The organism is Anaerozeibacter quisquiliarum (genome assembly GCF_051162045.1).
GTDB classification, from domain to species: Bacteria; Bacillota; Clostridia; order Christensenellales; family Aristaeellaceae; genus Anaerozeibacter; species Anaerozeibacter quisquiliarum.
Map to the genome: position 1 here is coordinate 1 of NZ_JBISDI010000004.1, position 57,671 is coordinate 57,671.

46 protein-coding genes are annotated in these 57,671 nt (G+C 64.3%); 28 read left to right on the forward strand and 18 right to left on the reverse strand.

Annotated elements, in window-relative coordinates; translation table 11 throughout:
* Window positions 1–101: 101 nt before the first annotated feature.
* The gene (locus ACH6CV_RS02425) at window positions 102–446 is read right to left on the reverse strand and encodes a YmaF family protein (RefSeq protein ID WP_456356568.1); all 345 of its coding nucleotides are present in this window, start codon (window positions 444–446) and stop codon (window positions 102–104) included.
* Between the two features lie 351 nt (window positions 447–797).
* On the opposite strand from ACH6CV_RS02425, the gene ACH6CV_RS02430 reads away from it, so the two are divergent.
* The 13 genes from ACH6CV_RS02430 (at window position 798) to ACH6CV_RS02490 (ending at window position 15,364) form a co-directional block, all read left to right on the forward strand.
* Window positions 798–1,364: a hypothetical protein gene (locus tag ACH6CV_RS02430; protein ID WP_456356569.1), complete on the forward strand. Its 567-nt coding sequence runs from the start codon at window positions 798–800 to the stop codon at window positions 1,362–1,364.
* Between the two features lie 87 nt (window positions 1,365–1,451).
* The gene (locus tag ACH6CV_RS02435; RefSeq protein WP_456356570.1) at window positions 1,452–2,198 is read left to right on the forward strand and encodes a glutamine amidotransferase; all 747 of its coding nucleotides are present in this window, start codon (window positions 1,452–1,454) and stop codon (window positions 2,196–2,198) included.
* 16 nt (window positions 2,199–2,214) lie between these two features.
* Complete coding sequence (locus ACH6CV_RS02440; RefSeq protein WP_456356571.1) at window positions 2,215–3,090, forward strand: DMT family transporter; 876 nt, start codon at window positions 2,215–2,217, stop codon at window positions 3,088–3,090.
* 79 nt (window positions 3,091–3,169) lie between these two features.
* Window positions 3,170–3,364 (forward strand): hypothetical protein, encoded by a 195-nt coding sequence (locus tag ACH6CV_RS02445; protein ID WP_456356572.1) that lies wholly within the window; start codon window positions 3,170–3,172, stop codon window positions 3,362–3,364.
* Between the two features lie 74 nt (window positions 3,365–3,438).
* On the forward strand, window positions 3,439–4,209 hold the full coding sequence (locus ACH6CV_RS02450; RefSeq protein WP_456356573.1) for an endonuclease/exonuclease/phosphatase family protein: 771 nt from the start codon (window positions 3,439–3,441) through the stop codon (window positions 4,207–4,209).
* Window positions 4,210–4,300: 91 nt separating this feature from the next.
* Window positions 4,301–6,073 carry a histidine kinase gene (locus ACH6CV_RS02455; RefSeq protein WP_456356574.1) on the forward strand — a complete coding sequence of 591 codons (1,773 nt, stop codon included), beginning with the start codon at window positions 4,301–4,303 and terminating at the stop codon, window positions 6,071–6,073.
* Window positions 6,060–7,685, forward strand: a complete 1,626-nt coding sequence (locus ACH6CV_RS02460; RefSeq protein WP_456356575.1) for a response regulator transcription factor — start codon at window positions 6,060–6,062, stop codon at window positions 7,683–7,685. Before ACH6CV_RS02455 ends, ACH6CV_RS02460 begins: the two co-directional genes overlap by 14 nt.
* A gap of 228 nt (window positions 7,686–7,913) precedes the next feature.
* On the forward strand, window positions 7,914–8,846 hold the full coding sequence (locus tag ACH6CV_RS02465; RefSeq protein WP_456356576.1) for a metallophosphoesterase family protein: 933 nt from the start codon (window positions 7,914–7,916) through the stop codon (window positions 8,844–8,846).
* 18 nt (window positions 8,847–8,864) lie between these two features.
* Window positions 8,865–9,815 (forward strand): ABC transporter permease, encoded by a 951-nt coding sequence (locus ACH6CV_RS02470; RefSeq protein WP_456356577.1) that lies wholly within the window; start codon window positions 8,865–8,867, stop codon window positions 9,813–9,815.
* Between the two features lie 49 nt (window positions 9,816–9,864).
* Window positions 9,865–11,568 carry an extracellular solute-binding protein gene (locus ACH6CV_RS02475; RefSeq protein WP_456356578.1) on the forward strand — a complete coding sequence of 568 codons (1,704 nt, stop codon included), beginning with the start codon at window positions 9,865–9,867 and terminating at the stop codon, window positions 11,566–11,568.
* A 151-nt stretch (window positions 11,569–11,719) separates the two neighbouring features.
* Window positions 11,720–12,634, forward strand: a complete 915-nt coding sequence (locus tag ACH6CV_RS02480; protein ID WP_456356579.1) for a carbohydrate ABC transporter permease — start codon at window positions 11,720–11,722, stop codon at window positions 12,632–12,634.
* Between the two features lie 117 nt (window positions 12,635–12,751).
* On the forward strand, window positions 12,752–13,723 hold the full coding sequence (locus ACH6CV_RS02485; RefSeq protein WP_456356580.1) for a carbohydrate kinase family protein: 972 nt from the start codon (window positions 12,752–12,754) through the stop codon (window positions 13,721–13,723).
* Between the two features lie 54 nt (window positions 13,724–13,777).
* Window positions 13,778–15,364 carry a hypothetical protein gene (locus tag ACH6CV_RS02490; RefSeq protein ID WP_456356581.1) on the forward strand — a complete coding sequence of 529 codons (1,587 nt, stop codon included), beginning with the start codon at window positions 13,778–13,780 and terminating at the stop codon, window positions 15,362–15,364.
* Between the two features lie 164 nt (window positions 15,365–15,528).
* Here the strand turns inward: ACH6CV_RS02490 and ACH6CV_RS02495 are convergent, their stop codons facing one another.
* Complete coding sequence (locus ACH6CV_RS02495) at window positions 15,529–15,846, reverse strand: ArsR/SmtB family transcription factor (RefSeq protein ID WP_456356582.1); 318 nt, start codon at window positions 15,844–15,846, stop codon at window positions 15,529–15,531.
* A gap of 459 nt (window positions 15,847–16,305) precedes the next feature.
* Between ACH6CV_RS02495 and ACH6CV_RS02500 the strand changes: the two genes are divergently transcribed.
* The 6 genes from ACH6CV_RS02500 to ACH6CV_RS02525 all read left to right on the forward strand — a co-directional run bounded on the left by ACH6CV_RS02500 (window position 16,306) and on the right by ACH6CV_RS02525 (window position 24,447).
* Complete coding sequence (locus ACH6CV_RS02500) at window positions 16,306–16,443, forward strand: hypothetical protein (RefSeq protein WP_456356583.1); 138 nt, start codon at window positions 16,306–16,308, stop codon at window positions 16,441–16,443.
* A 6-nt stretch (window positions 16,444–16,449) separates the two neighbouring features.
* Complete coding sequence (locus ACH6CV_RS02505) at window positions 16,450–17,595, forward strand: exonuclease SbcCD subunit D (RefSeq protein WP_456356584.1); 1,146 nt, start codon at window positions 16,450–16,452, stop codon at window positions 17,593–17,595.
* Complete coding sequence (locus ACH6CV_RS02510; protein ID WP_456356585.1) at window positions 17,592–20,189, forward strand: AAA family ATPase; 2,598 nt, start codon at window positions 17,592–17,594, stop codon at window positions 20,187–20,189. Before ACH6CV_RS02505 ends, ACH6CV_RS02510 begins: the two co-directional genes overlap by 4 nt.
* A gap of 210 nt (window positions 20,190–20,399) precedes the next feature.
* Window positions 20,400–22,364, forward strand: coding sequence for a methionine--tRNA ligase (gene metG, locus ACH6CV_RS02515; RefSeq protein ID WP_456356678.1), 1,965 nt, complete (start codon window positions 20,400–20,402; stop codon window positions 22,362–22,364).
* Window positions 22,364–23,146 carry a TatD family hydrolase gene (locus ACH6CV_RS02520; protein WP_456356586.1) on the forward strand — a complete coding sequence of 261 codons (783 nt, stop codon included), beginning with the start codon at window positions 22,364–22,366 and terminating at the stop codon, window positions 23,144–23,146. Before metG ends, ACH6CV_RS02520 begins: the two co-directional genes overlap by 1 nt.
* Before the next feature lie 14 nt (window positions 23,147–23,160).
* The gene (locus ACH6CV_RS02525; protein WP_456356587.1) at window positions 23,161–24,447 is read left to right on the forward strand and encodes a PHP domain-containing protein; all 1,287 of its coding nucleotides are present in this window, start codon (window positions 23,161–23,163) and stop codon (window positions 24,445–24,447) included.
* A gap of 279 nt (window positions 24,448–24,726) precedes the next feature.
* Here ACH6CV_RS02525 and eno read toward each other — a convergent pair whose 3' ends face one another.
* The 4 genes from eno to ACH6CV_RS02545 all read right to left on the reverse strand — a co-directional run bounded on the left by eno (window position 24,727) and on the right by ACH6CV_RS02545 (window position 30,603).
* On the reverse strand, window positions 24,727–25,974 hold the full coding sequence (eno, locus tag ACH6CV_RS02530; protein ID WP_456356588.1) for a phosphopyruvate hydratase: 1,248 nt from the start codon (window positions 25,972–25,974) through the stop codon (window positions 24,727–24,729).
* Between the two features lie 104 nt (window positions 25,975–26,078).
* Window positions 26,079–28,070 carry a transketolase gene (gene tkt, locus ACH6CV_RS02535; RefSeq protein ID WP_456356589.1) on the reverse strand — a complete coding sequence of 664 codons (1,992 nt, stop codon included), beginning with the start codon at window positions 28,068–28,070 and terminating at the stop codon, window positions 26,079–26,081.
* Between the two features lie 63 nt (window positions 28,071–28,133).
* Window positions 28,134–28,811, reverse strand: coding sequence for a DUF2461 family protein (locus tag ACH6CV_RS02540; RefSeq protein ID WP_456356590.1), 678 nt, complete (start codon window positions 28,809–28,811; stop codon window positions 28,134–28,136).
* 4 nt (window positions 28,812–28,815) lie between these two features.
* Window positions 28,816–30,603: a COG1470 family protein gene (locus tag ACH6CV_RS02545; RefSeq protein WP_456356591.1), complete on the reverse strand. Its 1,788-nt coding sequence runs from the start codon at window positions 30,601–30,603 to the stop codon at window positions 28,816–28,818.
* A 333-nt stretch (window positions 30,604–30,936) separates the two neighbouring features.
* On the opposite strand from ACH6CV_RS02545, the gene ACH6CV_RS02550 reads away from it, so the two are divergent.
* A complete protein-coding gene (locus ACH6CV_RS02550; RefSeq protein WP_456356592.1) occupies window positions 30,937–31,578 on the forward strand; it encodes a CAP domain-containing protein in 642 nt (213 codons plus the stop codon).
* A 245-nt stretch (window positions 31,579–31,823) separates the two neighbouring features.
* Here ACH6CV_RS02550 and ACH6CV_RS02555 read toward each other — a convergent pair whose 3' ends face one another.
* From ACH6CV_RS02555 to ACH6CV_RS02565, 3 genes are read right to left on the reverse strand one after another with little or no spacing between them, the layout of a single operon-like run.
* Window positions 31,824–33,176, reverse strand: coding sequence for a sedoheptulokinase (locus ACH6CV_RS02555; RefSeq protein WP_456356593.1), 1,353 nt, complete (start codon window positions 33,174–33,176; stop codon window positions 31,824–31,826).
* Entirely contained in the window at window positions 33,173–35,551 is a 2,379-nt protein-coding gene (locus ACH6CV_RS02560; protein WP_456356594.1) for a pyruvate formate lyase family protein, read from the reverse strand. Before ACH6CV_RS02560 ends, ACH6CV_RS02555 begins: the two co-directional genes overlap by 4 nt.
* 16 nt (window positions 35,552–35,567) lie before the next feature.
* Window positions 35,568–36,293, reverse strand: coding sequence for a radical SAM protein (locus ACH6CV_RS02565; protein ID WP_456356595.1), 726 nt, complete (start codon window positions 36,291–36,293; stop codon window positions 35,568–35,570).
* Window positions 36,294–36,450: 157 nt separating this feature from the next.
* Here ACH6CV_RS02565 and ACH6CV_RS02570 point away from each other — a divergent pair, with 157 nt between their 5' ends.
* Together ACH6CV_RS02570 and ACH6CV_RS02575 are read left to right on the forward strand one after the other, a co-directional pair.
* The gene (locus ACH6CV_RS02570; RefSeq protein WP_456356596.1) at window positions 36,451–38,178 is read left to right on the forward strand and encodes an ABC transporter ATP-binding protein; all 1,728 of its coding nucleotides are present in this window, start codon (window positions 36,451–36,453) and stop codon (window positions 38,176–38,178) included.
* Window position 38,179: 1 nt separating this feature from the next.
* Window positions 38,180–40,045 (forward strand): ABC transporter ATP-binding protein, encoded by a 1,866-nt coding sequence (locus ACH6CV_RS02575; RefSeq protein ID WP_456356597.1) that lies wholly within the window; start codon window positions 38,180–38,182, stop codon window positions 40,043–40,045.
* Here ACH6CV_RS02575 and ACH6CV_RS02580 read toward each other — a convergent pair.
* The gene (locus tag ACH6CV_RS02580) at window positions 40,042–40,602 is read right to left on the reverse strand and encodes a hypothetical protein (RefSeq protein ID WP_456356598.1); all 561 of its coding nucleotides are present in this window, start codon (window positions 40,600–40,602) and stop codon (window positions 40,042–40,044) included. The two genes, ACH6CV_RS02575 and ACH6CV_RS02580, sit on opposite strands and share 4 nt — an antisense overlap.
* A gap of 305 nt (window positions 40,603–40,907) precedes the next feature.
* Window positions 40,908–43,223: a SpoIIE family protein phosphatase gene (locus ACH6CV_RS02585; protein ID WP_456356599.1), complete on the reverse strand. Its 2,316-nt coding sequence runs from the start codon at window positions 43,221–43,223 to the stop codon at window positions 40,908–40,910.
* A 274-nt stretch (window positions 43,224–43,497) separates the two neighbouring features.
* Between ACH6CV_RS02585 and ACH6CV_RS02590 the strand changes: the two genes are divergently transcribed.
* On the forward strand, window positions 43,498–44,388 hold the full coding sequence (locus ACH6CV_RS02590) for a LysM peptidoglycan-binding domain-containing protein (RefSeq protein ID WP_456356600.1): 891 nt from the start codon (window positions 43,498–43,500) through the stop codon (window positions 44,386–44,388).
* A gap of 242 nt (window positions 44,389–44,630) precedes the next feature.
* Here the strand turns inward: ACH6CV_RS02590 and ACH6CV_RS02595 are convergent, their stop codons facing one another.
* The 7 genes from ACH6CV_RS02595 to ACH6CV_RS02625 all read right to left on the reverse strand — a co-directional run bounded on the left by ACH6CV_RS02595 (window position 44,631) and on the right by ACH6CV_RS02625 (window position 51,318).
* Complete coding sequence (locus ACH6CV_RS02595) at window positions 44,631–45,926, reverse strand: peptidylprolyl isomerase (RefSeq protein ID WP_456356601.1); 1,296 nt, start codon at window positions 45,924–45,926, stop codon at window positions 44,631–44,633.
* Window positions 45,927–46,024: 98 nt separating this feature from the next.
* Window positions 46,025–47,059 (reverse strand): diguanylate cyclase domain-containing protein, encoded by a 1,035-nt coding sequence (locus ACH6CV_RS02600; protein ID WP_456356602.1) that lies wholly within the window; start codon window positions 47,057–47,059, stop codon window positions 46,025–46,027.
* A gap of 180 nt (window positions 47,060–47,239) precedes the next feature.
* On the reverse strand, window positions 47,240–47,776 hold the full coding sequence (locus ACH6CV_RS02605; protein ID WP_456356603.1) for a V4R domain-containing protein: 537 nt from the start codon (window positions 47,774–47,776) through the stop codon (window positions 47,240–47,242).
* A 129-nt stretch (window positions 47,777–47,905) separates the two neighbouring features.
* Complete coding sequence (locus ACH6CV_RS02610) at window positions 47,906–48,709, reverse strand: hypothetical protein (RefSeq protein WP_456356604.1); 804 nt, start codon at window positions 48,707–48,709, stop codon at window positions 47,906–47,908.
* 139 nt (window positions 48,710–48,848) lie between these two features.
* The gene (locus ACH6CV_RS02615; protein ID WP_456356605.1) at window positions 48,849–49,079 is read right to left on the reverse strand and encodes an HPr family phosphocarrier protein; all 231 of its coding nucleotides are present in this window, start codon (window positions 49,077–49,079) and stop codon (window positions 48,849–48,851) included.
* A 108-nt stretch (window positions 49,080–49,187) separates the two neighbouring features.
* Window positions 49,188–49,493: a hypothetical protein gene (locus ACH6CV_RS02620; protein WP_456356606.1), complete on the reverse strand. Its 306-nt coding sequence runs from the start codon at window positions 49,491–49,493 to the stop codon at window positions 49,188–49,190.
* A 13-nt stretch (window positions 49,494–49,506) separates the two neighbouring features.
* Window positions 49,507–51,318 carry a GH25 family lysozyme gene (locus ACH6CV_RS02625; protein ID WP_456356607.1) on the reverse strand — a complete coding sequence of 604 codons (1,812 nt, stop codon included), beginning with the start codon at window positions 51,316–51,318 and terminating at the stop codon, window positions 49,507–49,509.
* Between the two features lie 160 nt (window positions 51,319–51,478).
* Between ACH6CV_RS02625 and ACH6CV_RS02630 the strand changes: the two genes are divergently transcribed.
* From ACH6CV_RS02630 to ACH6CV_RS02650, 5 genes are all read left to right on the forward strand, one after another.
* On the forward strand, window positions 51,479–51,982 hold the full coding sequence (locus ACH6CV_RS02630; RefSeq protein ID WP_456356608.1) for a superoxide dismutase family protein: 504 nt from the start codon (window positions 51,479–51,481) through the stop codon (window positions 51,980–51,982).
* A gap of 509 nt (window positions 51,983–52,491) precedes the next feature.
* Window positions 52,492–53,421, forward strand: a complete 930-nt coding sequence (locus ACH6CV_RS02635; protein WP_456356609.1) for a substrate-binding domain-containing protein — start codon at window positions 52,492–52,494, stop codon at window positions 53,419–53,421.
* A 133-nt stretch (window positions 53,422–53,554) separates the two neighbouring features.
* Complete coding sequence (locus ACH6CV_RS02640; RefSeq protein ID WP_456356679.1) at window positions 53,555–55,024, forward strand: sugar ABC transporter ATP-binding protein; 1,470 nt, start codon at window positions 53,555–53,557, stop codon at window positions 55,022–55,024.
* Window positions 55,025–56,047 carry an ABC transporter permease gene (locus ACH6CV_RS02645; protein ID WP_456356610.1) on the forward strand — a complete coding sequence of 341 codons (1,023 nt, stop codon included), beginning with the start codon at window positions 55,025–55,027 and terminating at the stop codon, window positions 56,045–56,047.
* A 23-nt stretch (window positions 56,048–56,070) separates the two neighbouring features.
* Window positions 56,071–57,669: a peptidoglycan-binding domain-containing protein gene (locus ACH6CV_RS02650; RefSeq protein ID WP_456356611.1), complete on the forward strand. Its 1,599-nt coding sequence runs from the start codon at window positions 56,071–56,073 to the stop codon at window positions 57,667–57,669.
* Window positions 57,670–57,671: the final 2 nt, after the last annotated feature.

A 57,671-nucleotide genomic window follows, 5' to 3' on the forward strand; every position in this document is an offset into this window, starting at 1 on the left:
GACGTTTATTGTACTTTCAGTCCAGAAATCATCGTTGCGGCGACACAGGCGCGCGAAAAAGGGCGACGCGGCCTTCCGGCCGGTCGCCCCGCAAATCCGTTCTATTCTGCGATAGGATCGTTTATAAGGGTAGCGAGCTTGAAGCAATGGCGGTGCGTATCCGCGCGCGAAACCATGCCCTCCAGGTAGTGGACGTGCGCCCCGCAGGCCGAGACCGCGACCGCGTCGCAGGTCATGCCGACGAATTCATGCGCGTGGCCCTCAAATGAATCAGTTCTTACAAAAACCTCGTGCGCGTGGCCGCCGCATTCAAATGCGATGGGCGGGCCGGAAATGCCGGCCAACCGGTGGCCGTGCGCCGTGCATACGCAATCGGCCAGTTTCACGCTGCCCACCAACTCGTGCACATGAGCATCCGCGCACGCGGGATGAGTAAATCCTTGCATACCTACACCTCGAATCCGTATCCGCAATGGACGCTTCGCTGGGCATCCCACTGCATTCTATGGCGAGGCGGCCGAGGCCGTTCGCGCAAGCGCCGCGCGGACGGCGCACAAAGATCCCCTATAAACCACGGCTGAGCAGCACCGCCTTGCCCGACGCCCGATCGCCCTCGGACAGCGCGACCGGCGAATACCCAAACGCGCCGCATCGCCATAGGAAACCGGGATGAGGCGAACATTTGCATACAATCTCCCGGCCCCGCCCCATCTTTGCGGGAGAGGGAAAATTGGGGAACTTTGGAAGATTCTGCGCGTCCAAATGGGTGTCGACAAACAACAGAGGAGGATACATTCATGAAGAAAACGTTGATGCTGTTGGTCCTGTGCCTCGCGCTGGTTCTGTCCGCTCCTGTCGCATCGGCAACCGAGGACGCCGTCGCCCTCGCGCAGCCCATGCTGGGCGCGATGGACTCGTTGATGCGCGCCGCCCAAGAGATCGCGTCCGGCCCGGCCGGCTCCGACTACGGCTGGACGGCGCTGTACCTGATGGGCGTGAACTTCGGGGACGATTACCCCGGCGTCGAGCGGACGGACGACGGCGGCGTACGCGTGCCGGCCCCGACAATGCGCGCGTTCGCGGGCGCGCTGCTCGGGTGGAGCGAGCTCGCCGACATTCCCCAGTCGATGGCGGACAGCATTCAACACGACGCGGCAGACGACAGCTATCGGCTGGCCGGATCGGACATCGGCGACTCGTCCACCCGCATCGACCGCGCCGAGCAGGCCGCGGACGGCACCCTGACCGTGTATGCGGTCATGGAGAGCATGGACGGCGAGCGCCTGGCCGAAGCCTCGTTCAAGCTGACCCCAAACCCGCAACCGGACGCCCTGCTCCCCTACCGCGTCGAGGTCATGCCCTGATATCCCCACACTCGAAGCGGCGCGCAACTTGCGCGCCGCTTGATTTATGGTATAATGACCCCAGCAATCATGAGGGAGGCGCATAGGATGGCCAAGCGCATCTTGCTGGCCGGCGAGAGCTGGTTAAGCTACACGACCCATGTCAAGGGCTTTGACGCGTTCTATACTTCGGTGTATGAGGAGGGCGCGGGCACGCTGATCGCGGCGCTTACGCAGTCGGGGTATCAGGTCGATTACCTGCCCAACCACCGCGCGGTCGGGGAGTTCCCGTTCACGGTCGAGGATCTTTCACAGTACGACTGCGTGATCCTGTCCGACATCGGCTCGAACACGCTGCTGTTGCACCCCGACACCTTCGCCAAGAGCGTTCGCATGCCCAACCGCTGCGAGACCATCCGCGACTACGTATTCGCGGGCGGCGCGCTGCTGATGGTGGGCGGGTACATGGCGTTCTCGGGCGTGGACGCTAAGGCCAAGTACGGCCGCACCGCGATAAAAGAGGTGCTGCCGGTCATCTGCCTCGAGGTAGACGACCTGTCCGAGCACCCGGAAGGGGTAACGCCGGTGGTTGCGCAGGCGCATCCGGCGCTGGGGCGCGTGCCGGGCGATTGGCCGTACTTCCTCGGCTACAACCTGGTACGCGAGCGGCCCGGCTGCGATGTGGCGATGACGATCGCCGGCGACCCGTTCCTGGCGTTCGGCGACTTTGGCAAGGGCCGCTCGGGCGCGTTCATGTCGGACTGCGCGCCACATTGGGGCCCGCCGGAGTTCGTGAACTGGGCGGGGTATCAAAAGCTGTGGCAGGGCATTGTGGACTACCTGACCGAACGATAAACAAAAGAGGCAACGCATGAGGGCAAACAACGTGGCGATCCTTAGGATGGCGCTGTGCGCCATCCTGTGGAGTATATCGGGCATCTTCTTCAAGCTGTTGAACTGCCACCCGTTTGTGACGGCGGGGCTGCGCAGCGCGTTCGCGGCGCTGACGATCTTCGTGTATATGCGCTTTAGGCGCCTGCCGCTGGTGCTCAACCGCAACACCTTTCTGACGGCGCTGTTCCTTGCGTCGGTGTTCTTCATGTTCGTGACGGCCAACAGCCTGACCACGGCGGCCAACGCGATCGCGCTGCAATACACCTCGCCGGTGTTCATCCTGATCTTCTCGGCGCTGTTCCTGAAGCAGCGGTTTGTGAAGGCGGACGTGATCGTCGTGGTGGCGACGCTTGCGGGCATCGCGCTGTTCTTCTTGGACAAGCTGGACGGCGGGCGGCTGCTGGGGAACCTGCTGGGCGTGGGCTCGGGCGTGGCGCTGTCGGGGCTGTTTTTAACGGTGGGCGGAGCTTCGGACGAGGCCGAGCGCATGAGCGGGCTGGTGATGGGGCAGTTGCTGACCGCCGCAGTGGGGCTGCCGTTTCTGGCGTTTACGCAAAACCAATTGGATGCGCGGGCGTTTGCGTACTTGGCGATCCTGGGCGTGTTGCAGCTGGGCGTGCCCTACATTTTGTTCGCGCTGGCGAGCAAGCACTGCCCGCCGCTGGCCTGCTCGCTGATCGGGATGATCGAGCCGCTGCTCAACCCGGTCTGGGTGGCGTTGTTCTACGGGGAGAGGCCCGGCCCCTGGGCGCTGGTCGGCGGCACGGTGGTGATCGCCTCCATCGCGCTGTGGTGCGTATGGAAGGATAGGTTGCAGCGCAGCGCCCGCGCAAGCACGGCGAGGCGGAGATAGGTGCAATCCGGAGGTGTCTAAAGCGGCAGCCATTGGAGCGAGTCGCCGCTTTCGTATTAGGGGTTAAGGTGGCAGGGGTATGGCGGGCGTTATTCGAACCGGCGGCCTGCGCAACGCGCAAAGGCTCATCCGCGCCGCCCGCCTGACGATGTTGGAGACCGCGCAAGCCAATCGGGATCCGGCAGCCCCTGGGTTTCCCGCCTCGGCAAAAGGCGGGAAACCAGCGCAAAAGATCATATCGCGCCATGGTATTCTTTCCGAGGCTATGCTATAATCAACATGCCGAACGGCCCTGTTTTCGGCAAATGCGCGCAAATCCATACGGAAAAACCCGGGGGAAAACCAAAAATGACATTTGTTACTTTCAACATCCGCTGCGATTATCAACAGGATGGCGCAAACAGTTTCTGCTACAGAAAGCCGCTGATTCTTCAAAAAATCCGCGAGGAAACGCCGGATATCATCTGTTTTCAGGAAGTGCTCCCGCACGTGGCCGCATGGCTCAAGGAGAGCCTCGCGGACTACTACGTCGTCGGATGCGGGCGCAGCGAAACGCTGGAAGATGAACAGGTATCCATCGCCTACCGGAAGGATCGCTTCAACCTGGTTCAGGCGGATACCTTCTGGCTGTCGGAAACGCCCGAAATTCCGGCATCCCGGTACCCGGATCAGAGCATCTGCCCGAGGGTGTGCACACTGGCCTTGTTTCAGGATCTGGAGGAGAAAAGGGTGTTCCGGGTGGCCAACACGCATCTCGACCACATCGGAAGTACGGCCAGGCGGAAGGGGCTTTTGCAGATCCTGCGGCGGCTGGAGGAGGAACGGCTCTTCGCGCAGGCGCCCGTCATCCTGGCCGGGGATTTCAACGCGGAACCGGACGGGGAGGAACTGCTGGTTTTCAGGGAGTATCCCCAATACGTCAACGCCACGGAGGGCATCGGCGTCACCTATCACGGTTATATGCGCGCAGAGCGTCCGGAGCGCATCGATTACATCTTCCTGAAAGGCGGGGTATCCTGCGCCCAGGTGGAGAAATGGACGCGGGAAACGGATGGGGTCTACCTGTCCGATCATTATCCGATTTGCGCGGCGCTGAAATGGGAGGGCGCGGAGGCGTGACGGCCGCGCTTGACTTCTCCGCCGCCCATTGACGGTCAATCCATTGAACAGGACGAAATGCCCGCGGCATATTCTGCATGGAGGGTGTATGATGCAGGAGAGGGTTCATCCGTTCCGTTCCCTGTCCATGCGGCTGGCGGTTTTCGCGCTGCTCATCAGCATTCTGCCGGTCCTGTTTGTCAGTACGCTGCTCCTGAAGCGGATGGATAGCATGATGGAGCGGGAGCTGACGCAAACTTACCGCTGGCTGCTCACGGAGCACATCGCCAACGTGAAGGAAAAACTCGCGCAATACAAAGCGGGGATGCAGTATGCGGCGAGGGATACGATGATATTGGATACGCTGGCCGAGAAGACCGGGGATGCCTACCGTCAGGGAAAGGTCATCAGTGAGGAGATATTCAAAACCGTGCTCCCGGACAACCGCCCGGAAATTCGAAACTGCATGGTCTACTCCCGTATGGATTCGCACCGTATCTACGGCTCCCACGTCACTATGCTGAAAGAGACGGATTACGATCAATGGCGGCAGGCCGGCCTCATAAACGGCCGGGGCTGGTTTATCAACAAGGCATGGGACGGCCGGTGGATGCTTTCCCTCGTGGAGTCGCTGGATCAGGTCAACGTGCGGGATTTCCACACGCTGAACCTGGGTCTTATCAAGCTGGACATCTATTTGAGCCATTTGTTTGCGGCGGATGTGCAGAAGGCTTCCGCGGAACAAAGAAAATATCAAATCATTTTGTACGACCAGGGCGGAAACTGCCTGTATGCGTCCGAGCCGGGACTGACGGGCGTATTGAGCCAATGGCTCGAGCGCCGCAAAGGCGCGCCGGACGGGGAGATCACCACGCTGTGTTCCTATGCCGTGATGGGGGAAGACGTGCCGGAATACGGGCTTTCGATGCTCTTTCTGTTTGACAACCGGGAGCTGTTGCAGCAAAGGGATCAGCTCAAGCGAGCGATCTATCCGATCGCGCTGCTGCTCGCGGCTGCGATCACCTTGGCGGCTCTTGTGCATTCCCGACGGTTTTCCTCGCGCGTGGGGCGGTTGCTGGAAAAATTTCGAATCGCCGGGACCGGCGATCTGTCCCGGAAAGATCCGATAGGCGGCCGCGACGAGATCGCGATTCTGGACCGGCAGTTTGACCAGATGCTGGGCCAGATGGACCGAATGAACCAGCAGAACTACGTGCAAAAGATCGAGATCCGGGAGGCCCAGTATCTCAACCTGCTCCTGCAGATCAACCCGCATTTTCTGTACAACACGCTGGAGATCATCAGCGCCATCGCCGCGATGCATCAGGTCTTTCAGATCTGCAATCTCTGCGAGAAGCTGGGCGATATCTTCCGCTACAGCCTCGGCAAGAACGAGGGCAAGTACACGACGGTCGCCAATGAAATCCGCCAGACGCGCAGCTACAACTTCATTCAGCAGATGCGATACCGCTTCGAGGTGTTTTATTCCATTGAGGTGGACGCGGAAGAGATATACATGCTGCGCTTTTTGCTTCAACCCATCGTCGAAAACGCCGTGCTGCACGGCTTGGCCAAAAAGGAAGAGCCGGGGACGCTCGAGGTGTACGCGGGCGAGGAGAAAGGCGACCTGATCCTCCGGGTCGGCGACGACGGCGCGGGCATGACGCAGGCGGAACTGGCCCGGCTTAGGGGACAGCTGGACAAGGCGCCGAATACCGGAGGGAGCGTAGCCCACGTGGGCGTCTGGAACATCCACCAGAGGATCCGCCTGGCGCACGGTGAGCCGTACGGCGTGGAGGTATACAGCCGCCCAGGGCAGGGCAGCACCTTTACGCTGAGGCTTCCGCGCATCGCGAAGGGAATGATCGCCGATGAAAAGATATAAACTTCTGATCGTGGACGACGAGGAGTTGATCCGCAAGGGCCTGTGCGCCAGAATCCAGTATTTTCAGTACCCGGATATGGACGTGATCGAAGCGGCCTCCGGTCGGGAGGCGATTGCGCTGTTTCACTCGGTGGAGATCGATCTGGTGATCGCGGACATCTGCATGCCGGACATGAACGGCCTGGAACTGATCCGTAAGGCGCGCGAGATCCAGAAGCGGCCGAGGTTCATACTGCTCTCGGGGTTCTCAGAATTCGCGTACGCGCAGGAGGCCATCGAACTGGGGGTGCGCGCCTATCTGAACAAGCCGGTTTCCAACGAGGTGCTGAAAGAGCACATAAGTACGCTGCTCCAGGAAGTACGCGCCGAGGATCAGGCGGCGCAGGAAAAGGCAGGCGGCGCGTCCCGCAAGGCGGATCAGGCATTTGACCCGGAAAAGGAACTGAACATCATCCTCTCCGGGGGGCGGGATCCGGAGGAAGCGGGGCCCGGGTCTGAACGGGGAGGGGAGCGCGGCGCGCGCCTCCTTCGGCTGGCGGATGGATCCAGCCTCTATCTGAGCATCCTGCATGTGGGCAGGAAGAGCGGCGATGATCCGGAACTACCGCGGGAGAGAGTCGAAGAGATCCGCTTGAGCCTCAAGGGCATTTTCGACGACGTCTCCTGCGGCTGCGATAAGCTGATCGTGAACAGCTACCAATCCGCCAAGAGCATGTACGCGCTCTTTGGGGCCAAGGACGATCCGCGCCTGAGGCAGAAGGTCGAGCAGGTGTTTCTGACGCTGCAGCAGGTGTTTGAGCGCCACATGAACGCCCGCCTGACCATGGGCGTCAGCCGACCGGCCTCGGAAATCAACCCGGACCGCGGGAACGAGGCGTGGGTGGCGCTCCAGCAGCGGCGCAGTTATGGACGCTCCAACATCTACTTTTTCGAGGACATCCCCGCCTACGAAGCGCAGCCGCTTCCGGAGGTGGAGATGGAGCTTTTGCGCAAACACATGCTCCGGGGCGAAAGCAAGAGGATTCGCCGGCAGCTGGAAGCGCTGTTCTCGGAAAAGCGCGTGCAGGGCAGCAAGGCCATGTATCTGCGCGTCATGTGGGTGCGCATCGTCAGCCTGATGCTGGACGTGTACGGCAACGGCATGGATTCGGCCACCATGAATCATCTGCTGACGCAGATTTCGCGCGCCGACGATCTGTCCGACCCAAAGGGCATCATCCGCACGCTCATGAATCTGGCGGAGATATGCCTTCAGAACAAGGACAGCCGGAAGCTGAGCGGCCCGCAGAAGATCGAGGTTGCGCTAAAGTACATCCGGGACCACTACAACGAGGACATCGTAATCAACGATCTGGCCGCAAGGCTGTACATGAGCCCGGGCTATTTCTCCTCCATGTTCAAAAAGGTAGTTCGCCAGTCCACCATGCAATTCATCACGGGCATCCGCGTGGATCGGGCAAGGGAATACCTGGAAGCCACGGACGAAAGCGTGACCACCATCTCGAAAAATGTCGGCTACGAGGACAGCCAGTACTTCTTCCGCGTGTTCAAAAAGGCGACCGGCATGACGCCGCTGCAGTATCGTCAGGTTGCGCGCTCGGGCGGCGAATGACGGGGGACGCAGACCGGCCGTTCCTCGCCTTGCGCCTCGTTTTGATGTTTCCCCCGCACATGTAAACAGCATATGGTAAACTGGGGGAATCGCCGACCCCCAATCGTGCAATCAGAAAAATGTCCACTATAAATCTCGTTTTATTCCATTGGAATCCATGCCGAAAAACATATAATGAAATTAGTTCATATTTATGTATTCCCGATTAAGACTCGGTGGAGGACTTGGATGGAGAAAAAACTCTTCTTCCGGGACGAGGGCAGCTTCAAGCTGCTCCAGCTGACGGATATTCACTTTACCGCGGACGACGAGACGGATCACAAAACTATACGGCTGATGCGGGAACTGATCCGGGCGGAGAAGCCGGACTTCATCATGACCACCGGCGACACGGTGTACGGCGATCGCAACCTGGAGTATCTCGAAAAGGCGCTGGAGCCGGTTCTGGAATCGGGGATCCCCTGGGGATACGCCTTTGGCAACCACGATGTGGAGTTTGCGAGCAACCGCCGGGAGCTGTTTGAGCGCGTGACGGGTTTGCCCGGCTGCATGTCCTACCACGATCCCGCGTCGGCGGATGGCGTGGGGAACTGCCACCTGGAACTGTGCAACCGGAGCGGCGCGCCGGAGTGGCTGCTGTTCGGCATCGACTCAGGTGATTACAACCCAAATCAGGCGATCGGCGGCTACGGTTATGTAACGGACGCGCAGATCCGCTGGTACCGCGGCGTCATCGCCGGGTATGAGGCGAAGGGGGAGCCCTTTTCCGCGATGGTGTTCATGCACGTCGCGCTGCCGGAGCATCAGGACGTGTGGACGCACGAGGTATGCTACGGCACCAAGCGGGAAGGCGTGGGCTGCGCGCACGTCAATTCCGGCTTTTTCACCGCGATGCTGGAAGCGGGCCACACCAAGGGCGTGTTCGTGGGGCATGACCATGTGAACGACTACTGGGGCCGGCTCTACGGGATCGCGCTGGGCTACGGGCGATGCACGGGATTTGGAACCTATGGCGCCCAGGACTTCCTGCGCGGCGGTCGGGTCTTCCGCTTCGCAGAGGGGGACACGGAGGCGTTTGACACCTATGTGCGGCTGGAACACGGGATCGTTGTGGATGACCCGTGGGTGCAGCGCCCGCGGCAGATGAGAGACGAAGCGTAAGGATGGGGTAAGCGGCCGATGATGAGAAGCGCACGGGCGGAAAGCGGAATCGCGGTGGAAAGGGTGCCGTTCTGGAAGCGGGTCCTGCGGTGCTGGCCGCTGTATGTCATGCTGGCTCCGGCGATCGTCTATTACATCCTGATCTGCTATGTGCCGATTGCGGGCAACGTGCTGGCGTTCAAGGACTACTCTTTCCGCAAGGGCATCTGGGGAAGCAACTGGGTCGGGCTGCAATATTTCAAGACGTTTTTTCAGAGCTACGATTGCTGGCGGCTGATCCGGAATACGCTGACGGTTGGCTTCATCAAGTGCATTCTGGAATTCCCTTTCGCGATCTTTCTGGCGCTGCTCCTGAATGAAATCCACGCGATGAAGTTCAAACGGGTGACGCAGACGATCACCTATCTTCCGCACTTTCTGTCTTCGGTCATCATCGTGACGATGATCCAGCGGATTTTGGCGCCGAACGACGGCGTGCTCAACCAGCTCATCTCGGCGCTTGGCGGCGACGGCGGCACTTTCTTCATGATGAAGCCCGGGTACTTTTTCCAGATCCTGTTCGGCATGGACATCTGGCGAAGCATCGGCTGGGACTCCATCATATACCTGGCGGCCATCAGCAGCGTGGATCAGGAATTGTACGAGGCGGCGGAGATGGACGGATGCAACCGCCTGCGCAAGATCTGGCACGTGACGCTGCCGGGCATCCGGGGGACGATCGGCCTTCTGTTCATCATGGGCGTGGGCGGCCTGCTCTCCTCCGGTTTTGACCAGATCTACCTTTTGCGCACGCCCGGCAACATGATTGTGGCGGATACGCTGGATGTCTACGTCGTGCGCATCGGCCTGCAGAACGGCCAGTTCGGTTATGCCGCGGCCATCGGCCTGATTCAGGGCCTGGTGGGCCTCGCCTTGGTGGTCGCGACCAACGCGATCAGCAAGAGGTATACGGAAGTCGGGCTCTGGTGAGCCATCGCTTTGTAAGGGTTAACTTCAATGTGGAATGGAGGAAGGAACAATGAACTTGGGGAAGATCAGGCGTGTTTTGACGGGATTTCTCGCCCTGGTGATGGTGGCGGGCGCTCCGGCCGCAATGGCCGAATCCGCGAAGCCGGACAGCTGGGTAGCGGATCGCACCATCGTCGTCCAGGCCTACGTGGACGACATCGGCTATTCGCTGCCGAAGAACCTCGCAAGCACATCGGTGATGCAGAAGATCAAGGAACTCACGGGCATCAGCCTCGAGGTGCGCTACACGCCGGGCGACTCGGATTCCGCGGTGCTCGCCTCCCAGCTGGCGGCCGGCAACATTCCCGATGTCGTCGTCAGCTACCTGGACAACTCCACCCGCAAGGAATTCCCGATTCTTCTGAAGGCGGCCAAGGAGGGGATGTTCGCGGACGTGTCCGAGTTCATGAAGAACTCCAAGGTCTATTCCAAGTACTTGGAGCAGGGTTACCTGCCGGACGACGCCTACAACAACATCACCTTCCGCAAGGACCTGGACGGCGTCTACCTCATGCAGCTGAAAATTGACGCCAGAGACACTTCCCTCGAATACATTCCGAACAGTGAATACGTCGGCGGCACGTACATCCAGAAGAAGATCGTCGACGCGCTGGGCATCGATCCCCGTTCGATCAAAACTCAGGATCAGTTTTACGACCTGTTGGTAAAGATCCGGGACGGCGGATTCAAGGACGACAACGGCAACCCCGTGTACCCCCTGGGGCCGAAGTATTGGGGCGGCTCCGTAGACGCGCTCAAGTACGTCGATACCAGTGACTTCTGGGGCGTCAAGGACAGGGGCGATTACTTCAACATCGACGCGGACGGCAACGTCAAGCACGAAGCTGAGACGGATTACGTCTTCGCGAAGATCAGCTTCATCCGCAAGCTCCTGAAAGAGGGCTTGATGAACCCCGAGTTTTTTACCATGGATTCCACCCGCGCGGAAGAGGTCTCCAAGACCCACAACTCTGCGATCATCGCCGACGTGCACAATTATGAGCCAATCATCTACGACAACGAGGACTGGGTGCCGCTTGGGCCGCTGAACGACCGCACCGGCAGCAATGCCGAAATCGTGGGCGGCAAGTCGGGCCGCGGCTGCTGGGCCATTTCCGCGGATGCCGAAAAGCCCGAGGAGATCTTCAGGTTCTTCGACTGGCTGTCCACTTTTGAGGGCCAGTTGATCGCGCAGTACGGCGTCGAAGGCGTCTCCTACAATATGGTGGACGGCCATCCGGTGCTGACTGACGAGGCTCTGGAGAAGATCAACGCCGGTGACAAGGACTGGATGATCGACAACATCGGCGCGGCCTTCGGCGGCATCGCGAACTACTTCTTTGAGTTCCTGCTCACCGACCGCGACAACATCGTCTACTTTGGCGAATCCCGCCCGGGCGCTTCCGCCGGCAGCACCTTTGAGTACGCCGTGAAGCTCGCCACCAATTACCCGGTGGAGAAGAAACTGGTCAAGGGCCTGACGGCCACCTCCTATATGTCCGTGGACGAGCTTGCCGATGTCAAGACGCAGATGGATCTGCTCAACTACGAGGATGTTCTGGTCCAGGCCTGCTTCGCGGAGACGGACGGCGAAGTCAACGCGATCATCGAATCCTTCCGCGCCCAGCTGAAGTCTGCCGGCGTGGAACGCTTCGAGGCCTACGTGAAGGGCATCTACGAGGCGAATCCGGACTCTGTGTGCTTCCAGAAATAGCCTCCTCCGCGCCGTCCCGCCCCCCCGGCACTTGCCGGGCGGGCGGGGCTTTCGGGCGGGCAAAACTGCCCGGCGGCTGAAATGCGCGCATGCCCCGGGCGGAACCGCGCGGGAAAACGCCTCGAATACACAACGTCTGGGAAGGGAACATATGGCAAACGCGTACAAAAAAAGGAAAATCCATGTGAGCATCGCGGACGGGGTGGTGAGCGTTTTCACCTATGCCGTCGTCATCTCCCTTTGTCTGCTGATTTTGCTGCCCTGTCTGAACGTGCTGGCGCTGTCGTTCAACAATGGCAAGGATGCGGCTCGAGGCGGCGTCTACTTCTGGCCCCGCGAGTTTACGCTTCAGAATTATGTCGAAGTGTTTCGGAATGGATCAATCCTGAGCGCCTACAAAATCACGCTTGCGCGGACGTTCGTCGGAACGCTTCTGAGCCTGGTCGTCACCACCCTGGCGGCGTTTGCCCTGAATCAGGCGGAACTGCCCGGCAGGAAAACCATCACCTTTCTGATTACGTTTACCATGCTCTTCGGCGGCGGCACGATTCCGACCTACATCCAATACAACAATCTGCACCTGGTGGATACGTTCTGGGTATACGTCATCCCCAGCCTGGTCAGCGTGACCTATTTGATTATGACGCGTTCGTTCTTTGACGGCATCCCCTATGCGCTGCAGGAGGCCGCGAGGCTGGACGGATGCGGCTACTTCCAGACCTATTTCCGGATCATGCTGCCGTTAAGCAAGCCGGTCATCGCGGTCGTCGGCCTGTACACCGCCGTCAACCATTGGAACGACTGGTTTTCCGGCGCGTTCTACATGACCAGCAGCAAAATGTGGCCGGTGCAAACGGTTCTGCAGCAGATGCTGGAACGTGCGATGTCCTCCAGCCGGCAGATCAACGACGTTGCGGAGGCCATCGCGGTCGGGCAGAGCAATGTGACCACCGATTCGCTGAAGATGGCGGCCGTCGTGATTACGACGGTTCCGATTCTTTGCGTTTATCCGTTCGTGCAGAAATACTTTGCAAAGGGCGTCATGTTCGGCGCGGTCAAAGGGTGAGCGCCGAAAAAACAGCGCCGGCCGCTTTTCGCGCTCCGGTCACGGGGTGAAGCGGCGGGCGCTTACGATAAAACGCGGCGCAAGACGCGCCGGATGCGGAAGGATTCATAGGCGCTGATGAAAAAGTGGGATGTATTCGTATACGGCGACGTGAACATCGATCTGGTCGTTCCGGGTGTGGAGCGCTTCCCTCGGCCGGGAGAGGAAGACGAGGTCGCGGCGATGGAAACCTTTGTCGGCGGCGGAGCCGCGCTGTTCACGCTGGGGGTGGCCAGGCTGGGGCTACGCGCCGTGTTTCAGGGGAGCGTCGGCGCGGACTTTTACGGGGACTATATCCGCGAGGTTTTCAAGGAAACCGGTGTTGACGATATGCTCCTTGACACCGACCGGGCGCGCAAAACCGGGATTTCCATCAGCTTCACCAACGAAAAGGATCGCTGCTTTCTCACCTACCGGGGCACCAACAAGGGGCAGGCCCTTCGAAACCTGGCGCTGGATGAGGCCAAAAAGGCGCGGCATGTCCACGTCACCGGCTATGCCGGGCGCGCAAATCACGCGCAATACCTGGACATGATGGCGAAAATCAAGCGTCTACAGGATATGACCCTCTCCTTCGACGTCGGCTGGGATCCGGAAAACGAATGGTATGAAGGCATCGAAGAGCTCTTCCCGCTGATCGACGTCCTCTTTATGAACGAAACGGAATGCCTGAACTACGCCAGGAGGGATACGGTGCGGGAGGCGGCCGCACGGTTCGCGGAAAAGGCCGGCATGGTCGTCATCAAATGCGGAAGTCGCGGGGCGATGGCGGTCAGAGGCGGGAAATGCTATGCGGCGGAAGGCTATCCGGTTCAGGTTTTGGATACCACGGGCGCGGGCGATTCCTTCAACGCGGGCTTTATCTACGGCTACCTGAATCGGCTTTCGATGGAGGACTGCCTGAAATGCGGTAACGGGTGCGGGGCGCTCTCCGTAACCAGGTTGGGCGGCAACGCCGGTTTCCCGGATGAGGAAACGCTGAAGCGCTGGATCGCCGCCCATGCCAATGGCTGCGCAGGCGTACGCAAAAGGAGGGCGGGAGGGCCATGAAGACCGGGGCGCGCCGTGAAGCGCGAGGCCGAAGGATAAGGCCGGAGGAATGTTATGCGTTTTGATTTTGATGGAAACATGGACCGGGAGGTGTTGGAGAGCTATCTCTCCAGGGCCGTGACCGCCGCGGGCCTGATCGACAGCGACACGTTGAAGGATGACCTGCGCGTGGTCCGCAGGCTGGGTGCCAAGTTCCTGGGACGGGCCTCCGGGGTCTGGTACATGACCGATGACGACGAGGAGCATTTCCAGAAATCCAGCGCGCTCGCGCAGCGCGTTCACCATATGGACCCGGAGATCATCCTGCAGTCCTGCGTATTTGAAATCGTCGTGGAGCGGATGGAAGAAGTCCTCATCCCGCCTTACGTGTTTCAGGCGTTCGGCCTGCCGGTAGAGGAGCGCCGCTTCCGCTGGGCGGACGCGTTGTTCCCGGAAAAGCCCAGGGGATTCGTAGACGACGCGCGACGCGATCCGGCAAAGCGCGGCGGCATTCCGGATCTGAACCGGATCGAAGCGAGGATGTGGTTCTACTACCGCGCCACCCGCTACATCGACTGCGGGTATGAAGCGCTGCACATGGGGCAGGTCCATCTCTATACCGCAAACGACAGGGGCATGAAGAAGACCTATGAGCTGTTTAACCGGATTCGCGGCTACGCGGCCATTCACGCGCGGCGGCACAAGGTGCTGCTGGACGCCCATACGCACGGAGTGAACGTCCATGGCAAATTGCTGTTTGATTACCATGCCATGCCGTTTACCCGGGCGGCCCTGCCGAATGAGGACGGCGAAAGGCTGGTGCTGGTGCGGGAAGGCTTCAGCGAGGGCGGTGAAAACCCGAACGGCTTTACGGACGACGTCATGCCCTACCTGATGGAGTATGACAACTGGGGCGGCAGGATGGTCGATCATCCGGAGCGGTATTCCCGGCAGCAGCTTTCTCAGATGGATTGGTGGGGCTATGACCAGATCGGCTGGTTCGCAAACCAGCCCAAGCGAGAGAGGGATCATTTTCTCAAATACACCTACAAATGGACCCAGGTCAACAACATCAACGCCTACTTTGAAGTGCCGCTGCGCAGAATGCTCAGCGACGCCGCAGTCTCCTGTATACGAGCGGACAACGGGCAAATGGATATGCAGCCGTTTTATCAGCTCAACGACAGGAGCGCCGCCTGCCCCATGGGTTTTGGACAGGAAGAAGCGGTAAGCGCGTGCTGGGAAACCGGGAACGCCCTCCGCGAACAATATGGCAATCCCAAACACCTGCTCCGGTACGGCGCCCGCTATGAATATGATCCGGAGACGGGCCTGAAACTGCCGGAAAAGGTGGTCGTGTACGGCAGTTTCCAGCCCTATGTGGGCGCAACCGCAAACGACTCCAATAGCGAACTCACCCGCATGTATTATATCGGCAACAATACCTATACGCTCACCGTGGTGCTGCCGTATGCGGGCAGGTTCAGTTACGCGGTTTCCACCTATGGAACCCTCTGCGCGACCTACTGCACCGACCGGTTTCCAAGAAGCGGCTCCGGCAACAAAGGAGAATTCGAGACGGTCCGGGACAACAGCGTCGTCCGGTTCCAATACCGTTTTGTGGACCATGAAGTGCGCATAGAGATTCCCCCGTGTCCATAATGCGCTAAAGATGTCATGAAATCCCGACGAAAGTACAGTAATACCAATCGAAACCATTCATGCGTCCATCAGGCGGGTGGGTTCCTCGTCCTGGCGCTGCCTGATGGATGCGGGCATGGTTGAGATCGGTATCAGCAGGATATACCGAGCGAATGAAGGATGAGCTATACTCCGCAGCACGCGACGTCGTTTCCCTGGGCCGGTTTGGCCATCGTGATTTCTTCCAGAAGCGCCATCGCCCAAAGGCTGCCCTTCTCGCTGATGCGGTAATGGGTCCATACCCCTTCTTGCCGCCCTTCCACGACGCCCGACTCACACAGGACCTTCATATGGTAGCTGAGTGAGGACTGAGGCATATTCATTTCCTCAACCAGCAAGTAGGCGCATTTTTCACCGCCCTGTAGCAGTCTCAGGATGCGCAGCCTTCTTTCATCGCAAAAAGCCTTGAACACCTTCGCGTTTCGCTTGTAAAATGTCTCCATGCTTTTGCTCCCCATATCAGAAATTCCTGACATCGTTATTATATGCTCTTGAATAAAAAATGTCAATGCTAATGAGCCGTATTATAGGGCTCCAGATGAATATATCGAAAAAGGTTCTCGATTGCCGGCGGGTATCGAGAACCGCCATGCAATCGCTCCATTCTCCATCATGCCCCGACGGGCCGTCCCCGAAAATAAAACCGAGCATCCCACCCGGCGTCACGCGCGCCTGATACCAATCGAAATCATGAACGCGCCCATCAGGCGAGGGGATTTTCGTCCCTTCGCAGCCAGAAGACGCGGCGGCGGTTCGGTGCCGCACGGTGCCGGGGGATAGCGGAGCCGGCAGGGCAAAGAACGCGAACCTTGCTTTTGCGCGAGCCGTCTTGTATAATTTGTGTATAGGGAGCGCCGTAAGGCGCATGAAATCCGAAATTCCGCCCGGCACATGGCGGCGCGATGCCGGAAGACAACCTCAAGGCGCTGCGCATCGCGTCCGCGCTGACGAACGGGGATGCAGGGGATGCGGACGACTTCGCGCAAGGGGATTTGCAGGCGGCGCTCCGCGCGGCGGCATTGATACAGAGGAGCGTGTGACCGCCCATGAAATTCCTTCACCTGGCCGACCTGCACATCGGGAAGAACGTCAACGGGTTTTCGATGCTCGGGGAGCAGCGGCACGCGTTTGAGCAGATCATCGGGTATGTCCAAACCGAGCGGCCCGCGGCGGTGGTCATCGCGGGCGATGTGTACGACCGCGCGGTGCCGGATGCGCGGGCGGTGGGTGTGTTCGACGATTTCTTGACCGCGCTTTCGCGCGAGGGGGTCGCGGTGCTGCTGATCGCGGGCAACCACGACTCGCCCGAGCGGCTGGGCTTTGCCAGCCGGCTGCTTGCGGATCAGCGGCTGTTCCTGTGCGGCGCGTTTGACGGCGGCGTCCGCCATGTCACGCTGGGCGACGAGTACGGCGACGTACACTTCTGGATGTTGCCGTTCGTCAAGCCATCCTCGGTACGCGGATACCGCGGCGAGCGGACGATCGGCAGCTACGACGATGCGGTCGCGGCGGCGCTGGACGCGGCAAACATCGATTACGCCGCGCGCAATGTGCTGCTGTCACATCAATTCTACACGAAGGCGGGCACCGCGCTTCTGCGCTCGGAATCCGAGATAAATCCGGTGGGCGGGCTGGACGCGGTGGACGCTACGCTGATCGAGCGGTTCGACTACGTCGCGCTCGGGCATTTGCACGGGGCGCAGTCGGTCGGCGCCAGGCACCTGCGCTACGCCGGGTCGCCGGTCAAGTATTCGTTCTCCGAGTGGCGGCAGGAAAAGTCGGTCTCGCTCGTGGAGCTGGGCGAGAAGGGGGCGCTGAGCGTCACCGTGCTGCCGCTTTCCCCGCTGCACGACATGCGCGAGATTGTGGGCGAGCTCGAAGTGCTTACGAGCGACGGGATTGCCTCGCTCGCCGACAGGCAGGACTACCTGCGCGTCGTGCTGACCGACGAGGCGGAGCTCGTCGACCCGATGGGCAAGCTGCGCAGCGTCTACCCCCATGTCATGAGCCTCGACTTTGAGAACGCGCGCACGCGCGTCGACCTGGATTCGATCGCGGCGGACGGCGAGGCGGCGGCGCTTACGCCCTACGAGCTGTTCGGCGAGTTCTTCCTCGACGTGCAGGGTTCTACGATGAGCGCGGAGCAGGCGGGCATCGTGCGCGAGCTGCTCGAAGGGGAGGATGAGGCATGAGACCGCTGAAACTGACCATGAGCGCGTTCGGCTGCTATGCCGACGTGCAGACGATCGATTTTGCCGAGCTGGGCGTCGGGCTGTACCTGATCGCGGGCGAGACCGGCTCGGGCAAGACGACGATCTTCGACGCGATCTCGTTCGCGCTGTTCGGCAAGGCGAGCGGCGCCGGCCGCGACGACTACGCCATGCTCCGCTCCGACTTCGCGGAGGATAAGGCGAAAATCTACGTAGAGCTGGACTTTGCCTGCGGCGAGGGTTCTTACAGCGTCCGGCGCGCGATCCGAAAGACCGGGCAGGAGGTCGAGCTGACCCTGTCCGACGGCACGGTGATGAGCGGCGACCGCAACACGAAGGCGAAGATCGCCGAGATCGTCGGGCTCGACCGCGACCAGTTCGCGCAAATCGTGATGATCGCCCAGAACGACTTTTTGCGCTTCCTCTCGAGCGGCACCGACGAGCGGCTGGCGATCCTGCGCCGCATATTCGGCACGGGGGCGCTCAAGCAGTTCCAGGAGCGGCTCAAGGCGCGCTCCAAGCGCGAGCGCGAGCGGCGCGAGCTCATCATCCACGACTTCGAGCGCCATGGCGTCGACGTCTACCGGCGCGAGGAGCGCTTCGCCGAGTGGGCGGCGCAAATCGCGGCCGACCGCGCGGCGCTGGCCGCGGCGGACGGGCGGCTCGCGCAATGCGACAAGGCCAAGCAGGCGCTTGCCGCCGCGCTGGCCGTCGCCGAGGAACTGGGCAAGAAATTCGCCGATCTCGCGGCGTGCCGGGCCACGCTCGAGGCGCATGCCGGGCAGGCCGCCGAAATCGAGCGGGCGAGGCGGCGCGCCGCGCGCGGCGAGACGGCGCTGCGCGCGGTACGGCCGCTCGCGCTCGACGCGGCGAGGGCGGCGGCGAATCATCAGGCCGCCCTGGACGCCCTGGACGCCGCGCGGCGGCAGGAAGCGGCCGCGCTCGAGGAGCTGCGGCAGGCGGCGCAGGCGGTCGGCGGCCTGCCGCCGCTCGCCGAGGCGCAGTCCGCGCTCGCCGCGCGCACAAGGGAATGGGAGGCCGTTCAGGCGCGGCTGAAAAAACTGGATCAGCTTAAAGCGGGCCGCGCCGAAATCGCCGCCGGGCAGGAACGGCTGTCGGCGGCGCAAACGGCGTACGAATCGGCCGAAGCCGCCTTTGCCGAGGCTGACGGCAGGCACAGGGCGCTGGAAGCGGCGTTTCTTCGCAACCAGGCCGGCGTCCTCGCGCGCGGGTTGGCGGACGGCCAGCCCTGCCCCGTCTGCGGCTCGAAGGAACATCCCTCCCCCGCCGCCTTATCGGATGAGGCTGTGAGCGAGGAAGGGCTGAAAAAGGCCAGGGCCGCAAAGGAGAAAGCCGGCGCGCAGCGCGAGCAACAATCGGCGGCATGCGGCGCGCTTGCGGCCGAGGTTGAGACGCTGATCCGGGTTTTTCTCACCGACTTCGCGGCGTTTTCGCCCGACGCCGATTGGGCACAATCGGGCCCAGCGCTTGCCGCATTGCTCTCCCATACGCGAGGCGAGGCGGCCGCATTGACCGCCCAAAGGGAAGCGGATGAGCGGGCGCTTGCCGAGCTCACCCGGCGCTGGGAGGCCGCGACCGGGCGCAAGACCGCCGCCGAATCGGCGCATCAGGCCGCAACCGTGCTGACATCGGAGCGGACCGCGAACGCGCGGAAGCTGTCGGGGCTGTCGGACGACGCGAAGGCCCGGTACGCGGAGGCCCTGCGCGCCCACCGCTTCGCCGACGAGGCGGCATACCTGGCCGCGCTCGTGACCGAGGCCGAGCTCGCAAACCTGAAACGGCAAGTCGCGGATTACGAGAAGGACGGCGAGCGGCTGGAGCGCGACACCCTGCGGCTTACGCGCGAAACCGCGGACAGGGAACAACCCGACCTGGCCGCGCTGCGCGCCGACGCCGCAGCGGTCGCCGCCGAGGCGTCGGCCTTGAGCGCGCGGCGCGACGAAGTCAAGGCCCGCCTGAACCAGACGTCGGGCGCGCTCGCCGAGCTGCGCCGCGCCGCCGTCGATTTTGACGCGGTCGAGCGAGCCTACGCCGCCGTGAAGCAGCTGGCGGAGACCGCCAACGGCAAGCTGGACTTTGAGACCTACGCGCAGACGGCCTACTTCGAACGCATCCTGCGCGCCGCCAACCAGCGGCTGAAGCTGATGAGCCAGCACCGCTACACCTTGCTCCGGCAGACCGCGAGCGGCGACGGGCGCAGGCGGTCGGGCCTTGAGATCGAGGTGCTCGACGCCTACACGGGCAAGGCCCGCCCGGCGAACAGCCTGTCGGGCGGGGAGTCGTTCATGGCTTCGCTCTCGCTGGCGCTCGGGCTGTCCGACGTGGTGCAGCAGAGCGCGGGCGGCATCCGCCTGGACGCGATGTTCATCGACGAGGGCTTCGGCTCGCTGGACGCGGAGGTGCTCGACCTCGCCATCCGGACGCTCGGCGAAATGGCGGGGGCCGACCGCACGATCGGCATCATCTCCCACGTATCCGAGCTGCGCGAACGGATCGACAGGCAGGTCTGGGTCGAGAAGACCCCCGCCGGCAGCAGGGTACACGTGAATGCATAGATTGCATTGCGCGCGACAGCCTTTACCAACAGGGCAATCGCTTCCGGCTGCGGCCCTCCCGGGGGAAGTTTTGCAGGCGGCCGCCCTGCTTTGCCAAGAATTGCTTGACAATTTCTGCCCAAGACGCCTATAATAATTCGATAGAAGCCTACGCCTCTCGCCGCCGCGGCGAGGGGCTTTTTTAGAATGACGAAGTGGGGGAACACGCTCATGTCCAAGCCGACCTTCTACATCACCACGCCCATCTACTACCCCAGCGGCAACATGCACATCGGTCATACCTACTGCTCGGTGGCCGCCGACACGATGGCCCGGTTCAAGAAGCAGACCGGGTACGACGTGTACTTCCTGACCGGCCTCGACGAGCACGGCCAGAAGATCGAGCGCAGCGCCGCCGCCCAAGGCGTGACGCCGCAGGCGCTGGTGGACGGCATATGCGAGGCCACCAAGGCGCTATGGAAGGACATGGACGTCGAGTACGACGACTTCATCCGCACCACCGAGCCGCGCCACGAGCAGGCCGTGCAGAAGATCTTCCGCAAGCTCTACGAGCAGGGCGACATCTACAAGAGCGACTACGAGGGCATGTACTGCACGCCCTGCGAGGCGTTCTGGACGCCCACGCAGCTCAAGGACGGCAACTGCCCCGATTGCGGTCGGCCGGTGGAAAAGATGCGCGAGGAGAGCTACTTCTTCCGCATGAGCAAATATCAAAATTGGCTGATCGACTACATCGAAACCCACCCCGAGTTCATCCAGCCGCCGTCGCGCGCCAACGAGATGCTGAACAACTTCCTGCGGCCGGGGCTTCAGGATCTGTGCGTCAGCCGCACCTCGTTCAAGTGGGGCATCCCGGTGGACTTCGACGAAAAGCACGTGGTCTACGTGTGGGTCGACGCGCTGTCGAACTACATCACGGCGCTGGGCTACACCACGCCTGACGACGCGCTCATGCAAAAATACTGGCCCGCCGACGTGCACCTGGTGGGCAAGGAGATCGTGCGCTTCCACACGATCTACTGGCCGATCATGCTGCACGCGCTGGGGCTGCCGCTGCCCAAGCAGGTGTTCGGCCACGGCTGGCTGCTGTTCGGCAACGACAAGATGAGCAAGTCGAAGGGCAACATCGTCTACCCGCAGCCGATCGTCCGCCGCTACGGCTCGGACGCGCTCAGGTACTACCTGATGCGCGAGATGCCCTTCGGCGCGGACGGCAACTACACCAACGAGGCGCTGCTCACCCGCATGAACGCCGACCTCGCCAACGACCTGGGCAACCTGGTCAGCCGCACGGTGGCCATGATCGAGAAGTACTTCGGCGGCGTGCTGCCCGCGCCCGGCCCGGATACCGAGCTCGAGGCTTCGCTCAAGGCGCGCTTCGAGGCGCTGCCGGGCCTCGTCGAGGGGCACATGAACGGTTTGCAGTTCTCGCTGGCGCTTCATGAGATCTGGAAGCTGGTGGGCGACTCCAACCGCTACATCGACCAGACCCAGCCCTGGGTGCTGGGCAAGCGCGAGGACGGCCGCGAGCGGCTGGGCACGGTGCTGTACACGCTGGCCGAGTGCGTGCGCGCGGTGGCGGTATTGATCGCGCCCGCGATGCCGCGCACGCCCGAGCGCATCTTCGCGCAGTTGGGCGTGACCGACCCCTCGCTCAAGGACTGGGCCTCGGTGCGAAAGTTCGGCCTGATCGCGCCGGGCACCGTCGTCAAGAAGGGCGAGGCGCTGTTCCCGCGCATCGACATCGAGGCGGAGCTCAAGGCGCTCTCCCCCGAGCCGGAGAGCGCGCCCGCGCCCGAAGCGCCGCCCGCGAAGGACGAGGGTCACGCCGCGTTCGAGGAGGCCGCGCCGATCTCGATCGACGACTTCTTCAAGGTCAAGCTGCTCACCGCCAAGGTGATCGCCTGTGAAAAAGTGGAGAAATCCGACAAGCTGCTCAAGGAGACGCTGGAACTCAAGTCGGGTGAAATCCGCACCGTGGTCAGCGGCATCGCGCAGCACTACAGCCCCGAGGAGATGGTGGGCAAGACTTGCGTGCTGGTCGCCAACCTCGCCCCGCGCAAGATGCGCGGCATCGTGTCCGAGGGCATGCTGCTGTGCGCGAGCGACGAAGCGGGCCATTTGAAGTTGTTGACCGTCGAGGACGCGGTCGGCGGCGGCTGGGAGATCGGCTGATGAAGCTGTTCGACACCCACGCCCACCTGACCGACGAGCGATTCCGGGACGACCTCGCGGACGTGCTTGAGCGGATGCGCGAAGGCGGCATAGCGCGCGCGGTGGTGGTGGGCGACGCCTCGGACGAAGGCGCCGCCGCCGCGGTCTTGAAGCTGGCGGCTGCGCACGATCCCCTATATGCGGCGCTCGGCGTGCATCCGCACGACGCGTCGCGCTGGGAGACGCAAGTCGCGCGGCGACTCGAGGGCTATCTCGCGCGGCCCAAGGTGATGGCGCTCGGCGAGATCGGGCTGGATTTCCACTACGACTTCTCGCCGAGGGACGCCCAGCGCGCGGCGTTCGATGCGCAACTTGAAATGGCGCACCGCCTGGGCAAGCCCTGTGTGCTGCACATCCGCGAGGCGCACGGCGAGGCCGCAGAGCTGCTGGCCGCGCGCCATCGCGCGGGCACGCTGCCGCGCTGCGTGATGCACTGCTACAGCGGCAGCTGGGAGAGCGCCAAGCAGTACCTCGGCATGGGCATGTACATCTCGTTCACCGGTGTAATCACCTTCAAGAACGCGGCGAAGCTCGTCGAAGTGGCGCAGAAAATGCCGATCGAGCGCCTGATGATCGAGACCGACTGCCCCTACATGGCCCCCGAGCCGCTGCGCGGACGGCGCAACGAGCCCGCGCACGTAACACACACGGCGGCCCGGATCGCCCAGCTGCGCGGCATGACCCCCGAGGCGCTGGCCGAGGCCGCGTTTGACAACGGATCGCGATTTTTCGGTATTGATTAACGGAGGAAATTATCATGGAAAACATCAGCCGCGAAGAAGCCCTGAAACTGCTGAATGCGCCGGAGCGCCTGGAAAATTTGCGCAAGCTGGTCGCGCAAGCGCGCGCGGGCAAATTGCCGCTCCCCGAAACGCATGAGGACGTGAACAACCACATCCACACCACCTTTTCGTTTTCGCCCTATTCGCCGACGGCGGCGGCCTGGTTTTCGTGGCAGGCGGGCCTGTGTACCTGCGGGCTGGTCGATCACGACTCGGTCGCGGGCGCGGAGGAGTTCCTCGAAGCATGCCGCATCGTCGGCATTCCGGGCACGGTGGGCATCGAGTGCCGCGCGACGATGGATGGCACGCCGTTTGAGGGCATGAAGATGAACAACCCCGATCAGCTCGGCGTGGCCTACCTGACGATCCACGGCGTACCGCACGATAAGGTGCGCACGCTGGACGATTACTTCGCGCCGCGCCGGGCTCTGCGCAACGCGCGCAACCGCAAGATGGTCGCGGGCCTCAATGGCATGATGGGCGCGCACGGCATCGAGCTCGACTTCGACCGGGACGTCGTGCCGATCTCGATGTTCGAGGCGGGCGGCACGATCACCGAGCGCCACCTGTCGAGCGCGCTGGCGACCAAGCTGATCGAGCGCTTCGGCGCGGGACAGGGGCTGGTCGACTTCATCAAGCGCGACTTGCAGTTGCCCATCGCGGAGCGCATCGAGGGCTACCTCATGGACGCGAACAATCCGTTCATGCTGTACGACCTGATCGGCTGGATCAAGGTGGAGCTGATCTCGAAGTTCTACGTCGACGCGACCGACGAGCTGGTCGATTTCAAGGAGATCATGGATTTCGCGGATGAAATTGGCGCGATCATGGCCTATCCCTACCTCGGCGACGTGGGCGACTCGGTGACCGGCGACAAGCGCGCGCAGCAGTTCGAGGACGCTTTCTTGGACGAGCTGTTCCCGTACCTGAGGCAAACCGGCTACCGGGCGATATGCTATATGCCCAGCCGCAATACGGTGGGGCAGCTTGAGCGGCTGCGCGCTCTGTGCAAGCGCTATGAGATGTTTGAGATCAGCGGCGAGGACATCAACCAGCCCCGGCAGTCATTCGTGTGCATGGCGCAGCGCGCGAGCGAGTTCCGGCACCTGTACGAGTCGACCTGGGCGCTGATCGCGCACGAAAACCGCGCGACCGAAGATCCGGCGAAGGGATTCTTCGGCGCGGAAGCGGTGAAGAAATATCCGGGGTTGGATGCGCGCGTGAAGGCGTTCGCGCAGATAGGGCGATCGATGAAGCCCTGACCTGCGCGTGAGCGCTCATGGGGGTTCCAAGGGGGCAAAGTCCCCTTGGCGGGGATCCAATGGGCGGAGTCCCTGGCCGCCGGAGGCACGTACGCCTCCCTGCGTCGGCAGGCTTCCAAACGGACCCCCCTTGGCCGGGCGCACCCGGCCAAGGGGGGTCCGTTTGGAAGTTTGGAGGCGGGGGTTACGACCTCCGGTGGCCGGGGACGCTGTCCCCTGGACCCCTGCCAAAGGGCTTTGCCCTCTGGACACCCATGAGCGCTTACGCGCGGGCTGAGTTTACCCCATGTCGCGGGCCATCTCGTCCGCGATCTCCAGCAGCCGATTGTATTTCGCCGTGCGGTCGGTCCTCGCCGGCGCGCCGGCCTTGATCTGGCCGGCGTTGGTCGCCACGGCCAGATCGGCGATGAAGCTGTCCTCGGTCTCGCCGCTTCTATGCGAGATCACCGCCTGCCAGCCGCCCGCCTGCGTCATGCGCACACACTGCATCGCCTCGCTCACCGTGCCGATCTGGTTGAGCTTAATCAGCACCGCGGTGGCGCTCTTCTCCTTCATGCCCTTCTCCACCCGCTCGGGGTTGGTCGTGAACAAATCGTCGCCCACGACCTGGATGCCGGCGCGCTTGACCATCTCGGTGAAGCCCTCGAAGTCGTCCTCGCCCAGCGGGTCCTCGATCGAGTCGATCGGGAACGAGCGGATCAGCGCCTCGTAATGCGCGATCAGCGCCTCGCGCGTCATGCGCCTATTCTGCTTGGGCAAGAGGTATGTGCCGTCCGCCTGCGCCCACTCGGTCGCCGCCACGTCCAGCGCCAGCGTCACGTCCGTGCCCGGCCTGTACCCCGCGCGCTCGATCGCCTCGACGAGCAGTTTGAGCGCCGCCTCGTCGCCCGGAAGGTCAGGCGCGAACCCGCCCTCGTCGCCCACGCCGGTCGACAGCCCTTTCGCCTTGAGCAGCGCGCCCAAAGCCCGATAGACGTGCACGCACATCTGCACAGCCTCGGGGAAGTCCTTCGCCCCGACCGGCCGGACCATGAACTCCTGGATGTCCAGGTTGTTGCTGGCGTGCGCGCCGCCGTTCAGGATGTTCATCATGGGCACCGGCAGCGTGCGCGCGTACGCGCCGCCCAGGTACCGGTACAGCGGTATGCCGAGCGAACCCGCCGCCGCGCGGCTCACCGCCATCGACACCGCCAGGATCGCGTTCGCGCCCAGCCGACTCTTGTTCTTCGTGCCATCGAGCGCGATCATCGCGTCGTCGATCTTAAGCTGGCGCGTGGCGTCCAGGCCGATCAGCGCGCGCGCGATCGGGCCGTTCACATTGTCCACCGCCTGCGTGACCGCGCGGCCGAGGTAGGCCTCGCCGCCGTCGCGCTTCTCATACGCCTCGTGCGCGCCCGTCGACGCGCCCGAGGGCACGACGGCCCAGCCCAGCGCGCCGTCCGTCAGCCGCACCTCGCAGCGCACCGTGGGCCAGCCCCGCGAGTCCAACACCTGAATCGCCCGAATGTCCTCGATGATGTGCTTCATCGCAACAACCTCCTTCTATCTCCAAAAGCCGGAAGCGCCGCGTGCTCCTGCGCGCGGCGCTTCCCTGAGCCGTCTGAGTATTGTATACCCAAACCCTGGCTGATTTAATCGCGATAATGCCAACGCTTTACCACCTTTTCGGCCTGCTCCGCCACATTCTCGGCGGTGAAGCCGAAGTGTTTGAACAGCTGCTTGTAGGGGGCCGACGCGCCGAAGCCCTGCATGGCGACGATCGCGCCGTCGAGCCCGACGTATTTCTCCCAGCCCATCGCGACGCCGGCTTCGACCGCCACGCGCGCGCGCACCGCATTCGGGATCACCGATTCGCGGTAGGCCGCGTCCTGCATCTCAAACAGCTCGAACGAGGGCATCGATACCACGCGCGCGTCGATTCCCTTGGCCTTCAGCAGTTCTTTCGCGCCCACGCACTGCTCGACCTCCGAGCCCGAGGCCATCAGGATCACGTCGGGGGTCGCCTTATCGCTGTCGAGCAGGATGTAGCCGCCCTTGAGCGCCGCGGGGCCGCTCGCCTCGTACAGCGGCAAATTTTGACGCGTGGTCACCAGCGCGGTCGGATGGCCCATCGTCTGCGACACCACCCAGCCCGCGGCCATCTCGCGGCTGTCCGCCGGGCGGAACACGATCAGGCCCGGTATGGCGCGCAGCCCCGCCAGGTGCTCCACCGGCTGGTGGGTGGGGCCGTCCTCGCCCACGCCGATCGAGTCGTGCGACAGGATGTAGGTCACCGGGATGTCCATGATCGCCGACATGCGCATGGCGTTCTTCATGTAGTCGCTGAACACGAAGAAGGTGGCGCAGTAGGCGCGCAGGCCGCCGTGCAGCTGGATGCCGTTCGAGATCGCGGCCATCGCGTGCTCGCGCACGCCGAAGTGCAGGTTGCTCGCGGCATAGTCGGCAGCCGAGAAATCGCCCCGGCCGTTCATGTAGCTCTTGTTCGAAGGCGCCAGGTCGGCGCTGCCGCCGAACAGGTTGTTAAGCTTCGCTGCCAGGCGATTCAGCACCGCGCCGCAGGCGTTGCGCGTGGCGTCGGCCTTGTCAAACGCCCACAGGCCTTCGTCGGCCAGCACGTCAGACGGCAGTTCGCCGTGCCACAGCGCCCACTCCTCGGCGAGCTCGGGATAGGCCGTCGACCACGCGTCGAACATCTCCCGCCAGTCTTCCTCGGCCTTCTGCCCATCCTTGACGACCTTTCCGGTGGTCTCGTAGACCTCGTCCGGCACCTCGAACGGCTCCGCGCAGGGCCAGTCGAGGTTCTTCTTGGTGAGCGCTATGTTCTCCTCGCCCAGCGGTTCGCCGTGCGCCGAGTGATGTCCGGCCTTGGGCGAGCCGAAGCCGATGTCGGTGTGGCAGATGATTAGCGAAGGCCTGTCCGCGCCCTTTGCCAGCCGAATCGCCGCCCCCACCTGCTGGGCGCAGTTGCCGTCGGGTACGTCGATCACGTTCCAGCCGTAGGCGCGGAAGCGGCCCGCCACGTCCTCCTGAAACGCCAGCTCGGTCGAGCCTTCGATCGTGATCTTGTTGTCGTCGTAGAGTGCGATCAGCTTCTTGAGCTTGAGCGTGCCCGCCAGCGAGCAGGCCTCGTGCGAGATGCCCTCCATCATGCAGCCGTCGCCGAGGATCGCGTAGGTGTAGTGGTCGACCACCGGGTAGCCCTCGCGGTTGAACTTGGCCGCCAGGTGCGCCTCGGCCATGGCCATGCCCACAGCGTTCGCGATGCCCTGGCCCAGCGGACCGGTCGTGGTCTCTACCCCCACCGTGTGCCTGTATTCGGGATGGCCGGGCGTCTTCGAGCCGAATTGGCGGAACTGCTTGATGTCGTCGATCGTCAGCCCGTAGCCGAACAGGTGCAGCAGCGAGTACATCAGCATCGAGCCGTGGCCGCTCGACAGCACGAAACGGTCGCGGTCGGGCCAGTTGGGGTTCTTGGGGTTGTGCTTCATGTGCTTACCCCACAGGGCGTACGCCATCGCCGCCGCGCCCATCGGCATGCCGGGATGCCCCGACTTTGCCTGCTGTACTGCTTCGGCGGATAGGATGCGGATTGCGTTTACGGTGAGACGGTCGCGTTTGCTCATGGATGGTCACTCCTTCGTCTTCGCTGGGGTTTCTGATATATCTCAATCGCGTGTTTCAGCGGTTCAAGATCGGTCGTCGATCGGCGTCAGCGCCTGGATGAACTGATACAGCCCCTTCAGTTCGCCGTAGCCCCGGACGATCTCATCGACCAGGGCGGGCGACTTGATCTGCGCGAAATCCCGTATCTCCCGCTGCATGTAGAATCTGCGCATCGGGTAGAAGCGCCTGAGCGCGTCCGGCACCGATTCCGGCACCGCCATGCGCTTCACGGTATCGGGATAAAGCGTAAACGCGCGCTCGGCGCGCCCTGTCAGCTTGAGCACGCGCTCGGGCTCGGTCAGGATGGCGCGCCGAAACGCATTCATCAGCGGCACGTTCTTCTCATAGATGCCGCAGCCGTAACTCGCCCCGTCGTCCGACAGGTCGAAGAACAGCCCCAGCGCGGTGTACCGATCCTCGCCCAAGCGCCGGAACTTGAAAAAGCTGTAGTCTCGGTAGGCCGGCTGACCGTGCAGCCGGCGCACGTCGCGCATCGCTCGGGCCAGGCAGCGCGCGGGCCGGGCGTCGAGCTGGGCGTCGATTTCAAGCGCCGTGGGCGCGAGCGCCTCGATCAGCTCGAGCATCGGCCGCTTCACGTCGCCTTCGTACCAGCCGCGGTTGGCCTCAAAGAACGCGCGGTTGTTGTTCATCCGGATCGCCATGTAGTATTCGAACGTGCGATCGGTAAATCCTGAAAACATGGCCTCACTTGCCTCCATTGCCCTTGCCTATACTGCCCGGCCGGCGCGTTTCGTGATCGGACGGCTGGCGCGGCTTCGCGGACACCGCCGGATGCGGGCGGGTCTGCTGGCGCCCGTCCTCGAGCTGGCCGCGCCGGTAGTCGCGCCGGAGCTTGCGCAGTTGCTTGTCACGCAGCCGGCGCTTGTGCCGCCGGCGCGAAACCGCGGAGGCGGCCATGACGGTAGCCAGCACCGCCAACACGACCAGCACGCCCGCCATCATCTGCCGAAACGCGGCCGGCCTGTCGGACAGCCGGTACGGCGCGCCGTCGGGCGCGTCGTCGGGCGCGTCGTCGGGCGCGCCCTGTGGCTCGGCCTGCCGTCCGTCCCGCCCGAAATCGATCGCCACCTCGTTGGACATCACGGTCAGCCGCCCGCCCTTCGAGTCGGTCAGCTCGGCCATGAACTGGAACGTACCGGGCTCGTTCACCGCGTAGCGCACCGCTGTCTCGGTGTCGCCCGGCGCGGCCACGGCCAGCGTGCGGATCTCGCCGCGCTCGCGCTCGTTGAGCTTCACGCCCATGAGGTCCAGCTCGCCCTCGTTGCGCACCGTCAGCGTGAAGTCCACCTCGCCCGGGCCGGTCAGCCGGAGCGCCGCGGGCCGGGCGGTCAGCGTTAGCTTCACGTCGTCGAGCGCCGGCTTGACCGCCACCGTGAGCGGGTTGCTGGCGGCCTCGAGCGGGCTGCCGCCGGGGCTTTGCCCGGTCAGCGTGAACAGGAAGGTGGTGGTCGCGGTCATCTTCACCGCCTTGGTGAACACGCAGTCCTGCCCGACCTTGATCTCGGAGGGCAGCCCCACGAGCTCGCCCATCAATTGGTCGGTCAGGCGCAGATGGTCGTAGGGCACGTCGCCCAGATTGACCACGCGGTAGGTGAGCGTCACCACCTCGCCCGGCGACACGGCGGAGCGGTCGGCCTCGAGCGTGATGCTCAGCCGCTCGTCGGCGCGGTAGATGGCCGCGCCCGCCAACTCCTTCTCGAAGGTATCGCGCGTGGCGCGGTGCGAATAGCTGAGCTTGGGATTGGAGGTGAAGGTATCCTCCATCACGAATCGGTGGAAAAAGGTCTTGCGCTCGCCCGGGTCGAGCCGGTCGAGCGCGCCCACCTCACCCGCGTCCCCGTCGGTGACCGACAGGTGGGTGAGCGCCACGTTGCCGGTGTTGCGCACACGGTAGGCGATCGACACCTCCTCGCCCGGGCGCGCGCTGGCGACCGGGATCGAGCGGGTGAACTCCACGCCCGGCTCGGCCGGCAGCCGCGTGATCGGCACCACGACCGCGCGCTCCCGCGCGCTCGCGCCCGGCTTGCCCACGCCCAGCGTGTAGCGGACGAGGTAGATCATCCTGCCCTCGTCCAGCTGGGCGTCGGTGGGCGTGATCGTATCGGAAAACTTGTCGTCGGCCTTGCCGTCCTTGGGCAGCACACCCACCTCTTTGACCACCGCGCCGTTGTCGCGGCAGATGCGGATCTCGCCGATCGGCTCGGCCGCCGGGTTTTCGAGGCTGATCTGCACCTGCACCGGCTCGGGCGCGACCATGCTGGACGGCTGCGCCTGGTGATCGATTTTCAGCGTGTCCGCGTACACCGGCAGCGGCGTCGCGGTCGGGCCGGGCGAGGCCGTCGGGCGCGGCGGCAACTGCGGCGGCGCGACGACCGGCCCGCCCGTCGCCGAAGTCGGCCCCATCCCCATCCCTACGAGGAGATAGACGCCCAGCGCCGCGCCCATAACCCACCGCCCGACCCGATTGCCCATGCTCCGCATTGTCCTCCCCATGTGTCTGCAACTGCATTTCTTACATTCTATTGCATTCAATATTAAGTGTCAAGACGCCCGCGCTTCGCGCGAGGGCTCGAAAGGTTCCCGCCCGTCCGTTTGCCCGCTTCGCGGGCGGCTGGGCGGCAGGCGGACGGGCGGCGATTCCGAGCCGGGTAGGCAATCGCATTCGCGCCCCCCGGGGAGGGGCGCGGGCGGATCGCGGCGCTGGTAATGCGTGCCAATTCGCCAAATCCTATTGACAAGCCCTGGATTAAAAGTTACAATTCCATTGAAATATATTTCAAATTCATTTCATTGGAGGGATCAATTGTGAAGCTTAGGAAATTGACGGCGATGTTGCTGGTATGTCTGATGGCGGCGGTGCCCGCGTCGGCGAAGATTACGGTGAGCTGCAAGGCCAATCAGGGGCAGAGTGCGAAGCAGTGCACGCGCACAGGCTGCACCAGGGCGAGCTGCAAGGCGGATCAGAAAAAGGGTTCCTCGTGCAAGAACGGCAAGTGCACGGCCAGCTCAAAGCCCGGCTCGAAGTGCCCGAACGGCCAGGCCAACTGCAAGCCCGGCAAGGATGCCGGCGCGGTCAAGGGCGGCACCAACATGGACGCGATGGCCCAGGAAGTGGTGCGTCAGGTCAACGCCGACCGCCAGAAGGCCGGTCTTCCCGCGCTCAAGGTGTCGAGCGAGCTGACCCGCGCGGCCTGCGTGCGCGCCAGTGAGATCGCCGGTTTCTTCAGCCATACGCGCCCCGACGGCAGCAAGTGGAGCACCGTGTCGAGCGCGGCGCGCGGCGAGAACATCGCGCGCGGCCAGCAGACCGCCGACAAGGTGATGGCCTCTTGGATGAGCTCGTCCGGGCATCGCCAGAACATCCTGCGCGAGTCGTTCGGCTCGATCGGCGTGTGCGCCTACAAGGTAAACAACACGATGCACTGGGTGCAATTGTTCGGCAAGTAAGGTCCGACAAAACAGGGGCTGCGGCGCAAGCGTCGCGGCCCCTTCCCATTCCCCCCATTCCCCTCCCTGGAGGGGTGCCCGCAGGCGGGGTGGTGACCCCGTAGTGGGTGCCCGCAGGCGGGGTGGTGACCCCGTCGACAGGATCGGATGAAGCTTGAGAGTTCTCCAAACAGGCCGCGGGCGGATGATATCCGCCCGCCTGAGGGTCGTACAGACGACACCTCGCAATCCTGCCCTTTCGGGGGCTATTGATACGCGATCAGCGCCCGCGCTTGCGCCAGCGTGCGCCCTCCGGCGGCGGCCATGCCGAACAGCGCCGCGCCGTAGGCGGCTTCCTCGCGGTGGACGGGCATCTTGAGCGGCAGGCCGAACGCGCGCTCGAGCGCCGCGACCAGCGCCGGGTTGTTGCGCACCGCGTTGCCCGCGCCGATCAGCACGCTGCGCGGCTGAGCGCCGGCGCGCAGCATCGCCCGATACATCTCATGCAGTTCCGCGGCGATGCCCTCGAGCACGCCGCCGATCAGGTGCTGGGGCGTCAGGTTGCCGGTCGTGATCCCCGCGATCGAGCCGCGCGCGTCCGGACAGTGGCGCGCGCCGGCGAAGCGGGTATCGACGACCAGCTTGTCGGGCAGATCCAGCGCGCCCGGCGCCAGCGCGTTCATCGCCGGGTAAAGGCGCGCCGGGGTGATGCCCGCGAGCGCCGCGCACGAGCGGAAAAACGCCTCCAATTGGGCGTATGCCCGCCCGCCGCACAGCGTGCTGCCCACGAGGATCCGGTCGCCCAAGTTCAGCGGCCGCGCGTCCAGGCAGTCGGGCAGCGCCGTCGCGTTCGACGTCAGCGATGTTTGACCGCTGGTGCCCACGCTGACCATGACGGCCTCGTCGCCCTGCACCGCGCCGAGGAAGCCGGCCTGGTTGTCGCCGATCGCGACCGACACCGGAATGCCGCCGTGCGTAAACCCAAGCAGTTCCGCGCCGCGCGCCACCTCCGGGAAGAACGACATATCGAGCCCGGCCCGTGCGATCGCCGCCGCGTCGAACGCACCCGAGGCCGCGTCGAACAGGCCGAAGCTGGCCGCGTCGGAGATGTGCGTGAGCGGCGTCTTGCGGCCGGTCATCACCATGCCCACGTAGTCGTGGATCGCGCAGAAGCGCACCGCGCCCTCAGGCACACAGCCGTGCAAAACATGCCAATCATGGGTGGCCGCGCCGAAGCCGGTCGCCATCCTGTGGCCGGTCAGCCGGGACAGCCGAGCGGCGTAGGTTTCATCGGAACCGCCGCCAGGCTTCAACTCGCAGCGCGCGTCCTGCCAGGTATACAGCGGGCTGCACGCCTTTCCCTCCGCGTCCAGGTACAGGATGCCGTGCATCTGCCCGGTCAGCCCGATCGAGGCGATCGGGCCGTATTCGTTCGCCAATTGCTTAACCAGCTCGAGCGCGCGGGCCACGATGACCACCGGGTCCTGCAAGTGCTCCCACGGCCGGCCGGGGATCGCGCTGTCGCTGTCCACCGAGCGCGCGGCCAGCGTCCGCCCGCCGTCCTCGACCACCACCGCCGACAGCGAGGTGGTGCCGATATCGAGGCCGATCACATTCATCCGGCCACCTCCATGGTCGTCGACGCCGGATCGAGCCGCTTGATGATGTCCTGCTGGATCGCGGGCGACAGGTCGAGGAAGTTGACGAAGGTGCCGTGGATGCGCATGATGTACACCCCGCCCGGCGCGTACTTCTTGGGATTGGCCAGCACCTTGCGCAGCATCTCGGGCGTGGTGATGTTGAGGTACAGGTAGAACGGGGCCAGCCGTTCGTTCATTTCGTTGAAGAACAGCGGCGAGAACACCTTGCGCTTGAACTCCATCCCCTTCTCCATCAGCGTCTCGCCCTTGAAGTATTTGGGGTCGATGCCGAAGTGCGAGGCGTAGCCGCCGGTGAATTTGATGTAAGGCAGCTTCATCGCTGACAGCGTGCGCAGCCCCAACCCGCCCGAGGCGTCGCCGGCCAGCGGGTCCACGCCGTAGTTGAGCATCTCCCTTGCGCCGCGCCCGTCGGGCGTCGCGCCCACCCAGTAGCCGTACAGCAGGTGGGTGGAGGGCGTGGAGAAGTCGGGCCGGAACGGGTTGCCCAGGTAGTTCTTGAGCGAAGCCACCATGTCCGACACCTTGTCCGCGATCTCGGCGGCCTCGGCGTCGGGCGCGTCCTCATTGCCGCCGAACTTGGGGCAGGCGCGCAGATAGTCGCGCAGCTCTTCGTCGCCCTCGAAATTGCGCTTCAAGGCCTCGAGCAGTCGGCCCGCGTCCTCGGGCCGGTCGCGCAGCAGGCAGTCGATCGCCACAAACGAGTCGGCCAGCACGGAAAGCCCGTGGATCAGGCAGCCGCTGGCGTTGTAGCGGGTGCCCTGATGCGCGGCGTCGCGCATGTCGTAGCCGCTCTCGATGCCGCCCATCAGCGTGGACAGGAAGGGCACCGGCAGGCGAGCCACCGCGCGCGACGCGCCGTTGGCCGCGTCCTCCATCTGAGCGAGGAAGTGCCTGAGGTTTTCATAGAAGCGCTCGCGCACATTGCGCAGCGCCTCGAGCGGCTGCGCGTCCTGCACATAGGTAGCGATCTTCGCCCCGGTCACCGTGGAAGTGCCGCCCGACAGCGTCAGTTCCAGAATTTTCGGCAGATTCAGCCAGGTGTTGGTGGTGTTGCCGTTGTCCTTGCCCATGATGAGCGGTTCCTGACAGCCGGCGATGCCGTAGTCGGGCAGGTCGTCTCCCGCGATGCCGCCCGCGCGCAGCACCTCGAACATGGCGTCGTCGTTGAACAGCGAGGGCGTCAGGCAGCCTGGCGTGAAGAAGAACCGACCCATCTCCCCGTACAGCCGGTCGGGCGTGCCGCTGTGCAGCTTGATCGACAGGATGGGCTGGGGCAGGTTCATGTCGAAGTAGGCGTCGAGCAGCGCGTAGCTGGTTTCGCAGGTCAGGTCGTTGCCCTTAAGGTCGCGCCCGCCCACGATCAGATTCTGCGAGATGGCCCAGCTGCGGTCGCCCACGTTGAAGAACACCAGCAGGTGCTTGAGCAGCGCCGCGGCGTCTTCGCGCGGTAAACGCTCCTTCGCGCGGAACGGCTCGAAGATGCGGTCGGCATTGCCCACCGAGAACGCGAACGGGTTCGGGGCCTGCTCGAGGCACATCACCTGCCAGAGCAGCATGAAGCTCTGGATCGCCTCGTACAGCGTGTCCGCGCCGCGCATGGGCACCTTCTCGAGCGCCTCGCGCATCCTGGTCAATTGCGCCCTGCGCTCGCCCTCCGCCGCTTGCTCGAGCGTCGCCGCCAGCTGGGCGTAGCGCCCGGCCAGCAGGCAGGCCGATTCGAGCGCGATCCGCATGGCGTTCAGGTTCGAGCGCACGTTTTCGTCCGCTTCCCCGGAAATCCGCCGGTCGATCCGCTCGATCGCCGCGCGCACGCCGCCCGAGAGCATGGCGCGCAAATCGGGCACGATGTGCCCGGTCACCTGCTCCATGAAGAAGGCCACCTCGCCGGTCAGCCGTTCGTGGCGCGCGTAGGTGGCCGACAGCGCGCGCACGTAGTCGCTGCCCGAGTCAAACGCGCGCGCCCTGGCGATGCGCTCCGCCGGGAATTCATCGTTCGGCTCGATGTCCCCGTACACCGCGGTCGGGTCGCAGTAGCCGGCGAACGACTCCACCTGAAAGCTCGGGTTGATTAGCGCGTAGGAGCGCGCGAACGCGTCGCGCTGCGTGCCCGCGAACAGCGCGTGCTCGCTGATCGACAGCTTAAGTTCCTTGATCGCCTCGCGCAGCAGGCAGGCCGCGCGTTCCATCGGCGGCAACTGCGCGTACTCGGCCGCATGGCGCATATGCGATTCCCGCACGAGGAACCAGCCGTCCAGCCGCTTCATCGCCCGCTCCTCTTGAAACAGCGCGTTCGCCATCTGAGTGACGCGCGCAGGTGTCCCGATCGTCGCCATAGAAAGTGCCTCCCTTTTATGTCCGGACCACGTTCATCCCGGCGGCCTCGAACGCGCGCTCAAACGCGCGCACCGTTTCCGCGCTCACAAACGCGTCCCGCATGTCGTATCGCCCGTACGCGCGGATCCACTTGTCCCTGCCGTATTCGTGGTAGGGCAGAATCTCGACGCGCACGCCCGGCAGCGCCAGTTGTTCAAAGAATTCCGTGAAGCCGTTAAGCGCGCCGTCGTCGTCGTTGACGCCGTGGATCAGCGGCACCCGAACGAGCATCTTATGCCCCGCGCGCGCGGCATCCATCAGATTGCGCCGCACGAGCGCATTGGACAGCCCGGTGAAGCGCCGATGCGCTTCGTCATCGGGGTGCTTGAAGTCGGCGATCAGCAGGTCGATCAGCGGCAGCAATTCATGGAGCCGCTCGTTCGCCGCGTTGGTCTCGACGCAGGTGTGCACGCCCTCCCGCCTCACCATATCCAGCAACGCGCGCGCGGCGACCGGCTGCGCGGTGACCTCGCCGCCGGTCAGCGTCAGCCCGCCGCCGTCGAAAAACATCGGCCGCGCCGAGACCACCGATTGGGCGACCGCCTCCACCGGCTCCGTCCGGCAGGGGGCGTCCATGGCCATGCCCTCGGGGTTGGCGCACCAGGGGCAGCGCATGTTGCAGCCCGTCAAATGGTAGACCAGCCGGTTGCCCGGCCCGTCCTGCGCGTAGTTGAAGCCCTTTTGAAAGTAGCGAAGCTGCATGGCGTCCTCCTGTCCGATCGGTTTGATTATACCGCCTGGCGGCCGATCGCGCAAGCATCGAAATCACACGCAATTAACGCAAGAGGGCCAACGACCGCCACAGTGCCCCGCTATAATGGCTTCCATATAACGTAAAGATCGAGGATTGGGAGGCCATATGATCGGAAAACTGCTTTCGTATGTGCGCGAGTACCGGCGCGTCGCCGCTCTCGCACCCCTCGCCATGGTGGGCGAGGTGCTGATGGAGGTGCTGATCCCGATGCTGATGGCCGCGATGATCGACGGCGGCGTCCGCGCCGGGAACGTCGGCTACACCGTGCGTATGGGCCTTTTGATGGCCGCCCTGGCGCTCGCCAGCCTGGGCTTTGGCGCGCTGTCGGGGCGTCTCGCGGCGCAGGCCGGCATGGGCTTTGCCAAGAATCTGCGCGAGGGCCTGTTCGGCAAGGTGCAGGACTTCTCATTCAAAAACGCCGACCGTTTCCCGAGCGCCACGCTGGTCACCCGGCTGACGACCGACGTGACCAACGTGCAGAACACCTTTATGATGCTGCTGCGCATGGCGGTGCGCGCGCCGCTGATGCTGGTGATGGCCACGGTGATGGCGGTGTCGATCAACGCGCGGCTGTCGATGGTGTTTCTGGCGGTGATGCCCATTCTGGGCGGGGCGATGTATTACATCATGAAGAACGCCTACCCGCGCTTCGGCGAGATGATGAAGCAGTACGACCGGCTCAACGGCCGCGTGCAGGAGAACCTGATCGCGATCCGGGTGGTCAAGGCGTTCGTGCGCGAGGACTACGAGCGGGTGCGGTTTGAGGAGGAGGCGTCGGCGGTGCGCACCGCGCAGGTGCGCGCGGAGAAGCTGGTGGTGCTGGGTATGCCGCTGATGCAGCTGTGCATGTACGGCTGCATCGTGGCGGTGATGTGGTTCGGCGGCAACATGATCGCCGCGGGCACGTTTGCCATCGGCGAGATGTCGGGCTTCATCAGCTACATCATGCAAATCCTGATGTCGCTGATGATGCTGTCCATGGTGTTCTTGATGGCGGTGCTGTCGCGCGCGTCGGTCGGGCGCATCGCCGAGGTGCTGTCCGAGCCGATCGACATCACGGACGCGGGCGCGGACCGGGCGCTTGTGGTTGCGGACGGCTCGGTCGAGTTCGACCGGGTGTCCTTCAGCTACGCCGGGGACGAAGCGCGCCTGTCGCTGACCGACGTCAGCCTGTCGATCGCCGCGGGGCAGACGGTGGGGATTCTGGGCGGTACCGGCAGCGGCAAGACCACGCTGACGCAGCTGATCCCGCGGCTGTACGACGCCACGCGCGGCACGGTCAGGGTGGGCGGGCGCGACGTGCGCGACTACCCGCTCGGGGCGCTGCGCGACGCGGTGGCGATGGTGCTGCAGAAAAACGTGCTGTTTTCGGGCACCATCCGCGAAAACCTCAAATGGGGCAACGAGCGCGCCGCCGACGATGAGATCGAATGGGCGTGCCGCGCGGCGCAGGCGCACGACTTCATCATGAGCTTCCCCCAAGGCTACGGCACCGAGCTGGGCCAGGGCGGCGTGAACCTGTCGGGCGGGCAGAAGCAGCGGCTGTGCATCGCGCGGGCGCTGCTGAAAAAGCCCAAGGTGCTGATTCTGGACGACTCGACGAGCGCGGTGGACGTGGCGACCGACGCCCGGATCCGCCGGGCGCTCGCGGACGAGCTCACGGGCGCGACCAAGATCATCATCGCGCAGCGGGTGACCTCGGTGATGGACGCCGACCAGATCGTGGTGATGGACGAGGGCCGCGTCAGCGCGGTCGGCACCCACGAAGAGCTGATGGACACGAGCGAGATTTACCGCGAGGTCTATTCCTCGCAGCAGAAGGGGGTGGCCTAGGATGATGGGTCCCATGCGCGGCGGGCGCGGCCCCGGGCCGAGCCGGCGCGTCGAAAACCCCTTCAAGGTGCTGCTTCGCATCTTTGGCTACTCGCGGGGCGCGAAGGCGCTCATGGCGCTGGTCGTGCTGTTCATCGCGGCGGGCGCCGCCGCGCAGGTGGCGGGCACCGCGTTCATGCAGGTGCTGATCGACCAATACATGACGCCGCTGTCGGGCGGCTACGACGAAGGCTTGATTCGGGGGCTGCTCGCCTCGCTCATGTGGATGGGCGGCGTCTTCCTGCTCGGCGCGCTGTCGAACTACGCCTCGGGCCGGATCATGCTGCGCATCTCGGCGGACATGCTGTACGCGCTGCGCGTCGATCTGTTCAACCACATGCAGGCGCTGTCGCTGCGCTACTTCGACCGCAACACCCACGGCGAGCTGATGTCGCGCTACACCAACGACGTCGACGCGATCCGGCAGATGCTGTCCCAGAGCGTGACCAGCTTCATCTCCTCGGCGATCACGGTGGCGGCCGTGTTCGGCATGATGGCCTACTACTCGTGGCAGATGACGCTGATCGTGGTGGTCATGCTGTTTGTGATGGTGCGCGCGGCGGGCTACATCGGAAGCAAGTCGGGCGCCTACTTCGTCGCTCAGCAGGCGGCGCTGGGGAAGCTCAACGGCTACATCGAGGAACTGGTCGAGGGGCAGAAGGTGGTCAAGGTGTTCGGCCGCGAGGCGCAGACGAAGGCGGCGTTCGACGAACTCAACGAGAAGATGCGGGCGGCCTCGACCGGCGCGCATACCTTCGCGAACATCCTGATGCCGGTAATGGGCAACCTGTCGCACCTGCTCAACGCCGTCACGGCGATCGCGGGCGGGGTGCTGGTGATCCGGGGCGGACTGACGCTGGGCACGGCGATCGCGTTTTTGCAGCTCACGCGCAACTTTACCCAGCCGATCACCCAGATCAGCCAGCAGCTCAACGCCGTGCTCAACGCGCTGGCGGGCGCGGAGCGCATCTTCCGGGTGATCGACGAGGCGCCCGAGCCCGACCGGGGGCAGGTGACGCTGCTGCAGGACGGGGAGGGGCGCTGGATGTGGCGGCAACCGGACGCACACGGCGGCGCGGACCATCTGACGCCGGTGCGCGGCGACGTGGTGTTCGACTCGGTGACCTTTGGCTACGAGCCGGACAAGCAGGTGCTGGAAGGGGTGTCGCTGTACGCCCGGCCCGGCCAGAAAATCGCGTTCGTGGGTTCGACCGGCGCGGGCAAGACCACGATCACCAATTTAATCAACCGCTTCTACGACGTGCCCGAGGGTAAGATCCGCTACGACGGCATCAACATCTCGAAGATCAAGAAACCCGACCTGCGCCGTTCGATGGCGATGGTGCTCCAGGATACCCACCTGTTCACCGGCACGGTGATGGACAACATCCGCTACGGCAAGCTCTTGGCCACCGACGACGAGGTGCGCGCGGCCGCGAAGCTTTCCGGGGCCGACGGCTTCATCCGCCGCCTGCCCGAGGGCTACGACACGGTGCTGCAAGCCGACGGGCTCAACCTGTCGCAGGGCCAGCGCCAGCTGCTGGCGATCGCGCGCGCCGCGGTGGCGGATCCCCCGGTGCTGATCCTGGACGAGGCGACGAGCTCGATCGACACGCGCACCGAGGCGCTGGTCGAGCGCGGCATGGACCGGCTGATGGAGGGCCGAACGGTGTTCGTGATCGCCCACCGGCTGTCCACCGTGCGCAACGCAGATGCCATCATGGTGCTCGAGCACGGCAAGATCATCGAGCGCGGCAGCCACGAGGACCTGCTAGAGCAACGGGGCGAGTATTACAAGCTGTATACCGGGGCGTTCGAACTGAGCTAAGGGGATTCGGATGGAGCGATATGCACGATCCGCATATTGCCGCCGCTATCCCGCCCCGCCCGAACGGCATGCCCCGCCGGCATAGGTTCCGGCGGGGCGATTTGCGTCCAGCCGTACAGGCAACGCAGCGCCGACGGGTCGCCGGCGAACGCCAGCCCGCCCCGGATGCGCGCGCACCACAGCTCGGCGCCCGCCGCGCCGCGCGCAAGCGTCAGCGTTTCCCCTTGGGCGTCCCACGCCGCCAGCGCGAACGCGTCGCCGAGCGCACACAGCCAATCCTCGCCCCACTCGGCAAACCCCTCCAGCGCCGTGCGCGCCCGTTCCTCGCCGTCGTACAGCCCCACCCATTCGCGCGCGCCGCAGAGCAGCCGCACCGGCTGCGCGTTCCGGCTCCCGTCAACCGGCCCGGCATAGAGCAGCGCCGCGCGTCCCTGCTGCCACAGAGCGCGCCGGCCCGCCCCATGAGGCAGCGCGCGCTGCATCCACAGCGCCGCCTCGGCGAGCGCCTGCGGGCTCTTTTCCGTATCGAAACAGACGATTCCGCCGATCCCGGCCATGCATTCACCCCCGCAGGGCGATTGTATGCGGGGGCGGGATGCGAAAGCCTTGCCCCGAGGAGTGGGGACGGACTCGTTCTGCAAGCGAAGACGCCGCCCGCTGGGCGACGCCTTCGCTTGCAGAACATCGGGAACGCCGCGCCGCCGTCGCGTGGCACCGGCTTTACTTTCCTGGCATTTGAAAATGGATGCGTCGGCGCGGGGAACGGGGGGACGGGGAACGCCCGGGGCTCCGCCCCTGGACCCCGCTCAAGGGGCGCACCCCTTGAGAATCCCTATGACCGCTTACGCGGGGAACCGATCCGTTATGCTCTTCCAATGCGCGCCGCGACCGCGGTCATGTCGTCCCTCGCGCCGTGGCGCGCGCCGGCGGCTTCCACGAGCTTTGCGCACAGTCGGCCCGGCGGTTCCTTCCTGTGCGCCTTGAGCACTTCCTCCACCCACGCGCTCTGCGCCTCGCTCGCCGTGTCCGCCACCCCGTCGCTGAACATCACCAGCGTGTCGCCCGGCTTGAGCGCGATCTCGCTCACCCCCGGCGTAACCGTGTCCAGGATGCCCAGCGGCAGCCGCCCGCCCTCTACCCGGATGCATTCGCCCTTGCGCAGCACGTACGACGCGCACGCGCCCAGCTTCAAAAACTCCGCGTTCCCCTGCTGCATGTCGAGCACGCACAGGTCGGCCGTCGCGAACATGTCCTCCCCCCCGCGCAGCAGCAGCAGCTGGTTGATCGCCTCCAGCATCAGCGTGCGATCGACCTCGGCCAGCAAGAACCGACGGATCAGCCGGATCGTCTTGGCGCTTTCCTCCGCCGCGCGCGCGCCCGAGCCCATCCCGTCCGACAGCGCCAGCAGCACCCGCCCGCCCGTCAGCCCCGCCGCCAGGTGGCTGTCGCCGCTCGGCGCGTTCTGCGCGCGCGCCCGGCAGGCATAGCCCACCGTCGCCGACAGCCGCGGCGCCTGCATGAACCGCATCTGGCGCTCCAGCACCCCGTCCGGCATCAGCGCCGCGCGCATCGGGATGCCCAGCGCTCGCGTCAGCGCCTCCGCCGCGCGCGCGGCCGACGGCCCGTCCCACAGCCCGTCCGCAAGCGTCGCCATGACCTCAAACGCGCCCATGTCCAGCGCCAGTACGCCCGTGACCTCCAGCCCCTCGCGCTCGAGCGCCGCCAGCGCGGTCTGGCTGAGCTCCCCGTCCACGCGGAGCGGCCGCGTCAGGCTGTCGCCCATTGCGTTCAAAATGTCGCCGGCCTGCCGGAAATGACGCGCCAGCGCGTCGCCCGCGCACTGCCGCTCCTGCGCCTGCCGCCGCCGCGCCGCGAACCCGCTCAGCAGAGCGCCCAAGCGCCGGGGCATCTGCGCCGCGCGCCGACACAGCCGCCCGTATTCGGGCGACAGATCCCCTTGCTCGTTCAGCGGCTCGCCCTTGAGCGCGTCGCCCAACAGCGCGCACAGCATGCGCCCCGCGCGCGCGTCGTCGCCGTGCCAGCACCGGGCATAACCCTCGCAGCTTGCGCACAGCGCGCGCCGCAGCTGCGCGATCAACGCTGACTCGTCCGGGCCGGGCGGCTGCTCTCCATAACCGGCGGCCATGTCCCCGAACACGCTGCCCAGCGCGCGCAGCCGCTTCTCCGAGGACTGCCTGAGCCGGGCCGCCAGTTCATCGGGATTGGCCGCGCGCGGACCGGGTATAATCCAGCCGGCCAACTTCTCAAGCGCCGCCTCGGGCACCAGCGCGTACAGCAGCGCCACCGACACCGCCGCTGGCAGCGACAGCGTGCCAAATTCGAGGCCCGTGCCAAACGCCAGCGTCGCCGCGTTGGTCAGCACGAACGCCAGCGCGCTCCAGCGCCGCCCGAGCGGCGCAGTCGCGCCCGCGATCAGCCCCATCAGCCCGAGCGACGCCCCGATCATCGGGTTGGCGCTCGAAAACGCCAGCGCCGCCCCGGTCAGCACGCCCACCGCCGCGCCCGCACCCGGCCCGCCCACCGAGGCCGAGAGCGCGACGAACGCCGCCAGCGGAGCGGCAAGCACGTTCAGCGGCGAGCGCGCCACGCCCAGCAGCACAAGCATCGCAAGGATCGCCAGCGACAGTTTCTCATCGGGCAGCAGGCAGGTGCGCCGCCAGCCGATCGACAGCGCGCCGCTCAGCACCGGCGCGACCGTCAGCGCCACCAGCGCGTTCACCGTCGCGAGCAGCGCCGGGTGCGACCCGCCGCCGGGCAGCGCCAGCAGCGGCAGCCCCGCGCCCAGCCCCGCCAGCGCCGCCGCCACCGCGTCCTGCGATCGGAACGCGCGCTTGCCGCGCGAGTCGTGCAGCCGGTCGCCCAGCGCGGTGAACCTGATCGCGGCGTACCCGCCGAGCACGATCACACAGCCCGCCAGCGGCGCGATCGCGTGCAGCCCCAGCGCCTCCCACGGGCAGCCCAGTGCGCAGCCCGCCAGCAAGGCGATCGGCGACGCGTCCGCGAACAGGCCGGCCGCGAAGCACGCGACCGCAAACGGCCTGAGCTCGCCCACCAGCGCGGCGCGCGCCAGCACCGCCATCAGCGCAAGCTCCCCCGCGCGCCGGAGCACGATCGGCAGCCGATGCGCATAACCCGTCCGTTCCCCGATACCCACCATACGAATCCCCCCGTATGATAAGACATATGTGAAGGTTGAGGAGTATATGTCAGTGCCCACCCAGGTAGGCGCTGATTTATTCGGACGGCGGCCGGCAGATGATCTTTCGTCCGACCGTTTCTGCAAAATGCGCAGGCGTAGCAGCGCTACGTCCAGCGTTTTGCAGGAATGAGCGGGCGCAAAGGCGTCCGCCAGACGGCGTCGGAATCAATCGGCGCTTCCCCAGATTTGCGGCATTTTTGGCGCATAGAATGGTCGCTGGGAGGGATGAAAAATGGAGAGAGCCAACTGCCCGTCCGGATCGGCGCGGCACCTGTGGCAGCCGGGCGACACGCTGCTGGGGCTGGCAACCCAGAACCGGACCACCGTCACCGCCATACGGGCCGCCAACCCGGGCGTGGATTTCTTAGGCATCCAGCCGGGTACGCCGGTGTGCGTGCCGCGCGCCGTGTCCTGTCCGTCCGGACGAACCTACACCGTGCGCCCGGGCGACAGCATCGCGCGAATCGCGCAGGCGGCGGGCACCACGCCGGGCGAGCTGATGGACCGCAACCCCTACGTCGACCCCGACGCGCTGGCCGTAGGCCAGGTGCTGTGCTTGCCCGAGCCCACGCCATCGGAACCGACGCCGTCCGAGCCCACGCCATCGGAGCCGACGCAACCCGAACCGACGCCGCCGCAGCCGCCGAGACCGACGCCGCAGCCGCCCGGACCGACGCCGCCGCAGCCGCCGAGACCGACGCCGCCGCAACCCGGACCGACGCCGCAGCCGCCGAGACCGACGCCGCAGCCCCCGAGACCGACGCCGCAGCCGCCGCGGCCCGCACCATCGCCCGCGTGCCCGCCGGGTTATACGCAGCGAACCGTGAGCTTCGGGCAGGGGTTGGCCGACATCCTGGTGCGCTACGACCTATCCTTCGAGGCGTTCCGGCGCGCCAACCCCAACCTCACGCCGACGCGGCTGATACCGGGCCAGCGGTTCTGCGTACCGCCGCGCGCCCAGCGCGGCCTGTGCGGCTCGAGCCGGACCTACGTAATCAGGCCGGGCGAGGGGCTGAACGCCCTGGCCCGGCGGCTCGACATCACGGTGCTGCGCCTGCTGACCCTGAATCAAAACATGGCGCCCGGAGACTTCGTCCCCGGACGCGCGATTTGCATACCATAACGGAATAGGAACGAACTCGTCCCGAAAACATAGAGACGCCGCCTGTCGGCAGCGTCTCTATATTTTCGGGACATCGGGAACGCCGCGCCGCCACGGCGAAGACCCGCTTTGCGGTTCTATCGCCTGGGGGCCGGGTACGGCGGCACGGGGGACGAAGCAACGTCGGTGGCTCCGCCCCTCCAGCCCCCGCCAAAGGGTTTTGCCCTCCGGACGCCCGCCACGCTCACGCGGGTTCTTTTTGCCTACTTCAAGTGATTCTCGATCTTGGCGGCAGCCGCCCACTCGCTCACGGTCTTGGTGAAGGCCGCCTTGAGCGCCTCGTCGGTCAGGGTCTTCGTGAGCGCGCCCTTCACCTGCTCGTAAGGCGTCGCGCCCGAGGGCACGTCGCTGTTGTAGCGGATGATGTGGAAGCCGTAGCTGGTCAGCACCGGCTCCGAAACGTCGCCCACCTTCTCAAGCGCCATGCCGCCCTCGGTGAATTCGGGCATGTAGGTGGTCGTGCCCGCGTTCATATAGTAGCCGGTCTCGGCGGTCGGGCCGTTCTTCATGCCGCCGTCCTCGCCGTAGGCGTCGATCAGCGCCTGGAAGTCCTCGCCCGCGTCGATCTTCTGCCGGATCTCGTCGAGCTTAGGCTGGATGTCCTTCATCAATTCGTCGATCTTGGCCTGCTTCTCCGCCCTGGCCGAGTCGCCTTCCTTCAGCCCCTCGAGCTCCGCCCGCAGCGATTGCAGCTCGGCAGCCTTGTCGAACTTGACCAAGATATGCTTGACCGTGCGGCAGCCCTCGGGTGTGTAGTACACCGGCGCGCCGCCGCTGATATCGGTCGTGAACTGGCCGGGCGTCTGGGCGTAGCCGGCCTTCGCGGCCTCGACCTTCTGATCGTATGCCGCCTTGACATCTTTCTCGGCTACTTCGACGCCTTGGGTGGCGTGCTCAAATACCTTGGTGATTGCCTGCGATTTCTTGGCGTTTTCAACCAGCTTCTCCATCGAGAAGCCGTTCTCCTCCAGATACTTGACCACCTCGGCCTTGACATCCTCGTCGGTCTTGCCCTCGGCGGCAAAGTAGCCCTTGTACGTCTCGAAGGTCTTGTCGTATTCGCCCTGGACGCGTTCGTTCAGCGCGGCGAGCTCCTCCTCGGTGAGCTGGTCGAGCTTCAGTTCCGCCGCCTTCTGCAACAGCAGCGTCTCCTGCAGCTTGATGCTCATCACATGGGCGAGCAGCGCCTGCTGGTTTTCCGCCTTCGTGAAGTCCATGCCGTAGGCGGCGTACTGCTGCATCATCTGGTCGTACAGAGCGATCACGTCGGCCTTGGTAATGGTATCGCCGTTGACGGTGAGCAGCACGGCGTCGTCGGCCGCCGCGTTCAAATCGAACGCGGGCTCCGCATCCTCGGCGGGGGCTTCAGGGGTGGCTTCTGCGGGTGCGGCTTCAGCCGCGTCGGTCGCTGCGGGTTCGGCCTGCTGGGCCAGGCCCGCCAGGCAGCCCGCAGCGAGCGCGAGCGCCATCAGCAGGGCAACCCAAGTCTTCTTAGTCATGGTGCGCCTCCTGTAGTTTCATTTACAAATACAACGATTCGACCCTGGCCGACCGTTTTCCTGCCCCGATATGTGTCCGGACTGTGAACAGTTTTTGGTCATGCCTCCGGCGCGGCCTTGTTTCGGCGCTTGTTTTCGTACATCGCGCGGTCGGCCTTTGCCAGCAGTTCCTCCGGGTTGGTCGGCGCTGTGTAATCGGCCTCCACGATGCCGTAGCTGATGCCGCGGCGGATTGCGCCCTCGCCGTCAAACGCCGCCGAGATACGGCGCGCGGCGCTCGACATTTTTCCCTCGGCGACCCTCGGCGGGCACTGGCGAAACAACACCACAAACTCGTCGCCGCCCGTGCGGGCGCACACATCCACCCGGCGGATCTGGCAGCTGATCTGACGCGCGGCCTCCTCGATGTAGCGGTCGCCCTCGGCGTGGCCGAAGGTGTCGTTGACCGCCTTCAAATTGTCCAGGTCGACGAAGCACAGCGAGAACGGGATCTTATCCGCGATATAGCTGTGCAGCGACGCCATCAGGTAGCGGCGGTTGTACAGCCCGGTCGCCGGGTCGCGGTTGGAACTCTCCTCCAACTCATGCCTCTTGAGCCGGTCGGCCGTCACGTCCTGCACGATGTTGGCATAGGCGGACTGGCTGTTCCAGTCGATGGCGAAGGTGACGATGCGAAAGAACGCCCGATCGGTCTCGCTTTCAAAGTCCCAGGCCTTGGGGTGCTGCTCCCACTGCGCGTAGAGCTTGAGCCGCTCGCGCAGCGCGGGGTAGCCGCCCCCGACTTGGTTGAACGTCTCGGGCTTGTTGACGTAGAGCGTCTCGCCCGTGCGGGCGTCGGCCACCACGATCAACTCGGCGATGCGGCTGGTCATCTCCACCAGCAACTCGTTGAACTGGGATAACTCCTCCCTTTGCTGCTCGATGCGCTCGATCGTCCGCTTCAATTGCTCCTCGCGCTCGCGCAACTGGCGCGTCATGGTGTTGAACGCGTCGGAAAACTCGCCCAGAAAGGATACCTCCTGGCTGTAATCGCCGCCGGCCACCTGCTTGGCCTGCCAGGTCAGATGCCGGAGGTTGGCGTGCAGCGTCTTGAGCGGGTGGCACAGCGTGTTGTCGCGGCTGTGATAGGTCATCGCCAGGTTGCCGCCGGATAGCGCGCGCGTAGGCGCGGTATTCCTCGATGCACTCCGCGAGAAAATTAAACCCCTCGTATAGCCGCAAGCTGTCCGGAGACAGCGCGTCTCGTTCGGGGGGCTGCACCCTGGTTCCGAACAGGATGTCGCGCAGGTATTCAAACAACAGCTCGTTGTCGGTCATTCATCCCTCCGCGCCTCAAAGCGGCATATCCGCTCCCCGGTCGCCCAGCAGTCCACCTCGCGCACGTCGTAGCGTTTCTTGGCGTATAGGGTCAGGATACCCGCGAGGAAGCCCTCGTCGTAGTTGCACACCGGCGCACCCAGCACCGGCAGCCCCGAGCAATCGAGGTCCTCGGCCATCGTGATGACCATGCGTCCGGTCGCGTCGTCAATCTCCTCGACGCGCAGGACGCCGATCTTGAGCTCGAGCAGCAGGCTTTGCAGCTGTGCGACAAAGGCGCCCATCGGCCGATCGAGCGTGAGCATGTGCTTGGCCAGGTACTCGCCCGCGCGGAAACCGGCCTTGCGGTACAGCTCAGCCGCCTGCTCGCAGCCCATCTCGCCCACCAGCAGGTCGCGCAGCGTGAACTGGAACAGCCGATAGACGAACACCGGCATCTCGCCGCCCAGGTTGCCGCGCCCGAATTCCATGCTGTCCGCCAGGTGATCGGTCAGCCTTACCTGGCCTTCCTGTTCAAACACATTGCGGGGCATCGCGCAGTGCCTCCTGCCTGATCCGGTTTTTCGATGATTATAGTGCGCGGACGCGCGGCTGTCAATAGCGCGCTTCGCGCCTTGAATAACCGAGGGACGCCCTGAATGGCGTCCCTCGGTGCTCTTCGATTAGGGCGCGGCGGTCGCCGCAGGCTGCGCGGCTTTCAGCGCCTCGAGCTCGGCCTTGACCTGCTCGAGCTCGGCCTTGACCTGCTCGAACTCGGCCTTGACGGCGATGAATCGATCCTTGAGCGCCCCTCGGGTATCGATCACCCTTTTCAGTTGCGCCTCGCTGGACTTGAGGTCTGCCTTAGCCTTGGCCTGGACGGCGGCCAGCGCTTCTTCCGCTCGGGTCTGCGCCTGGGCGGCCTGTGCCTCGGCCTCGCTGAGCGCGCTCGCCAGCGCGTTCTTGCCCTCGGCCTGCGCCTTGGCCACCTGCGCGCGCGCGTCGACCAGGCCGGCCTCCTTGTCGGCCAGTTCCTTGGCGGCATTCTGCCGGACAAGGGTCAATTCCTCTTCCTTTGCGGCCAGCGCGTCGGCCTGCGCTTTAAGCTGGTCTGCGAGCGCCTGCTCGCTGGCTTTCTGCTGCTCGGCCAACTGCGCGGCGGCATCGGCCAGCGCCTTTTCGAGCTCGGCCTGCTTGCCCTCCAGCGCCTTTTCGAGCTCGGCCTGCTTGTCCTCCAGCGCTTTTTGCTTCTCCTGCGCCGACGCGTTCAGCTCGGCTTCGCGGCTTGCGAGCGCCTGCTGGGCGTCGTCCTTCGCCTTTTGGAGCTCATCCTCCTTGGCGGCCAGGCTGGCCTGCGCCTCGGACGTCGAGACGTCCAGGTCCCGCTTTAGGCCCGAAATGGTGTTTTGACCGACGGCGGCCCAGATGATTACCGCGATCAGCGCGAGTGCGAGAATCCCCATGACGATCTTGACATTCTTACCCATGCGATTTTCCTCCATCTGTGCAAATGATCGACTTGGTAAAGTATAGCATGATTTTTCGGCTTTGAACAGCCCCGGACGCTAAATAATGTTAAAAACGTCCCTTCGCCAGAGCGAAGGGACGCGGGTCAGGTGTGTGGGATCAGTTGACGACGAACGACTTGATCTCCTCGAGCAGATCGGCGCAGTTGTCGTCGTACACCTCGAGCGTGACGGGCTTTGAGAGGTCGAGACTGAAGATGCCCAGAATCGATTTCGCGTCGACCACGTGGCGCCCGGCGCGCAGGTCAACGTCGTAGGCATGCCGGTTGACGATGTTGACGAAGGTCTTGACGTTTTCAGCAAGGCTAAGTTTAATGTTGACCGCTTTCATGCTGCTACCTCACTTCGCGTCGCGTCTCACCGCAAACGCCATGATGCTACCTCAAATATACAGCCGCCCCGCATCGATTACAAGCAGCATTGGGTGATTTACTGAGTTTTAATTCTTCGGCCCGTCACCGCCCTCGCGCTTCTTGAACGTATTCTCATATGCGCCCATCGCGGCCAGCGCCACCACAAAGGCGTTGAGCGCCAAGAGCGGCGCGTCCTGCCAGGCAAGGCCGGTCGAGAATACCTTCGCGGCCAGCATGATGCCAAGGGACAGCGCCAGCACGAATGCGCGCGTCGGGATCTTCCACACGCGGTCGAGCGGTACCTTGAGGTATTGGACGATCAGCAGCACGGCCGCCGTCGCGCCGGTCGTGGTCAGCAAGCTACCCCAGTCGAACATCTCCTGTGCATTCATAATGTGATCCTCCTCATTTGATAAGATGTTCAAAGCTCAGCCCCTTGCCAGTCATCCGGTTCATGTCAATGCGCCCGGTGATGCCGGGGACGCTGCCTCCGCTTGAGTACTGGTGCAGCGTGCAGGGGTAGGCCGGCCACTTGCCCGGCTTGCCCGCGAGGTTGGCGGCTTTGTTACCGTAGCGCGGAATCCACACGAAGTCGGCCTCGGCGTAATTCAAATCCCACAGCTTGTACAGGTGGTGCCCGACGTAGATGCCGGTCTTGCGCGCGCCGAGGCGTTTCAATTCGCCGAGGAACGCCGAGCAGATGCCCCGCGCATGGCCCTTATCGATGCCGCTGTACTCCATGTCGGCGACGTAAAAGCGCGGGTCGTGGGGCGAGGCCTGCCGCCAGAACAGCCGCGCCTCCTGAACGGCCTCGGCGGCGGTCGTCGCCTTGACGTAGTGGTAGGTGCCGTAGACGATGCCCGCATCCTTTATCAGCTTTGCGTGCCTGGGCCACTTGGCGTCCGGATTCCCGCCGACCGACGCGCGATGGATGACCAGCTTGACGTGCTTTGCCATCCTGGCCGCCGCCGCCGCATCCGCAATCGTCTGGTAGGCGCTGATGTCCACGATGGCGCGCGGGTCGTCCGGGGCCGGATCGGAGCCCGGGGGCGCGCCGGTTGAACCGTCCGCGAATCGCCCGAGCCGCGCGTACCTGCCGCTGATCCAGCACAGCGCGCCCTCGCACACCACGCCGTGCCAGCCGTCCGCCGTGGCCATGCCCGCGTAGGCCAGCTGATCGCCCTTCCCTGCGACGAATACGATCCGGCCGCCCGTGTTCGGCTGGGTGCGCACGTTGACGGTGTCTCCGGTCACCAGCACGTATCGGTCGGGGTCTTTGGCCGGGTCCTCCTCGCCGGTGGGTTCCAGGTCATTCTCAGGCTCCGGTTCTTGCGATACTTCGTCTGCGCCCTCGGGCGGCTCCTGCTCGACGATCTCGCCTTCGGCGACGGGCAGCTCCACCTCGCGGCCCAACTGCTCCATCAGCACCTTGTGCGTCAGCGCATCGTAGATGCCGTCGGCCGTAAGATGGTTCGCACGCTGGAAGTTGCTCACCGCCGCCTCGGTCTTCGCGCCGAAATCTCCGTCCGCGCCGTAGCCGCCCAGGTCGTAGCCCCAACCGATCAGGATCGACTGCAGCTCGCGCACGTCCTCGCCCGCGCCGCCCTTTTTCAGCGCCCGATCGCCCAGCGCGTAGGAAAGCGCGTCGGCGTCCGCCTCCACTTCGACCTCGTCGTAGAGCGGGCGTCCGTAGCCGTCGATATAGGTGCTGGTCTTTTTGTAGGATTTCGCGAGCACCGCGCCGCCGTTGGTGACCAACGTGCTCCCGCCGCTGGTGTTGCCCTCGATCGTGTAGATCCTGGCGGCGTCCACGCGGGTCACGATGCCGACGTGCCCGATCCGCCCCTTTGAAACCGAATAGAAGAACACCACGTCGCCCGGCCGGGGGTCGGCCTGCGCGCGCTTTGTGTAGCGGCCTGCCTCCCTGAAATACCGCGCGCCGGTCGGCGTGTAACAGTGCAGCGTCCTGCACAGCAGCCGCTTGGCCGCCGCAAGGCCGAATTCATACGCAAACACGCAGCTCACGAACGCCGCGCACCATTGCATGTTGAGGGTGCCGCTGTTCATGAACTGCTTGTAGTCGCGGTTGAAGCGGGTATAGTTCTGCTTGCCCGCGTTGGCCGTGAAGTCGTCGAGGTCCTTGTTCGACTTCTTCTCGACGTATCCGATCCATTGCTTCGCCTGCGCGATCACACGCTCCGGGGTAGCCCTTGTCATCGAGATCACCTCGTTTCATGTTATATCAGATTGCCTTGGTGTGCCATCACGCCAGGGGGAGCATACAAAAAGCGCCCCGACATGGAGCGCTAAGAACGGCAGTACCCGGCGCGGCATAGCCTGTATTGGCGCCACCAAGACGCCGATGGAGGTTTGTTCGATGAATCAAGACGATACCTACAATCCGTTGCGGGGCCGCAGGCCCATCGCCACGGCCCGCATCGCGGGCAGCGAGCTTGCGCCCGATATCCGTGGAGACATCAGCTTCTACGCCGCGCCGGGCGGCACCATCGTCGCGGCCCAGGTCAGCGGCCTGCCGCCGATCTCAATGCCGACCGAGCAGAACCCGATGCAAATCGGCCCGTTCGGGTTCCACGTGCACGAGGGCAGCGCCTGCGGCTCCCCCTCGGGCGCCGCCCCCTATGCCGCCGCGGGCGGACACTACAACCCCACAAACCAGCCGCACCCGCTGCACGCGGGCGACCTGCCGGTGCTGTTCCCGAATGACGGCCGCGCCGAAATGCAGCTCTACACCAACCGCTTCCGTCCCCAGGACGTTATCGGACGAACGGTCGTCATCCACCAGATGCCCGACGACTTCCGAACCCAACCCGCCGGCGACTCCGGCATGCGCCTCGCCTGCGGCGAGATACAACAACCGTAATGCAGGGGAGTATAATCCGGGCTGTAGCGCCGGGAAAAGCGCTGCAGCCCGCATAACTTGCTTGCGTGCGCCGGTTTTTTATGCGCCGCTCAATCCGGCGCGGGGTTTATGCAATCGCATTCTACCGCAACCGCTGATTTCATGGCCTCTGCCGCACAAGAGGCATCCGGATTTGCCAAATCACCGTGAATGAAGGTTCGGGCGGCCCGTTTTTTGCTCACATTGCCCTCGCCGGCAGCCCGTCAGCCCATGCGCCATCCGGATTGGCCGGCATGTACGCATGGGTTTGGTTCTTGGATCGCCCCCGGTATCGCACGCTCCGACATCCGAACAACCGCCTGATGGCGAGGAAGACATGCTCTGCCTTGCTGCGGACGCGGGCCTTGCCATGTTTGACGCCCGCACGGCGCCACGTAAACTCCGTTTACATTTACTGTTGACATTCTATGCTTATGCACTTATAATTCAAGTGATCTTTTATGGTCAAAAATATGAGGAGGTTGGCGTTCATGAAGAAATTTCCCGCGCTGTTACTGGCTGTGGTCCTGATTCTCGGCATCGGTTCGGTGGCGATGGCCGAGGGCAAGGTGTTTGGCTACACCTGCATGACCATGAACAATCCCTTCTTCATCGTGCTCGAAAAGGCCATCCGCGAGAAGGTGGAGGCGCAGGGCGACGAGCTGATCACCGTGGACCCGTCGATGGACGTGGCGCTGCAGATTTCACAGGTGGAAGACCTGATCGTGCGCGGCATCGACGGCATCTTCCTGAACCCGGTGGACTGGGAGGGCATCACCCCCGCGCTCGACGAGCTCAACAAAGAGAACATCCCGATCATCAACTTCGACACCGAGGTCAAGGCGATCGACAAGGTGACCGCCTACGTAGGCTCGAACAACTTCAACGCCGGCTACGTGTGCGGCGAAGACCTGGCCAAGCGCCATCCCGACGGCGGCAACATCGTGGTGCTCGACTCCCCGACCATGAACTCGGTCAACGACCGCATCTCGGGCTTCTTCAAGGCCATCGAGGAGTCGGGCGTCAAGTTCGAGGTGGTGCACCAGGCCGACGCGCTGGGCGACCTGCCCACCGCGATGAAGATCATGGACGACGTGCTGCAGAAGGATATAGAGATCGTCGCCATCATGGGCGGCAACGACCCGACCGCGCTGGGCGCCTATGCCGCCTGCAAGGCCGCGGGCCGCTCTGAAATCGAAATCTACGGCGTAGACGGCTCGCCCGACGCCAAGGCGGCGATCGCCGAAGGCGGCCAGTTCGTGGGTTCGGGCGCGCAGAGCCCCAAGACCATCGGCTATGACTCGGTCACCGTGGCCAACAAAATCTTGGCCGGCGAGTCGTTCGAGTTCCGCACGCCGGTGAAGACCTTCCTGATTACGAAAGACAATGTTGCCGAGTACGGCACGGACGGCTGGCAATAAGAGTCGCTTGAATCCGGCTGCCGTCGGATTCAAGTGAATTGGGACCGGGGGCGGGGCAGATCGTCCCGCCTCCGCCTTTATACCAAACTAAGACGGAGTGATGCAATTGTCAAGCGAGCAGACGCGGCTTCGGATGGCGGGCGTGCACAAGCGCTTTCCCGGCGTGTACGCGCTCAAGGACGTCACATTTGACCTGCGCCCGGGCGAGGTGCACGCGCTGCTCGGTGAGAACGGCGCGGGCAAGTCGACGCTGATTAAGATATTGGGCGGCATCCACCCGATCGACGAGGGAGAAATCGAGATCGACGGCCAGATCGTTGCGATTCGCGGCGTGCAAGACGCCCAGCGCAACCACATCTCCATCATCCACCAGGAGCTGGCGCAGGTGCCGCACATGACCGTCGCCGAGAACATCTTCCTCGGCAAGGAACTGCTCGGCCGGTTCGGCACCATACGCCGCGACGAGATGACCGCCCGCGCGCAGCAGCTGCTCGACGCCTACGACCTCGACGTGCGCGCGGAGCAAAAGCTCTCCAATCTGACGATCGCGCAGCGGCAGATGATCGAGATCATCAAGGCCGTATCGTTCAACACGCGCATTTTGGTCATGGACGAGCCCACGAGCTCGTTGTCGGACAAGGAAGTGGAATTCCTGTTCAAGACCATCCGTCGGCTCAAGGGAGAGGACGTGGGCATCATCTACATCTCGCACCGGCTGAGCGAGCTGTTCGAAATCTCCGACCGGGTGACGGTTTTGCGGGACGGCGAAGTGGTGGGCACGCGGGTGACCAGGGAGGCGACCGCGGTCGAGCTAATCAATCTGATGGTGGGCCGCGAGCTGACCAACTACTACACGCGCACCTTCCACCCGTTCGGCGAGGAGGTGCTGCGGCTTGAACATGTGTCGGCGGGCGAGCTGGTCCGGGACGTGAGCTTCGCGGTGCGCGGCGGCGAGATCCTGGGGCTGGCGGGGCTGGTGGGCGCGGGGCGCAGCGAGATCATGCAGGTGGTGTTCGGGCTCGAGAATGTGACCTCGGGCGAGCTGTTCATGCACGGCAAGCCGGTGACAATCGCTTCGCCCAACGAAGCAATGGCGCTGGGCATCGGCCTGGTGCCCGAAGACCGCAAGAAGGAGGGCATCTTCCCGACCAAGGCGGTCGGCTTCAACATCACGCTCAAAATCCTTAAGCAGATCATCCGCGGGCTCAGTGTCGACAGTCGGCTGGAGGACGAGACGATCACCCACTATATCGACGCGCTGTCGATCAAGACGCCCGGCCCCGAGCAGCTGATCGCCAACCTGTCGGGCGGCAACCAGCAGAAGGTGGTCATCGCGCGCTGGCTGGCGACCAAGCCGCAGGTGCTGATCCTCGACGAGCCCACGCGCGGCGTGGACGTGGGTTCGAAAGCCGAAATCTACGCCATCATGAACGAGCTGGCCGAGCAGGGCGTGTCCATCATCATGATTTCCTCGGAGCTGCCCGAGATCATCAACATGAGCGACCGCGTGGTGGTCATGGGCGGCGGCTCCGTCAAGGGCGTCCTCGAACGCGACGAGCTCTCACAGGAGAAAATAATGATGTTGGCAACGGAGGGCATGTAGATGAAACAGGAACGCATCGCCTCAAGCAGCCTCGCAGGCAACCCGGTCACCCGGTTCAGCCGCAAATTCTTCAAGGACAACGCCGCCACGCTGATCGGCCTGATCGCGATCGTCTTCCTGCTCCAGCTGATGACCGGCGGGGGCAACCCGATGAACGGCGTGTTCTTCCGGCAGAAGAACATCCTGAACGTGCTCAGGCAGGTGTCGATCAACGCCAACCTCGCCTGCGGCATGACGCTGGTAATCATATTGGGCGGCATCGACATCTCGGTGGGCTCGATCATCGCACTGTCGGGCGTACTGGCGGCGGGCATGATTCAGAACTACGGCCTGCCGGTGTGGGTGGCGGTCGCCGTGGGCGTGGGCACGGGCCTTCTGTGCGGCATGTTCAACGCGTTCATCATCTCGACGACGCCGCTGCCTCCGTTCATCGTGACGCTGTCTATGATGCAGATGGCCAACGGCTTCGCCCGCATCTATACCAGCGGCTCGCCGATCCGCGTGATGAACGACGATTTCAATTTCCTGGGCTCGGGCTACCTGTGGGGCATCCCGATCCCGGTGATCTACTCGCTGGTGCTGGTGGGGATAACGGCCTACATCCTGAATCGCACGAAACTGGGCCGGCACATCTACGCGGTGGGCGGCAACCGCGAGGCGGCGCGCTTCGCGGGCATCAACGACAAAAAGATCCTGTTCTTCGCCTACTCGTATTCGGGCCTGCTCGCGGGCTTCAGCGGCGTGGTGCTGGCGGCGCGCATGTTCTCGGGCCAGCCGACCGCTGGCGACGGTCAGGAGATGGAGACCATCGCGGCCACGGTCTTGGGCGGCACCTCGATGCTGGGCGGCCAGGGCGCGATGGGCGGCACCGTGATCGGCGTCTTGATCATGGGCGCGCTGTCCAACGGCCTGAACCTGCTCGGCATCAACTCGTTCTGGCAGTACGTGGTCAAGGGCGTGGTGATCCTGATGGCGGTCTACATCGACGTCATCAAGAAGCGCTCCAAGAAGATCAGGCTGTAACCCGCGGCCGGCAAATCGACGATATGGGAAAGGTGATCGGCATGCGCATGTTCCGCGTCCTTTTGTCCTGCGCGCTGTCGCTGTTGGTGCTCGCCCTGGTCGTGCCCGCGTCCGCGCAGAGCGCGGCGGCACCGGAGGCAGCCTACGCCTCCGCCGTCAAGGCGTTCGACGAGGGCGACTACTTAGCCGCCCGGCCGCTGTTTGAGGACGCGGCCGGCCACGGGCAAAGCAACCTGTACCTGCTGTGGATCGAGGGATACGAGCGCCTCGGCGCGGAAGAACTCGACGACGCGGCCACCATCTACGACGCGCTGGCCTCCCGTTCCTTCCTGAACAGCGCGGACATGCTGGCCTATACCCGCGCGCGCCTGATGGAGCGCGCGGGCGATCTCTCCGGTGCGATCGAAGGTTACAGGGTGCTCGACGTGCTCGACAGCGTCAACCGGCAGATCGATCTGACCCGTCAACTGCGCATGGCGACGCCGACGCCTGCGCCTGTCCCTACGCCCTCCCCCGCCGGTCGCAACGAGCTGGCCGTGGCCGTGGACGGCGTAAAGCGGCGGCTGCCGCTATCCGGCGTCTTTGTGCAGACGGTCGAAAGCAGCGGGAAATCCTTTCTGCACGTCTACTTTAGCGAAAACAGTTTTTATATCAACGTGGACATCCCCGTCGATATGAAGGGCGGCCAGTCCGTCGACCAGCATACCGGCGTAACATCCTATGGCTGGCTGTACGGGTTGCAGGTGACCGACCACAGCTACAGCCCTTATAGGGAGTACAATGCCTCAAACAGCATCCACGATCCCTACGGCCCCGATCCGTCCGGCTCCTCCTTCCGCATCGATCTGGACTCCATCAGCGCGGACGGGCGCGCCTACCGCGGCACGCTTTCGGGCGCCTTGTTCACCGAAGCGGGGGAAAGTCTGGTCCTGTCGGACGGAGCGTTCTGCTTTGAACTGGAAGACGAAGATCTGGCCGACGTGCGGCGCGGCAGGGTCGCGCCTACGCCGACGCCCGCGCCGACGCCCTACTACGCCGGCTTGGGGAAGGGCGACGAGGGCTGGGCGGTAACCCGGCTGCAAAACCGGCTGATCGAACTGGGCTATCTGCGCGATACGGCGGACGGCGAGTACGGCGCGCTGACGGAACAGGCGGTCAGCGATTTCCAGCGCGCGAACGGACTTTCGAGCGACGGATACGCCGACAGCGCGACCCAGGTCCGGCTGTTTTCCGTCCTCGCCGCCGCCTACCGCGAGCCCGATGTGGCGCTGGTGGTCAAACGCCCCACGAGCTGGGGCGAGTGGAAGTCGCTCAGCAAGGACAGGATGAAGTTCCGCATCGAGGTGCAGAACGTATCCACATGGCGCACGGTCAAGTCGTTTGAGCTGTACTGCTATCCCGGCGGGCAAGACGGGGCCAATCTGCTCGGCGACCGCGTCTACTACAAGACCACGAAGAAGAGCGTCAAGCCTGGCCAGACCGTCAAGTGCGACTACTTCACCATGGACTATCGCTCCAGCACCGACGAGGTCTATTGCGGCGTCCGCAAGGTGACCTATTCGGACGGAACCGTCGCCGTAAACGACACGGTCGATTATGGATGCTGGAGCATCTCCTGGTAGCG

Coding starts and splice junctions, on each gene's coding strand:
- ACH6CV_RS02440 (WP_456356571.1), top strand. CDS start 2,215: ATGAGGGCAAACAACGTGGCGATCCTTAGGATGGCGCTGTGCGCCATC.
- ACH6CV_RS02520 (WP_456356586.1), top strand. CDS start 22,364: ATGAAGCTGTTCGACACCCACGCCCACCTGACCGACGAGCGATTCCGG.
- ACH6CV_RS02625 (WP_456356607.1), bottom strand. CDS start 51,318: ATGACAAGGGCTACCCCGGAGCGTGTGATCGCGCAGGCGAAGCAATGG.
- ACH6CV_RS02510 (WP_456356585.1), top strand. CDS start 17,592: ATGAGACCGCTGAAACTGACCATGAGCGCGTTCGGCTGCTATGCCGAC.
- ACH6CV_RS02560 (WP_456356594.1), bottom strand. CDS start 35,551: ATGGCGACGATCGGGACACCTGCGCGCGTCACTCAGATGGCGAACGCG.
- tkt (WP_456356589.1), bottom strand. CDS start 28,070: ATGAGCAAACGCGACCGTCTCACCGTAAACGCAATCCGCATCCTATCC.
- ACH6CV_RS02645 (WP_456356610.1), top strand. CDS start 55,025: ATGAAACAGGAACGCATCGCCTCAAGCAGCCTCGCAGGCAACCCGGTC.
- ACH6CV_RS02640 (WP_456356679.1), top strand. CDS start 53,555: ATGGCGGGCGTGCACAAGCGCTTTCCCGGCGTGTACGCGCTCAAGGAC.
- ACH6CV_RS02600 (WP_456356602.1), bottom strand. CDS start 47,059: ATGACCTATCACAGCCGCGACAACACGCTGTGCCACCCGCTCAAGACG.
- ACH6CV_RS02525 (WP_456356587.1), top strand. CDS start 23,161: ATGGAAAACATCAGCCGCGAAGAAGCCCTGAAACTGCTGAATGCGCCG.
- ACH6CV_RS02585 (WP_456356599.1), bottom strand. CDS start 43,223: ATGGTGGGTATCGGGGAACGGACGGGTTATGCGCATCGGCTGCCGATC.
- ACH6CV_RS02555 (WP_456356593.1), bottom strand. CDS start 33,176: ATGAATGTGATCGGCCTCGATATCGGCACCACCTCGCTGTCGGCGGTG.
- ACH6CV_RS02580 (WP_456356598.1), bottom strand. CDS start 40,602: ATGGCCGGGATCGGCGGAATCGTCTGTTTCGATACGGAAAAGAGCCCG.
- ACH6CV_RS02620 (WP_456356606.1), bottom strand. CDS start 49,493: ATGAATGCACAGGAGATGTTCGACTGGGGTAGCTTGCTGACCACGACC.
- ACH6CV_RS02540 (WP_456356590.1), bottom strand. CDS start 28,811: ATGTTTTCAGGATTTACCGATCGCACGTTCGAATACTACATGGCGATC.
- ACH6CV_RS02505 (WP_456356584.1), top strand. CDS start 16,450: ATGAAATTCCTTCACCTGGCCGACCTGCACATCGGGAAGAACGTCAAC.
- metG (WP_456356678.1), top strand. CDS start 20,400: ATGTCCAAGCCGACCTTCTACATCACCACGCCCATCTACTACCCCAGC.
- ACH6CV_RS02615 (WP_456356605.1), bottom strand. CDS start 49,079: ATGAAAGCGGTCAACATTAAACTTAGCCTTGCTGAAAACGTCAAGACC.
- ACH6CV_RS02450 (WP_456356573.1), top strand. CDS start 3,439: ATGACATTTGTTACTTTCAACATCCGCTGCGATTATCAACAGGATGGC.
- ACH6CV_RS02465 (WP_456356576.1), top strand. CDS start 7,914: ATGGAGAAAAAACTCTTCTTCCGGGACGAGGGCAGCTTCAAGCTGCTC.
- ACH6CV_RS02595 (WP_456356601.1), bottom strand. CDS start 45,926: ATGACTAAGAAGACTTGGGTTGCCCTGCTGATGGCGCTCGCGCTCGCT.
- eno (WP_456356588.1), bottom strand. CDS start 25,974: ATGAAGCACATCATCGAGGACATTCGGGCGATTCAGGTGTTGGACTCG.
- ACH6CV_RS02485 (WP_456356580.1), top strand. CDS start 12,752: ATGAAAAAGTGGGATGTATTCGTATACGGCGACGTGAACATCGATCTG.
- ACH6CV_RS02430 (WP_456356569.1), top strand. CDS start 798: ATGAAGAAAACGTTGATGCTGTTGGTCCTGTGCCTCGCGCTGGTTCTG.
- ACH6CV_RS02455 (WP_456356574.1), top strand. CDS start 4,301: ATGCAGGAGAGGGTTCATCCGTTCCGTTCCCTGTCCATGCGGCTGGCG.
- ACH6CV_RS02425 (WP_456356568.1), bottom strand. CDS start 446: ATGCAAGGATTTACTCATCCCGCGTGCGCGGATGCTCATGTGCACGAG.
- ACH6CV_RS02610 (WP_456356604.1), bottom strand. CDS start 48,709: ATGGGTAAGAATGTCAAGATCGTCATGGGGATTCTCGCACTCGCGCTG.
- ACH6CV_RS02635 (WP_456356609.1), top strand. CDS start 52,492: ATGAAGAAATTTCCCGCGCTGTTACTGGCTGTGGTCCTGATTCTCGGC.
- ACH6CV_RS02475 (WP_456356578.1), top strand. CDS start 9,865: ATGAACTTGGGGAAGATCAGGCGTGTTTTGACGGGATTTCTCGCCCTG.
- ACH6CV_RS02480 (WP_456356579.1), top strand. CDS start 11,720: ATGGCAAACGCGTACAAAAAAAGGAAAATCCATGTGAGCATCGCGGAC.
- ACH6CV_RS02650 (WP_456356611.1), top strand. CDS start 56,071: ATGGGAAAGGTGATCGGCATGCGCATGTTCCGCGTCCTTTTGTCCTGC.
- ACH6CV_RS02575 (WP_456356597.1), top strand. CDS start 38,180: ATGATGGGTCCCATGCGCGGCGGGCGCGGCCCCGGGCCGAGCCGGCGC.
- ACH6CV_RS02570 (WP_456356596.1), top strand. CDS start 36,451: ATGATCGGAAAACTGCTTTCGTATGTGCGCGAGTACCGGCGCGTCGCC.
- ACH6CV_RS02470 (WP_456356577.1), top strand. CDS start 8,865: ATGATGAGAAGCGCACGGGCGGAAAGCGGAATCGCGGTGGAAAGGGTG.
- ACH6CV_RS02590 (WP_456356600.1), top strand. CDS start 43,498: ATGGAGAGAGCCAACTGCCCGTCCGGATCGGCGCGGCACCTGTGGCAG.
- ACH6CV_RS02630 (WP_456356608.1), top strand. CDS start 51,479: ATGAATCAAGACGATACCTACAATCCGTTGCGGGGCCGCAGGCCCATC.
- ACH6CV_RS02495 (WP_456356582.1), bottom strand. CDS start 15,846: ATGGAGACATTTTACAAGCGAAACGCGAAGGTGTTCAAGGCTTTTTGC.
- ACH6CV_RS02565 (WP_456356595.1), bottom strand. CDS start 36,293: ATGCAGCTTCGCTACTTTCAAAAGGGCTTCAACTACGCGCAGGACGGG.
- ACH6CV_RS02490 (WP_456356581.1), top strand. CDS start 13,778: ATGCGTTTTGATTTTGATGGAAACATGGACCGGGAGGTGTTGGAGAGC.
- ACH6CV_RS02545 (WP_456356591.1), bottom strand. CDS start 30,603: ATGGGCAATCGGGTCGGGCGGTGGGTTATGGGCGCGGCGCTGGGCGTC.
- ACH6CV_RS02435 (WP_456356570.1), top strand. CDS start 1,452: ATGGCCAAGCGCATCTTGCTGGCCGGCGAGAGCTGGTTAAGCTACACG.
- ACH6CV_RS02460 (WP_456356575.1), top strand. CDS start 6,060: ATGAAAAGATATAAACTTCTGATCGTGGACGACGAGGAGTTGATCCGC.
- ACH6CV_RS02605 (WP_456356603.1), bottom strand. CDS start 47,776: ATGCCCCGCAATGTGTTTGAACAGGAAGGCCAGGTAAGGCTGACCGAT.
- ACH6CV_RS02500 (WP_456356583.1), top strand. CDS start 16,306: ATGCCGGAAGACAACCTCAAGGCGCTGCGCATCGCGTCCGCGCTGACG.
- ACH6CV_RS02445 (WP_456356572.1), top strand. CDS start 3,170: ATGGCGGGCGTTATTCGAACCGGCGGCCTGCGCAACGCGCAAAGGCTC.